The organism is Pusillimonas sp., assembly GCF_044464525.1.
In the GTDB taxonomy this organism is placed as follows: domain Bacteria; phylum Pseudomonadota; class Gammaproteobacteria; order Burkholderiales; family Burkholderiaceae_B; genus Pusillimonas.
Genome location: NZ_JBIQLE010000001.1, coordinates 227,338 through 271,168 on the forward strand (window position 1 = coordinate 227,338; position 43,831 = coordinate 271,168).

The window sequence follows — 43,831 nt, forward strand, 5'->3', positions numbered from 1 at the left end:
AGGCCTTTGGCGGGGTTTTCGACTTCGGTTTCCCAGATGTCCGGCTGTATCTGTTTCATCGTAATCCTCCTGTGCAGGTTGGTGACCGGTATGACCATCACAGTATGGCGCCTCCTGAAGGTGCGAAAAAGTGCTATAAATTTGTCATGAATGATCTAAGATTTAGAACATGCTGGATGGACTGACGCTGGACCAGATGCGCGTATTCGTGGCTGTCGCGGAAGCAGGCAGTTTCCGCGCTGCGGCCAAACGGCTAATGCGCGTGCAGTCGGCGGTCAGCCATGCGATCGGCAACCTCGAGTCCCAGCTCGAAGTCCAGCTCTTTGACCGTTCCGGACAGCGCCCTCGGCTCAGCCCCGCCGGTGCCACACTGCTCGCCGATATCCGCGTACTGCTGCTGAAAGCCGACGCCGTGCGGGCGCGGGCACGCGGGCTAGGGCAGGGGGTCGAGCTGGAAATCGTGCTGGCGGTCGATCCGCAATTCCCGCTGCCGGTGGCCGGAAAAGCCCTGCATGCGCTATGCGACAGCTATCCCACCGTGGCCTTCCGCATCCTCTCCACGCCGCTGGGCTCTTCTTTCGATGCTTTGCTGGACGGGCACTGCGATCTGGCGATTACCGGTATCGACTTGGCGCATCCCGCAATAGAGCTGGAGTCGCTGATGACGGTGCGCCGCGTGGCGGTGGCGGCGGCGCACCATCCGCTTGCCGTCCTGGGCAAACGTCGGATCGATACTTCGACGCTCGCCGACCACATCCAGATCGTGGGGGAAGACTTGTCGGCGCGCACAAGCGGCCGCGACTTCGGCGTGGTCTCGCCAGCCAGGTGGAGGGTTGCCGACAACATGACCAAGCACGCGCTGATCAGGGCTGGCATAGGGTGGGGCAGCCTGCCGCTGTGGCTGATAGAACGCGAACTGCGTGAAGAGACGCTCGTGCGGTTGCCCGTTGCGGCTTTCGGCGAGGCCGGCGAGACTACGCTCCAGACCTATCTGGCCCGCCGGGCCGACCGACCGCTTGGCCCGGCGGCTTGCGCATTCCGGGATGCCCTTTTCGCAAATCTCGCTGACACCTCGTACTCCTGACAGAAGGTAAATGACTCGAAGGGCGGCCCTGACACCTTGCCTTATCGCCTCGCTACTGTCTCGTATTGTGGGGGGCGTTTCGCTTCTGGTTCTTCTTTAAATTGGAACGCCACAAGCTTTATCGGCAAAGCCGTTATCAGTGAAGTTTTTCACGCAGGCTGCGCCGTTTTGCTGCGGCAACTTCACGCTCTTGCTGTTTTTGCGCCTCGGCGGCGGGGTCTGGCGCGGGGGCTGCAGCAGCCAGGCTTCGTGGTGAAAAAAGCCCGTGTACATATTTAGACACCACCTTTTTGTCAGGAGAGCGACACATCTGCGGCCGGTCCGAAAAATACAGGCATTCCGGATACCCTTGGACAAAGGTGACCCTGAATTTCCCTGTCTGGACTCCGCTTAGGCCTCCATAGCGGTAATTGGCGGACACTTCACGCGGGCGGCCCAGGTCGTCTCTGCTCGCGATTTGCGGTCCGGCAATGCTTTTAAGTACGTATTTGTTTACCTGCCAGGATCTGGCTTCCCCTTTTATCAGCTCTTCAAGTAGCGATACGAAATCCGGGTCTTCATATTTGGATCCTGGTGCAGGAATGGGTATGGCCGGCGTCAGAGTTCCATCCCCCCGTATGCCAAACGGTTGGTTCAGGGCATAAAGCCTAAGGTTTTCCTGAAACCGCATCAGCCCCGGGCCATCGCATCCATTGCGCTGAACCAATGTCGTCATGTCTTGCGCACGCGCCGCAATGGCCTCGGCCATTTTCTTGACGTTGGGCATGATGGGGCCGCGGTAACCGAGGCCTGAGCCTTTGAGCGCGGCAAATACATTTTTATAGGTATCACGCAAGAACCTGTCATCAAGCTTTTGCTTTGCCTCCCACAATTTCGGGTCTGCGTAGTATCCGTTGGGTACGTCCTTCCATTGGGTGCAGTAGGGCGCACTTTCCGAGAAGGCGCCATTACGATAATAGGTGGTGGTGACCCCTTTTTCGACGCACTCCAGATTGGTCATCTCGACGAAGTTCGCTGGCCGCGTCTTGGGATCTGCCCCGCATTGCTCTGCATAGGCAAATAAATACGAGCCGAACAGATCGTTGAAGCTCGGATCGTCGGCAGGCGTCCGTATGGCAGCAAAGTTACCTTGCATCATCGATATCATGAAGGTTTCGTAATCCAGCCCTTTCGCATCCAACAGTGCTTGAGGTTCCGGAGTCGCCCTCGCAGTATTCAACATACTGAACGGGTCGCAATATTCAGTGCCGAACTGTGGGTTGAAGACCCGTATCGAACCGTCTGCGAGCAGATCACCCCCAAAAGCGACTCCTTGTTTGTCTTGTCCCGGGCTATAGAGGCTGACGTGCATGTCATCCCTTCGAGCGGACACTTTTACGGCAAGGCTCTTGGTTGGCGACTTTATTGACGATGCTGGTGCATAGGTAAAGCTGCCTTCTGTGCCTTTGATATCGAGGGTAAACGCGACTGCACCGGCCGGACACGTCGTTTGGCCCCTCCAGGCGCCGTCAACGTCCAGGGTCTGGGCGAATACAGGAAAACAGAGATGTCCCGCGCCCAGCACTGCAAGCCGACGAAACCACACACGCTTGTTCATTTCGTTCCCCTCGTATGAGCAAATCCCTTTTGGCCGATTCTAAGCGTGGAACGAAAAAAAGTCGGGTAGCCAAATGGCCCACCCGACTCAAAAATCAAATCAAATCAAATCTACGGATTACTACAGGTACTGCAGATACTGCTGGTACTGCAAATCTGCCGGTTTGCCGGCTGAAGCGTTGCGAGCAACGTTTCAGCCGACTTGCGGCAATGCTTCTAAACTAGATTAGAAGTTGTGACGCAGACCGGCCATGACGGCGGTCGAGTTGCCACCGGGCTGGGTACGCAGTCCAGCGGTACCGCCAGCAGCGGAAAGGTCGGAGAGACCGCGGTTTTTCATGTAGGCAGCCGAGGCGTAGACCGAGGTGCGCTTGGAGAGCGAGTAGGTGGCACGTGCTACGTAGTACCAAGCCTTGGAGCTCTCGGAAGCGTCCTTGTAGCGGAGGTAGTTAACGGCGCCGTCGAGCTTGACAGCGGGGCTAACTTGATAGGAAGCGTTGAGCGTCCAGAGATCGCTACGATCGCCCAGGGCGGAGCCAGCATTGTTGAGGATGCCGCCTTCGTTCTTGCGGTTCAGGTAGATGAGGCCGACTTTGGCATCACCAAACTTGACGTAGCCGTTAACGTTCCAGCGCTTGTCTTTGTCGTCGCGGTTAGTAAGACCGCCACCGCCCCACGATGTATCACCACCGTTGATGACATCATAACCACCGGCAACGCCCCAGTTGGCAGCGTCGTAACCCAGCATTGCGGACCATGCTCCGCAGGCGGTGCTGTCGGTGTAGTCGACACCACAACCACGGGCAGCAGGGCCGCCGGTGCCGACGGTGTCACGGCCGCGAGCCCAGGCTGCGCCGACCTTGAAGCCGCTGAAGTTGCCCATGTAGGTGATGGCGTTGTCCATGCGGGCATTGGGAATGTAGCTGTCAATGGTGCCCATTCCGTAGGCGTTGGGGCCCAACAGATCGGCGCCCAGCATGCTGCGCATCAACATGTTGTATTGACGACCGAAGGCGACTTGACCCCAGTCGCCGGCCAGGCCGACGTAGGCCTGACGACCGAACAGGCGTCCGCCTTGGCCGGAGGTACCGGTGCCGGTGTTGAAGCCGGACTCAAGCGTGAAGACTGCCTTCAGGCCGTTACCCAGGTCTTCGCTGCCGCGCAGACCCCAGTGCGAGGGCCAGGATTGGGTCAGGTTGGTGAAGTGGAAGGAGCTGTGCTTTTCGGCGCCATCCCAAATGCCGCTGACGTATTCAACGGCGGTGTCGACGGTACCGTACAGCGTAACGCTGGTCGAGCTTTGCGCCGAGGCCATCATCGGGAATGCCAGGGCTACGCCCAGTGCAAGTGCTTTTAACTTCATTGGTTTTTCTCCAACGTTGATGAAAATAAAGCTTTTTAATCCGTTTGAAACAATGCGAACAAAAAGCATGTATCTACCGGTGCTAAAACGCTTCGATGTGTAAAAATTACAAGCCACATTGATACGCGCAGTGAAGCAAAAACATACTGCTGGAAAAACTACTTAATTGATCCCCGTACTGCTGCTTTGTGCTGCTTGTTATCAGTGTGTTCGAATAATGGTTGAATTCTGTATTCAACTTTTATTGGAATTGAGTTTATATACCGGCTTTTTAAGCGACGATAAGGGTTAACCCTTTTTGGGCCTTATACGAGGTAAAAAACCACTAAACGTTGTTTATAAGAGACGAAAACGACGGCAGAACTGTTGTTTATATGTGAATTTCTGTGGCGGCGCTACAACGTTTCACCACAAACATACTCACTACATTTTCTTGTAATAAACAGTGGGCACGGTTGTTACAGCGGGGTTCGGCCGCGCAACGCAGCCCAGGCGCCGGCGCCGGCCAGCAGTGCAAACAAAGCCAGGCTCCACAAAGCGTATTCGATGCCCAATAAATCCACACGCGCATCCATGCAGGTGGCGTAGATGCCGAACAGCCAGGGCAGGCCGGCATCCAGGCCCGATTGCACCATGAAGCGGTCGGCAAAGGTCTGTGCGCACGAAAACATCTGGGCCGCTACCTTGTATTGGTACCAGGCGGCGACCATGCCGCCCGCAGCCAATAGGGTGGCACAGCCCGCTGCGATGCGTCCCAGGGCGGCGCGCGCCTGACCCAACGCCAGGCCAAGCCAGCAAACCACGGCTATGCCTATATATATAAGGCGCTGGAATACGCACCAGGCGCAGGGCGCCATGTCGAACACGTGCTGGGATATCAACGCGACCCCCACAGCGCCCAACGAGAGCAGGGCGATCAGGTGAAGCATGCGACGGGTACGGAGCGGCAAGGGCTGGGTCATAAGCTGGAGTTTGGGTTTGAACGTTGGAAAATAGAAGTACTGAATGAAAGAAGGCGGTGGGTTCGCCTGGCAATGATTAACTTCGTTCAGGGGGCAACCGTGTTTCGCGAAGTAGTGCCCCACTGCAACTTGGCTGCACATTGCGGCGTAGCTTATATTGTGCGGACACATTTGCGATGATGGCCCGGCATTGTGATTCATGCCATGCATTGCGACGACAGCATCGCATTGTAGCGACCGTGCGGCTAATTCTGTCATCCTGAATCATCAAGCTTCGCCGGAAGGCTACGCTCGGCTAGCCCGAATCATCAAGGCTTGCCAGCAGGCTGCGCTCGAATTGAATTTGCTCGCGTGGATGGCCCAGCACTTCGCCTTCTATGATGAAGACGTCTTCGATGCGGTCGCCCAGGGTCATGATCTTGGCCATCTTCAAGTCGATGCTGTGCCTGGCGAATACCTGGGCCAGGCTGTGCAGCAGGCCGGGCCGATCGGCGGCGATGATGGAAAGGCGCCAAGAGGCGCCGCTTTCGTCGGGCCGAAGCTCAATATTGGGCACTATGGGAAACACGCGCGCGCGACGCGATTGACGTCGCCCGTATCCAGGGGCCGGGCGCGGGGCCGTGGCGGGATGGGCGAGCCTTTCAGTCAGTTCGTGCTCGACCAGGTTGGCCCAGGAGCGAAAGTCGCGGTCGTTGCCCGGCAACAGCACGATGAAGCTGTCCAGCGCCCAGCCGCGCCGGGTGGTGTGGATGCGGGCATCTTGCACGCTGAGCGCGCGCTGGTCCAGGTAGGCGCAGATATCAGCGAACAGGTCGTTGCGGTCAGGGGCGTACACCATGATCTGCAAGCCTTCGTTTTGCCCCACTACGCGTGCCTTGACGACAGGTTCGGCGGCATCGGCGCGATGGTAAAGATGGCGGGTGTGCCAGGCGATTTCAGAAGCCTCGTGGCGTAAAAAATAAGCCACGTCCAACTGGTTCCAGAATTTGTCGCGGCTTTCGTCGCGCAGCCCCAGCCTGCGAATCTCGGCGCTTGCTTCTTCGCGGCGCAGTGCAAGCACGGTGCCTCGATCAGGCTGGGCGCCGCCCAGCACGGCCAGGGTCAGCCGGTACAGATCTTCAAGCAGCTTGCCCTTCCAGGCGTTCCACACTTTGGGGCTTGTGCCGCGGATGTCGGCCACGGTAAGTAGATACAGTGCGCTGAGGCGGCGCTCGGCGCCCACGAGGGCGGCGAATTCCTGGATGACGTCGGGGTCGGTAAGGTCGCGTTTTTGCGCGTAACGCGACATGGTCAGGTGTTCGCGCACCAGGAACTCGACCAGTTCGGTATCTTCCGAATCTATCTGATGATCGATGCAGAAGCGCCGTGCATCAATTGCTCCAAGATCGGAATGGTCGCCGCCGCGCCCCTTGGCGATGTCGTGGTACAGCGCAGCTACATAAAGCAGCCAGTGCCTGTCAAGTTCAGCGATTAGCTGGCTGGCCAGGGGGTATTCCTGGGCGTGTTCGGGCATGGTGAAGCGGCGCAGGTTGCGGATCACCATCAGCGTATGCTGGTCCACCGTGTAGGCATGGAATAGATCGTGCTGCATCTGGCCCACGATGCGGCGAAACTCGGGCAGGTAACGCGGCAGGATGTTGAGCATGGTCATGCGGCGCAGGGCATGCACGATGCCGCGCGGCTGCTGCAATATCTGTATGAAGGTATAGCGGTTGACGGGGTTTGCGCGGAACTGCGCGTCGATGCGCTTGCGCGAGTGCCACATGGCGCGCATGATGCGTGCCGAAAGCCCCGTCAGGCCCGGGTGCTGCTGCATGACCAGAAAAGCCCGCAGCAGCAGTGTGGGCTTGCGTTCGAATTCGTCGGCGCGGCGGATGTCCAGGCGGGTGTGCACCTGGCAAAAATCTTCGTCCAGAAGCTTGCTCGAGCCCTCGGGCACCGGAAACAGGCGCTCTTCGAAGGCCTGCATCAATATGGTGGTCAGTTGACTAACCACGCGCGCCGCCCAATAGTAGCGCTGCATCAGCAGCTCGCTGGGCCGGCGGCCTTTTATGGACTGAAAACCATAGATATCAGCCAGCGAGGGCTGCAAATCGAAAAGCAAGCGATCTTCGCGCCGGCCGGCCAGCAGATGCAGCTCGATGCGCAGGCGCTTGAAGGCCAGTTCCGCCCGGCGCAGGGCGCGGTGCTCGGCAGGGGTCAGCATGTCGCCGTCGGCGATTTCCTTCCAGGTATTGCCCACGCCGGCCGCCTGTGCGATCCAGCGCAATGTGATCAAGTCGCGCAGCCCGCCGGGCGCTTCCTTGCAATTGGGCTCCAGGGCGTAGGGCGTGTCGTGATGCCGGGCGTGGCGCTGCGCCATTTCGGCTCGCTTGGCCTGGAAAAACCCCTGGGCGTCCTGGCTTCTTTGCATGGTCTGCAACAATTGGCGCACCAGCGGTTTGCTGCCGGCTATCCAGCGCATTTCCATCAGCGCGGTTTCGATGGTGATGTCGTTGGCGGCCTCGCGCTGGCAGTCGGCGATCGAGCGCACGCTATGGCCCAGGTCCAACCCAAGATCCCATAGCGCCGCCACCAGTTTCTCTATCAGGGCTCGGTCGCTAGGCCCTGGTTCGACGTCAAGCAGGATCAGAACGTCGATATCGGAGTATGGATACAGCTCGCCACGGCCATAGCCGCCCACGGCTGCCAGTGCGGCGCCCTGCGGCAGCGGATGCTGCCTGAGCGTTTCGCGCAGCGCCTGGTCGGTGACGCGGCGCAGGGCCGAAAGGAGTATGTCAGGCCGCAGGTGCTCGCGATAGCTTGCTATCGCATCGCCGCGTCGCTGGTCGAAGCGCTGGCGCAGCGGCGACGGGGCGGGGGAGTCCATGATTGAAGTATGTGAGGCGGCCTTATGCTGCGGCCTGCACGAAAGCCGGCGCGGCCGGCATGCCCGGCGAGACGGTCAGTATTTCGTAGCCGCTGTCGGTGACCAGCACGCTGTGCTCCCATTGAGCCGACAAGCTTCTGTCGCGCGTGACCACTGTCCAGCCGTCGGAAAGCTGGCGAATTTCTTTACGGCCGGCGTTGATCATGGGCTCGATGGTGAAGATCATGCCGGCCTCGAGCTGAACGCCGGTGCCCGCCTTGCCATAATGAAGCACCTGAGGGTCTTGGTGGAACTTTCGGCCCACGCCATGACCGCAGTATTCGCGCACCACCGAGAAGCCTTGTTTTTCGGCGTGCTTTTGGATGACGGCGCCGATATCGCCCAGGTATGCGCCTGGGCGCACTTGTTCAATGCCCAGCCACATGCAGTCGTAGGTGGTTTCAACCAGGCGCCGCGCCAGGATGGAGGGTTCGCCGACATAGTACATGCGGCTGGTATCGCCGAACCAGCCGTCTTTGATGACGGTAACGTCGATATTCATGATATCGCCGTTTTTAAGCACTTTGTCGCCCGGGATGCCGTGGCAGATGACATGGTTGACCGACGAGCAAATAGAGCCGGGGAAGGGTGGATACCCAGGCGGCGCATAGCCCACCGTGGCCGATTCCACCTGCAGGGTGTTGGTGATGAAATCGAGGCACAGGCGGTCGAGTTCGCCGGTGGTGATGCCGGCGCGCACGTGCGGCTCGAGGTGGTCGAGCGCCTGGGCCGCCGCTTGGCAGGCGGCACGCATTTTTTCGAGGTCGGCGGGGTCTGTAACGAGGGGGATCATATCAACTTGAACTGTTTAACTTAAAGATAGTAGAATTATAGGCTTTCTTTGATTTTGCGCCTTTGGCTTTGTGGCGGGCAAAGAGAGAAGGCCTTGTTCAATTACGAAGCAATTACGAAGCAATTACAAAGCAGCCATATTTAATTTGCCATTGTGGCAAAAATCGCGTGCGCGGCAAAACCAGGGTGTTTGGGGCAAGCTGGCTGGCAACAGAATCAGCAACCCCCGGATGCAGGACCGCGTACAAGACCCAACCCTCGGAGAATATTATGTCCTTGATGCGAGAAATGCTCGAAGCTGGTGTGCACTTTGGTCACCAGACCCGTTACTGGAACCCCAAGATGGCGCAGTACATCTTTGGCCAGCGTAACAAAATTCATATCATCAACCTTGAGCAGACCGTCGTCAAATACCAGGAAGCGGCCAAGTTCATGCGCCAGCTTACCGCGCGCGGCGGCAAAATCCTGTTTGTCGGCACCAAGCGCGCCGCCCGCGAAGTCATCGCCGAGGAAGCAACACGCTGCGGCATGCCTTACGTCGATAGCCGTTGGCTGGGCGGCATGATGACCAACTTCAAGACGGTAAAAAGCTCGGTCAAGCGCCTTAAAGAAATGGAAGCCCAGCAAGCCGAAGGCGTCACCGAGCAAATGACCAAGAAAGAAGCCCTGATGTTTGACCGCGAGCTCGATAAGCTCAACAAGTCCATCGGCGGCATCAAAGACATGAACACCTTGCCTGACGCCTTGTTTGTCGTCGACGTCGGCTATCACAAGATCGCCATTGCCGAAGCGCATTCGCTGGGCATCCCTGTCGTGGCCGTGGTTGATACCAACCATTCGCCCGAAGGCATCGAGCACGTCATCCCCGGCAACGACGACTCGGGCAAAGCCATCTCCTTGTACGTCAAGGGCATGGCCGACGCCGTGCTCGAGGGCCGTGACCAGGCTCTTAACGGCCTGGTTGAAGAAATCGCCGAAGGCGACGAAGAGTTCGTCGAAGTCCAGGACGAAAGCGAAGAGTAATTCTTTGCGGCGGGCGCGCTGTTTGCCCTTGCGCCCGCGCCTGGCCGTCCTGAATGCCGCATGCCGATTGCAGGACGGCAGTCATCGCAGACTTGCTTGCGCTATTGGGCTCGATCCCCCGTGCTGTGCGCCGCTTACGGCGCCCCGGCGGTCGTGTTGCTCGTCTGCCCTTGCCCTGGTGCGCCGGGGTCCGTTTCAAAGAACTGGAGATTACTGTGGCTCAAATTACCGCCTCGATGGTCAAAGAATTGCGCGAGAAGACCGACGCGCCCATGATGGAGTGCAAAAAAGCGTTGACTGAAGCCGACGGCGACATGGCGCGCGCCGAAGAGCTGTTGCGCGTCAAGCTGGGCAGCAAGGCCAGCAAGGCCGCCAGCCGCGTCACCGCCGAAGGCCTGATCGGCCTGCATATTGCCGCCGACGGCAAGCAGGGCGCTGTGGTCGAGATCAACTGCGAAACCGACTTCGTCGCCAAGAACGACGATTTCATCAACTTCGTTTCGCAAATTGCCCAGCTTGTATCTGAAAAGAACCCGGCCGACGTCGCCGCCCTGTCTGAATTGCCCTTTGGCGAAGGCACGGTTGAAAGCACCCGCTCGGCGCTCGTCGGTAAAATCGGCGAGAACATCTCGGTGCGCCGTTTCGAGCGCCTCGAAACTGCTCAGAAGCTTTCCAGTTACGTGCACGGCGGCCGTATCGGCGTATTGGTCGAGTTCGACGGCTCTGACGAAGTGGGCAAAGATCTGGCCATGCACATCGCCGCCACCCGGCCACGCGCGCTCGACGCATCCGGCGTGCCCGCCGAACTGCTCGAGGCCGAGCGTTCGGTTGCTGCACAGAAAGCCGCCGATTCCGGCAAGCCCGCCGAGATCGTCGAGAAAATGGTCGAAGGCTCGGTGCAGAAATATCTCAAAGAGATCACGCTGCTTTCGCAACCCTTCGTTAAGAACGACAAACAAAGCGTTCAGCAGATGCTGAAGGAAAACGGTGCTTCCATCCAGCGTTTCAGCTTGTTTGTAGTGGGCGAGGGTCTCGAGAAAAAATCCGAAGACTTTGCCGCCGAGGTTGCGGCCGCCGCTGGCAATTCTTGATCTTTCGCGGCACAACGCGCGGGCGTGCGCTCATTGAGCGCCGCCCGCGCGCCGCGATGGGGCGGCGGTTTCTCGCCTCGCCCGCCGCTTTGCCGGCCGCGACGCCTTTTTTGGCGCTGCCGGCCCCCAATCTGGCATACACTTTCGTTGGAACGACTTCTCGGGATTGCCTTCTATGACCACCAGATCATACAAACGTGTTCTTCTCAAACTTTCCGGCGAGGCGCTGATGGGTGAAGACGCATTTGGGATCAATCGCAGCACCATCCTTCGCATGACCGAAGAAATCGCCGAGGTCTCCAGCCTTGGCGTCGAACTGGCCATCGTCATAGGCGGAGGCAACATCTTCCGTGGCGTTGCGCCCGGCGCCCAGGGAATGGACCGCGCCACCGCCGACTACATGGGCATGATGGCCACCGTCATGAACGCGCTTGCCCTGCAAGACGCCCTCAAGCATCGCGGTATCGATACCCGCGTGCAGTCGGCCCTCAATCTCGATCAGGTCGTCGAGCCCTATATTCGCCCGAAAGCCTTGCGTTATCTTGAAGAAGGCAAGGTCGTGGTGTTTGCGGCAGGCACCGGCAACCCGTTTTTCACCACCGATACGGCCGCCGCCTTGCGGGGGGCCGAAATCGGCGCTGAAATCGTCCTGAAGGCCACCAAGGTCGACGGTATCTATACGGCCGACCCCAATAAAGATCCTTCAGCAACGCGCTACGCACGAATCAGCTTCGACGAAGTGATCGTGCGCAGGCTGGAAGTCATGGACGCCACGGCTTTCGCCCTGTGCCGCGACCAGAAGCTGCCGATCAAGGTGTTTTCCATCAACAAGCCCGGCGCCCTGCGACGCGTCGTGCTTGGCGAGGACGAGGGCACCCTGGTCCACGTTTGATAAAGGAAAAAGAAATGAGCACATCAGAGGTCAGAAAATCCGCCGAAGAACGCATGGCGAAAAGCCTGGACACACTTAAGGTCAATTTGGCCAAGATACGCACTGGGCGAGCCCATGCAGGCATACTTGATCATGTGCAGGTCGAGTACTACGGCTCGCCCGTTCCTGTGGGCCAAGTGGCCAACGTAAACGTTATCGATGCGCGCACGCTAAGCGTGCAGCCCTACGAAAAACCCATGGTCGGCGCAATTGAAAAAGCCATCCGTGATTCAGACCTTGGTCTTAATCCGGTTTCCATGGGCGACAACATTCGCGTACCCATGCCGCTGCTCACCGAAGAGCGCCGGCGCGATTTGACCAAAGTGGTGCGCAGCGAAGGCGAGGACACCAAGGTGGCCGTGCGCAACGTTCGCCGCGACGCCAACGACAGCCTCAAGAAAATGGTCAAGGATAAAGACATCTCCGAGGACGAAGAGCGCCGCACGCAAGACGACATCCAGAAGCTCACAGACAAATTTGTCGGCGATATCGATAAGATCATTGCGCAGAAAGAAGCGGAGATCATGACGGTCTAGCGCGCGTCTTGCACGACCATTACTATGTTTACGAGTTCCACGCTTTCCATCCCTGACAGCTCCGAGGCGCCCCGGCACCTGGCCATCATCATGGATGGAAACGGGCGCTGGGCCACTCGCCGGATGCTGCCGCGCACGGCGGGGCACGTTCGAGGGGTTCAGGCCGTACGCCGCGTGGTCGAAGCCTGTGGCCGCCGAGGTGTCAAATACCTTACCTTGTTTGCGTTCAGTTCTGAAAACTGGCGGCGACCCCAGGAAGAAGTGTCGTTGTTGATGCGGCTGTTCGTGCAAACGCTCGAAAAAGAAGTGGTCAAGCTTGAAAAGCAGGGTGTGCGCCTGCGGGTGGTCGGCGACTTAACGGCTTTCGAGCCGCATCTGCGAGAACTGATAGTCGCGGCCGAAGAGCGCACGCGCGACAACGATGCGCTGCATCTGACCATCGCCGCCAACTATGGCGGTCGCTGGGACATCCTGCAGGCCATGCGCAGCCTGCTGCGCGACAAACCGCAGCTTGCGCAAGCGCCTGATTCGCTGGTAGAGCAAGAGCTTACGCAGCGCCTGTCCATGTCGTGGGCGCCTGAGCCCGACCTGTTCATCCGCACCGGCGGTGAACAGCGCATCTCCAATTTTCTGATCTGGCAGCTCGCCTATACTGAACTGTATTTCACCGATGATTATTGGCCCGAGTTCGGGGCCAAAGAGCTTGATGCGGCTTTCAAGTGGTTTCGCACGCGCGAACGCCGTTTCGGACGGACCAGCGCGCAGCTTGCCGAACAATCCAAATAAGGAGTTTCCGCCATGCTGGCGCAACGCGTGATCACCGCAGTAGTGCTTCTGGCGGTTCTGCTGGGCGCTTTGGCTGCCCCCAGCCCTTGGCCCCTGATACTGCTGCTTGTTCTGGCCGCGGCCTGCGCGCTATGGGAATGGCTGCGGCTTACCGTCAGCGCGGGCGCCGATAACGTGGCCGTGGTGATCGCAGTTATCCTGGGTGGGGTAATGCTATTTTGCGCCACCGGGTGGATACGCGGCGGCGATATGGCCCACTGGGCGTCGTGGGTAAGTTATGTCAGCAATGGTTGGCTTATTCCCGCGGTCGTTCTGGGCTGGCTCATTGTCGGTACGACGCTGGTGGTACAGGGGCGCACCGATGCGCCCGCGTCCAGCAGCGGCCTGCGTATTTTCGCCATCTTTGCTGTCTGGTCCGCATGGGCGGCCCTGGTGCAGTTTTACCTTGCGTTCGGCGCCTGGTTTTTAATCTCTTTGCTGGCCTTGATCTGGTTCGCCGATGTCGGCGCCTATTTTGCCGGCAAGGCCTTTGGACGCCGCAAGCTGGCGCCCCGTGTCAGCCCCGGCAAAAGCTGGGAGGGCGCCATCGCGGGTGTGCTGGCCGCCGTCATTTGGGTGGCGGTGTCCAGCCAATGGCAGGGCAGTTTCGGCGCGGCGCTCGTTCAAGGTTGGAGCTGGGCCGGCGCATTGGCGCTTTCAGCCTTGCTGGCGGCGCTGTCCATCATCGGCGACCTGTTCGAGTCCTTGCTCAAGCGCCGTGCCGGGCGCAAGGATTCCAGCGCCTTGCTGCCGGGGCACGGCGGCGTCTACGATCGCATTGACGCCTTGCTGCCGGTGGCGCCCACCGCATTTTTGTTGGTGAGCATCGCTGCATGAAGACTCAACGCCTTTGCATACTTGGGTCCACCGGTTCGATTGGCTGCAGCACGCTCGACGTCGTGTCGCGCCACGCCGATACCATCCGGGTGCACGCGCTTAGCGCCCACACCCGCATGGAGCTTCTGGCCGAACAGGCTTTGGCGAGCGGCGCGCGTGTGGTGGCGGTGCCTGACGAAGCGGCGCGCCGGCGGTTTTTGCAAGCATGGCCCGCGGGGAGTTCCGTTCCCGAAATTCGCGTGGGCGCCGGTGCTTTGGAAGTGTGTGCAGCCGACCCCGAGGTAGATACCGTTATGGCGGCTATTGTCGGCGCGGCAGGCCTGCCTGCTGCTTTGGCTGCCGCCCGGGCGGGAAAGCGGGTGCTGCTGGCCAATAAAGAGGCGCTGGTGGCGGCCGGCAGCCTGTTCATGGCTGCGGTGCGCGATAACGGCGCCGAGCTTCTGCCTGTCGACAGCGAGCATAATGCCATCTTTCAATGCCTTCCCCACGCCGGTGCGCCCCTGGCGCCCTCGACGCCCGCCAGGGGTGTACGACGTTTGCTGCTTACCGCATCCGGCGGCCCGTTCCGGACCGCTGAGCTTGCCGGCCTGGACAGCGTCACGCCCGAGCAGGCTTGCGCTCATCCGAACTGGAGCATGGGCCGTAAGATTTCCGTCGACTCGGCAACCATGCTTAACAAGGGGCTGGAGGTAATTGAAGCCCATTGGCTGTTTGCCATGCCCGCAGAACGCATCCAGGTGGTCATTCACCCGCAAAGTATGATTCATTCCATGGTCGAGTATGAAGACGGTTCCATTCTTGCCCAGCTTGGCCAGCCGGACATGCGCACACCCATCGCATACGGCCTGGGTTTTCCCGACCGCATCGACAGTGGGGTAGGGCCGCTAGACCTGGCCATGATCGGCAGGCTCGATTTTGAGCCGCCCGACCTTCGACGCTTTCCTTGTTTAAAATTGTCGTTCGAGGCGCTTGAAGCAGGACAGGACGCATGCATTGTCCTTAATGCAGCCAACGAAGTCGCTGTCGATCAGTTCTTAGAACGTCGTATTCCCTTTACCGGCATCGCCCGAGTCATCGAGCAGTGTCTTGATGCCATGGCGGGTAAAACACGGCCGGCCATTGATTCGCTTGAGGCAGTGCTAGAGCTTGACGGCCAAGCACGGCGGCAAGCCCTGCAGTTCTGTCAATAAATAGAGGCGCAAGAAAACCATCATGCTTTTTACCTTGGCCGCCTTCATCATCGCCTTGGGGTTGCTCATCACCTTTCATGAGCTGGGCCACTATTGGGTGGCGCGGCGCTGCGGGGTCAAGGTGTTGCGCTTTTCGGTCGGCTTTGGCAAAGTGCTGCTTCGCCGCACAGACCGCCATGGCACCGAATGGGCGCTGTCCGCCATACCGCTTGGCGGCTATGTGAAAATGCTTGACGAGCCTCAGCAGGCCGACGCAAGCGATGCGGGCCAGGCCTTCAACCAGCAGCCGGTGGGCAAGCGCTTTGCCATCGTGGCGGCGGGCCCCATGGCCAATCTTTTACTGGCCGCGGTGCTTTACGCTGCGCTTAACCTCATCGGCACGCAAGAGCCGGCCGCCCTCCTGGCGCCGCCGGCGGCGGGTACGCCTGCCGCCATGGCGGGCATTCAAGCGGGCGACCGCCTTGTGGGCATCAATGGCAAGCAGGTGCGTTCCTGGGGCGAAGCCCGTTGGGAGCTGCTTGACGCGCTCACTTCGGGGGGAACGGCGCTTTTGCAGGTCGAAAGCGAGGGCGGCGCAGAGCGCCGGCACGAGATTGCGCTGGAAGCGGCTCAGATAGAACCTGATTCAGCCGATCTTATGAGTGAGGCGGGGCTTTCCCTGGCCACGCCGCGCCCCTTGGTGCGTGAAGTGGTGGCGGGCGGTTCGGGTGAGCAGGCCGGTCTGAAACCAGGCGATTTGATTGTGGCGGCAGGCCCCTTGAATGAGCCCTCGGGCTCTGAACTGGTCGAATATATCCAAGGCCAGGCGGGCCGGCCCATAAGCCTGGCCGTGCTGCGCGACGGCGTACCCCTGGCCATTGAACTTACACCTCAGGCCCACGAAGATGCTTCGGGCGAAAGGGTGGGGCGCATCGGCGTCATGTTGGGCGCCGACTTTCCCATGGTGATGGTGCGTTATGGTCCCATTGAAAGCGTCTCGCGCGGTGTGGCGCGTACCTTCGATACCGTGTGGTTCTCGTTGAAGATGATGGGGCGCATGGTGACCGGAGACGTCTCGGTGCGCAATATCAGCGGGCCGGTCACCATCGCCGATTACGCGGGGCAGACGGCTCGCATTGGATTGGCGGCGTATATCGGGTTTTTGGCGCTGATCAGTGTTAGTATCGGCGTGTTAAATCTGCTTCCCATTCCCATGCTGGACGGCGGCCACCTTATGTACTATGTCATCGAGATGCTGCGCGGCAAGCCTTTGCCCGACGCATGGCTCGAAACAGGGCAACGAGTGGGGCTGGGCCTGCTTGCCGCGCTAATGGGATTAGCGTTCTTTAATGATTTCACCCGGCTTTTCAGCTAGTGTGCTGTTCAAACAGCACATCGGGCGGGTTCTGCCTTACAATCTTTCCCCAATTTGATCTACTAAGGATCCACCAGGATGTCGTTTCGTCGGAAAACCAAATTTAGCCGCCGTGTCTTGCCCCTGATCCTGGCGGCCTGCCTGGCCCCCGGCCTGGCCGGCGCCTTCACGCCCTTCGTCGTACAAGATATCCGTGTAAATGGCATACAGCGCGTCGACGCCGGTGCGGTCTTCAGTTATTTACCCGTGAAGGTGGGCGAGCAATTCACCGAAGAGCAGGCCAGCGAAGCCATTCAAAGGCTTTACGCCACTGGTTTCTTCAGCGACGTCAGCATCGACACCGAGAACAACGTGCTGGTGGTCAACGTCAAAGAGCGCCCCACGATAGCCTCCGTGACATTCAACGGCATGCGCGAGTTTGACGCAGAAGCCTTGAACAAGTCGCTTTCCGGCGTCGGCTTCGGGCCTGGCCGGGTATTCGACCAAGCCATGCTCGAGCGTGCCGAGTTCGAGCTCAAGCAACAGTATCTTGCCAAGGGCAAGTACGGCGTCGAGATCAGCCCCATCATCACGCCGCTTCCGCGCAACCGCGTGGGTGTCAGTTTCGACATTTTCGAAGGCGACCTGGCCAAGATCAGCGAGATCAACTTTGTGGGCAACGAAGATTTCTCGGCTGGACGCCTGCGCGACGAGCTTGAGCTGACCACCTCCGGCTTCATGACCTGGTACACGGGCACAGATAAGTACTCGCGCGAAAAGCTCGAGGGCGATATTGAGCGCATCCGTTCTTTTTACCTGGATCGCGGCTATCTTGAGTTCTCGTCCGAGGCGCCGCAAGTTTCGATTTCCCCCGACCGCGAAAGCATCTTCATCACCTTCACGGTGCACGAAGGCGAACCCTATACGGTGCGCAGCGTCAAGCTGGCGGGCGAGCTGCTTGGCCTGGATGAAGAGATTGCCGAGATGATCAAGGTCAAGGAAGGCTCGACCTTCTCGGCCGCCACCACCAACGAAACGGCCAAGGCCATCACTGATTACCTGGGCACCCTGGGCTACGCCTTTGCCAACGTCAATCCCAACCCGGAGCTGGATCGCGAGGCGCACGAGGCCGACCTTACCTTTTATGTTGATCCGGGCCGCCGCGTGTACGTGCGACGTATTCAAATCGGCGGCAACACCCGCACACGAGACGAAGTCGTCCGGCGCGAGATGCGCCAGATGGAAGCTTCGTGGTACGACGCGAACGACATCAAGATGTCTCGCGACCGTATCGACCGCTTGGGTTACTTCAACGATGTCAATGTTCAAACCGAGCCCGTGCCCGGCTCTCCGGATCAGGTCGACATCAACGTCGACGTCAAAGAAAAGCCCACGGGCATGATCAACCTGGGCGTGGGCTATGGTTCCACCGACAAGGTTATTTTGTCGGCCGGCATCAGCCAGGACAACATCTTCGGCAGCGGCAACAGCCTGTCGTTGCAGGTGAATACCAGCAAGACCAACCGCTCGGCCGTCATTGCGCATACCGATCCCTATTGGACCAACGACGGCATCAGCAAGACCACGTCGGTTTATTACCGTCGTACAACGCCGTACGAGATACGCTCGTCCAGCGAGTTTGGCGAAGGTGATTATCGCGTAACGGCCTTGGGCGGCGGCTTGAACTTCGGCGTGCCCATTTCCGAGTACGACCGCATTTTCACCGGCGTGAGCTTCGAGCGCAATCAGCTTGATCTCTATAACCCGCCCGACGCCTACCAACAGTACGTCGACGAGTACGGCCGCACCACCAACTCCGTCATCTTCAACGTAGGCTGGGCCAAAGATACCCGTGACAGCGCCATCGCGCCCAACAAGGGCAGCTACAGCCGCCTGGCCGCCGACGTCTCCACGATGGATCTTCGCTACTACATGCTGCACGCCCAGCATCAGCATTACATTCCGCTGGGCCGCAGCTTCACGCTGGCCTTCAACGGACAGGTCGACTGGGGCAGAACCTATGGCGGCAAGGCCTTCCCCGTCATCAAAAACGTATATGCCGGCGGCATCGGTTCGGTGCGCGGCTACGAGGGAGCCTCGTTGGGGCCGCGCGATACCCGCACCGGCGACTACCTGGGCGGTTCACGGCGTATCGTGGGCAACGTGCAGCTTTATCTGCCTTTCCCCGGCGCCACGCGCGACCGCACTTTGCGTTGGTTCCTGTTTACCGATGCCGGACAGGTGTCGGCAGGCAGCGGCATGACCTGCATGGACGGCTACCAGCATCAGGTGCAAGACCCCTGCGGGTGGCGCTATTCGGCAGGCGTCGGCTTGTCGTGGCAGTCGCCCATGGGGCCGCTCGAGCTTTCGTTCGGCCGTGCGCTCAACGCCAAAGACGGCGACGACAAACAGGCCTTCCAATTCCAGATCGGAACTGGTTTCTAATGTCGCGTATTTAATGGCACAATAAGTCTTTTACTCTTACTGCTCCTTCGCAAGGTAGATTTTTCATGAAGTCTGAATTCACATTGAAGCTTTCCGCTGTGACCGGCCGCCTCTGCAGCCGTATCGCAGCAGGCAACCGCGCCTTGGTGCTTGCGGCTGCGTTAGGTGCAGTTTCGTTGGTGGGCGCGCCGACCGTACAGGCTCAGGCCCAACCCACAAAAATAGGTTTCGTCAGTACCGAGCGCATCCTGCGCGATTCCAAGCCCGCCAAGGCGGCTCAGGCCAAGATTGAATCCGAGTTCAAGCGTCGCGACGACGAATTGCAAAGCCTGGCCAACAACCTGCGTAATCAGGCTCAACAATTCGACAAAGACGCACCCGTCTTGTCCGAGTCCGAGCGAATCAAGCGCCAGCGCCAGTTGGCCGACCTCGATTCCGACCTGCAACGCAAGCGCCGCGAGTTCCAGGAAGACTTCAACCGCCGCCGCAACGAAGAATTCTCCGCCATCGTCGAAAAAGCCGACGCCGCCATCAAGCAGATCGCCGAACAGCAGGGCTACGACCTCATCATCCAAGACGCCGTTACCGTTAGCCCGCGCGTAGACATCACCGATCAGGTCATGCAGGCTTTGGGCGGCTAAACGAATATGCCGGTATTGTTAGCGCCCGAAAAGGCGCCTACGTTGCCCGGGTTATTGCAAGAAGCCAACCTTACCGGCCTGGACACACGCATCGTTGAATCCGACCAGCCCATGCCCCGCATTCAGGGCTTGGGCTCTTTACTTGGGGCCGGTCCCACCGAGATCAGTTTCCTTGCAAATCCGCGTCTTCAGGGTCAACTTGCCCAGTGCCGGGCCGCTGCCGTCATCCTCACGCCAGAGGCCTGGCAGTCGCTGCAAGACGAACCCTTGTCGTTCAGGGTGGTGCTGTGCAGCCAGCCTTATCTCATGTATGCGCTGCTGGCCCAGTGGTTTGACCAGCACCGCATCCAGAGCCTGGCCAAGGGTATCCATCCAAACGCTGTAATCGCTCCGTCGGCCCAAATCGCCGACGGCGTCAGCATTGGGCCGCACTGCATCATTGAAGATGACGCAAGTATCGGCAAAGGCACCCGCCTGGGGCCTGGATGCGTCATTGGCGCAGGCAGCTCTATAGGAACCGACGGCTTGCTGCACGCGCGGGTCACCCTCTATCACGGAGTGCGGGTGGGTGATCGGGCAATCGTGCACAGCGGGGCGGTGCTCGGAGCCGACGGCTTTGGTTTTGCGCCCTATCCTGGCAGCGAAAAAGGGGCGTGGGCTAAAATTGCTCAGTTGGGCGGCGTAAGAATCGGCCATGACGTTGAAATCGGCGCCAACACCACGATAGACCGGGGCGCGCTCGAAGACACGGCAATCGGCGATGGCGTCAAGCTCGATAACCAGATCATGGTGGCGCACAACGTGCACATCGGCGATCACACGGCAATAGCGGCTTGTGTGGGCATCGCGGGCTCCACCACCATCGGCGCGCGCTGCACCATAGGCGGCGCATCAATGATCTCCGGCCATCTGGTGCTGGGCGACGACGTTCACGTTTCGGGCGGCACGGCCATTACGTCCAACGTCGACAAGCCAGGGCGCTATACGGGTGTCTACCCCTTCGATGAGCATGCCGGCTGGCAACGCAACGCGGCAACCCTCGGGCAGCTCTCGCAATTGCGGCGGCGCCTGAAGGCTCTCGAAAAACAAGGCAATAATTGACAAAAGGCGCATGTCTGAATGACGCCGGTAGGATAGAAACGAATGAAACTCGATATTACGGAAATCATGACCCGCTTGCCGCATCGATACCCGATGCTGCTCATTGACCGGGTCATCGAAATGGAACCCGGCAAAAGCATCGTGGCCATCAAGAACGTCTCGATGAACGAGCCGTTTTTCGAGGGCCATTTCCCGCATCATCCGGTGATGCCCGGCGTACTCATCATCGAGGCCATGGCGCAGGCGGCCGCGCTGTTTTCATTCGAGGGCGATGCCACGGTTAATCCTGCCGACCGCAAAATTGCGTACTACCTGGTGGGTGTCGACGGGGCAAGGTTTCGCAGGCCGGTCGTGCCCGGCGACCAGCTTCGGCTAGAGGTTTCCGCCGATCGGCTTAGCCGCACCATGTGCAAGTACAGCGCGCGCGCGACGGTCGACGGACAAGAGGTTGCGGCAGCCAAGCTCATGTGCGCCATACGGGCGCTGGAAGACTGATGGCAGAGCGCATCCATCCCACCGCCATTGTGGCGCCGGAGGCCGAACTGGCTAACGACGTTACAGTAGGCGCGTACAGTATCGTGGGGCCTGGCGTGCGCATCGGGGCAGGTACCCAGGTGGGGCCGCATTGCATCCTTGATGGGCACACCACCATAGGTAAAGACAACGTCTTCTACCGGTTCTGCTCCATCGGCGGCATGCCGCAAGATAAAAAATACAAAGGCGAGCCCACCCGGCTCGAAATTGGCGACGGCAATATGGTGCGTGAATACGTCACCATCAATACCGGCACGGCGCAAGATGTCGGCGTTACCCGTGTGGGCGACGACAACTGGATCATGGCCTACGTACACATTGCGCACGACTGCCAGGTGGCCGACCACACCGTCATTGCCAACAACGTGCAGCTTGCCGGCCACATCCATATCGGCGATTGGGCCATATTGGGCGGCTCCACGGCCGTGCATCAGTATGTCCGAATTGGCGCCCATTGCATGATAGGCGGCACCAGTTCCATTCGGCAGGACATCCCCCCATACGTCATCGGCGCCGGAGATCCCTTCCGGCCTGTGGGCGTCAATAGCGAAGGCCTCAACCGCCGTGGCTACACACCCGAATCCGTGTCTGCGCTCAAGGAGGCTTACAAAATCCTCTATCGCCGCAATCTCAAGATCGAAGAGGCGATCCGGCAGATCGCCGCGCTGCAAACACAGCGCCCCGAGTCGCACGAAGCCCTGCAGGTGCTGGTCGATTTTCTTGCCGCCTCTACACGAGGCATCGCCAGGGCATGAAGCCGCGCATCGCCATGGTGGCCGGCGAGCCCTCAGGCGACTTGCTGGCCGCAAGAGTCATGCGAGGCATCGCCGAACTGGCCCCGGGCAGCCAGTGTGAAGGCATAGGCGGGCCGGCCATGTCCGAGCAGGGCCTTGATGTCCGGCACTCGATGGATGCGCTTACGGTATTTGGTTATGTCGATGCGCTCAAGCGGCTGCCCGGTCTGCTGCGCACCTATGGCGACGTAAAGCGGCGCTGGCTGCGCGACAGGCCCGACGTCTTCGTGGGCATTGATGCGCCTGACTTCAATCTAAGGCTCGAGCATCAATTACGGCAGGCCGGCATACCCACTGTGCACTTCGTCGGTCCATCCATCTGGGCCTGGCGTTACGAGCGCATTCACAAGATACGCGCGGCGGTTTCGCACATGCTGGTGCTGTTTCCTTTTGAAGAGGCCTTGTACCAGAAAGAGGGTGTGCCGGTCACCTACGTCGGCCATCCCTTGGCGCAAGTGATACCCATGACGCCGGACCGCGATGGGGTTCGGGCCAAGCTGGGCCTGGGGTCCGGCGAGCGCGTGCTGGCCCTGATGCCCGGCAGCCGGGCATCTGAAATCAAGCTGCTTGCGCCGCGATTTTTGCAAGCGTCGCAACTGCTTCTGGCTCAAGATCCTAATTTGCGCATTGTTGTGCCCATGGTCAACGCCCAGCGGCGCGCCGAGTTCGAGACTTGGCTAAGGCAGTATCCGGTGCCCAATATGCTTCTGCTCGATCAGGCCGTTTCCGCTTCCAGGCCGGCGGCCTGGGACGCGCTTGAAGCGGCCGATGCCGTGCTGGTTGCCAGCGGCACGGCCACGCTCGAAGCGGCCCTGTTCAAGAAGCCCATGGTCATTTCCTATGTGCTGTCGCCCGCGATGCGGCGCATCATGGCCTGGAAATCCGGTCAGTCGCGGCCCCTGGTACCCTGGGTGGGGCTGCCCAACGTGCTGCTGAACGATTTCGCGGTTCCCGAACTGCTGCAGGAAGACGCCACTCCCGAGAAACTGGCCGCCGCCACTTGGACGGCCTTGACCGATGCCGATTACGGCCGGCGCACGGCGCAGCGGTTCGCGCACATGCATGAGACCTTGCTTAGGGACACGCCCGGCCTGGCGGCGCGGGCGATACTGAAAGAGGCACGGCATGATTTCTGATGCTTATGCAGCCCTGCGTTATGCGGCGCCGCGCTATACAGCCCAGTGCTCCGCGGACCTGTACTATGCGGCCAGGAATTGTTCGGCCCGGAACTATGCGGACCAGCGCCCTGTGGGCTTCAATTTACCGAGATGGAACGAGGTTCCATGCTCTGGAAAGTGGCTGTCGCGTCGGGGGGAGGGGAGAGCATGAATACACGGCAAGCGGATCTTTTCGGCGCCATGCCGGCGATTTTGCATTTGGCGGGCATCGATGAAGCGGGCCGGGGTCCATTGGCCGGGCCCGTTTACGCCGCAGCGGTCATCCTTGACCCGGAGCGTCCGATCCAAGGGCTGGACGACTCCAAAAAACTGAACGCCGAGCGCCGTGAAGAGTTGGCGTTCCTTGTGCGCGAAAGGTCGTTGGCATGGGCTGTTGCCAGCGCCAGTGTTGAAGAGATCGACAGCTTGAACATTCTGCAGGCCACGATGTTGGCCATGCGTCGCGCCTGTGCGGGCCTGTCGATCAAGCCGGTACAGGCCCTGGTTGACGGCAACCTGGTGCCCAAGGGGTTGGTCTGCTCGGCCCAGGCCATCGTACAGGGCGACGCCCTGGTACCCGCGATATCGGCCGCCTCCATTCTGGCCAAGACAGCGCGCGATGCCGATTGCGTGCAGCTTCACCAGCAGTTTCCGCAGTATGAGTTTCATCGTCACAAAGGCTATGGCACGGCTGTTCATCTTGAAATGTTGAAATTGCACGGCCCTTGCCCGGCTCATCGGCGCAGTTTCGCTCCAGTGCGCGATTGGCTGGCGCAGTATGCGCCCGATCATCCGCGGCCGGCGTCGGCTACGCACCGGTTCGAGCGCGGTGAAGCGTGAAGCGAAGCCGAGCGAAAAACGTCGCTCCATGTGCAGTGGATTGCTGGAGGCCGGCTGTGAAGCGAAGCGATCAGTACGGGTATTGCGAATGAAACAGACGAGCTCATGCGGGGGCACGCAGTGAAGCACATCAGTTCGCGCGACAATCCTCGATACAAGCAGTTTGTTCGTCTGGCCGGCGGCCGGCGCGGTGACCAGATATTGCTTGAGGGGGTGCATCTGTGCCAGGAATGGCTGCGGCATAGGGGGGCGCCCGCTTTTGCCCTATTCGATCTGCAGCGGCTCGAGCGTGACGCGGAGCTGACTGAACTGGCTGCCGCATTGCCCGATGGCGTGGCCGTCAGTTGCGAACCGTCCTTGACGCGCCGGCTTTCGCAGGTGCAAGAAAGCCAGGGTGTTTATTTCATGGCGCAGGCTCCACAAGAGCCGCTACCCGAACAAGTTGTCGGCCTGAGTCTTTGGTTGGATCGCGTTCAAGACCCGGGGAATCTGGGTACTTTGCTTCGCACCGCAGCTGCTGCGGGCATTGATCAGGCTTATTTGTCCGAGGGCTGTGCGGGAGCCTGGTCGCCCAAGGTGCTGCGCAGCGCCCAGGGAGCGCATTTTTCGATGCGGCTGTATGAGGATGTCGATCTTTCTTCTTTACGGGCAAAGCTGCTGGTGCCCCTGATTGCGACTGCTTTAGAGGATGCGGGCCCCTTGTATGGCGAACCATTGCCGTTTGAATGTGCCTGGTTAATGGGTAATGAGGGGCAGGGGATCGCCCCGGAATTGCTTCGCTTGGCTGATCGCCGTGTTTTCATTCCCCAGGCGCCTGGGGTCGAGTCGCTGAATGTGGCTGCGGCTGCGGCGGTTTGCCTGTTTGAGCATCGACGCCAGCATGGGTGGCAACGATGATTGATCCGCTCGACTGATTCGAGGCGCTTATGAACTCAACGAGACAGGCCAATTCATCGAGACGGACCAATCCAGCGAGAGGTACTAATCTAAACAGTGGGCCGCATCCAAGCCGTCGCTATGCTGAACCTTCACGTGTTGGCGAAGTTTGAAAGCGAAGCAGGAGGTTACCCAGCAGGCTCAGTAACTGCGTCGGTTGATGCCGAGTTCTTGGAGCACCTTGGTAGAGATTTCTTCAATCGACCGTGTGGTGGTCGACAAGCAAGGAATGTTTTCCATCCGCATGAGTCGCTCGGCTTCGGCCACTTCGTAGCGGCATTGCTTCAAGGAGGCATATTGGCTGTCTGGCCGGCGCTCGTTGCGTACTTCGGACAGGCGCTCGGGCTGGATCGACAGGCCGAAGAGTTTTCCACGGAAAGGCGCCAATGTCGCCGGTAAGGTGCCGCGTTCGAAATCTTCGGGGATCAGCGGGAAATTCGCCGCCTTTATGGCGTACTGCATTGCCAGATAGAGGCTGGTGGGCGTCTTGCCGCAGCGCGACACGCCCACCAGGATCACGTCGGCCTGCTCCAGGCCGTGAATGAACTGCCCGTCGTCGTGGGCCAAGCTGAAGTTGATCGCTTCGATACGGTTGTGATATTGCGGCGTGAGGCCGCCCATGTGCGAGCGGCCGATCGAATGGCTGGATTTCAGGTCGAGCGCCTCTTCGATCGGTTTGACGAAGGTGCCGAACAGGTCGAGGAAGGTGCAGTTGGACTGCCGGATGATGAACGCGATGTCCGGGTTGACCAACGTGCTGAACACCAAGGGCGGCCGCTCTTCTTGATCGGCGCAGCGGTTGATGCGGTTTGCCGCTTCCGTCGCTTTTTCGGCCCCATCAATGAATGGAATGCGTACGGGCGTGAATTTGACCTGTTCGAACTGGGAAAGCACAGCGTGTGAAAAGGTCTCGGCGGTAATGCCGGTGCTGTCCGAAACGATGAAAACTGTGTGCTCGACGGGCGTGGAAGTCATGGGGAAGGAAGGCGGCAAGATGGGTGGGGAAACGAGTACAATCGAACCTTGCGCGGCTTTGGGGCCGCCAGGCTTGTTCGGTTAGAGCATAGATTGTAGGGCACATTCGCCCCTTCTGTTGTGCGCTGCCCAAACAAGCTTTCTTCTATAGTGTCAAAGGTGACTTTATGTCTTACGTAGTATCGTTCGAGCAGCTCCGCATGACGGATGTTGACTCGGTGGGGGGAAAGAACGCCTCCCTTGGCGAGATGATCAGCCAGTTGGCGGGTGCGGGGGTACGTGTGCCTGGTGGTTTCGCAACCACAGCCGACGCTTTTCGCGAGTTTTTAAAATCCACCGGCCTTGATGATCGTATCGCTCAACGCCTGTCCACACTTAATCCCGACGACGTTCGCGAGCTGGCCGAGGCCGGTGCGCAAATCCGTCAATGGATCGTCGACACCCCGTTTCCCGCAGGTCTGGAGCAGGCCGTGCGCGATGCTTTTGCCAAGCTCGACGCCGACGGCAAGGGCTCTTTTGCGGTACGTTCTTCTGCCACCGCCGAAGACCTGCCCGATGCCTCGTTCGCCGGCCAGCAGGAAACTTTCCTGAACGTTGTCGGTATCGACGATGTGCTTGACAAAGTGCGCCACGTTTTTGCCTCGCTATATAACGATCGCGCTATCTCGTACCGCGTGCACAAGGGCTATGCCCATGCCGACGTCGCCTTGTCGGCGGGCATTCAGCGTATGGTGCGGTCTGACAAAGGCAGCGCCGGCGTCATGTTCACGCTTGATACCGAATCGGGCTTCAATGATGTGGTTTTCATCACTTCGTCGTACGGCTTGGGTGAAACCGTTGTGCAGGGCGCGGTCAACCCCGACGAATTCTACGTTTTCAAGCCCACGCTGGCTTCGGGGCATTACCCGATTATCAGCCGCCGCATCGGCTCTAAGCTGCTCAAGATGGAATTCGATCCCGAGCGCACCGCAGGCGTAGCCGTGCGTACGGTCGATGTGCCCGTTTCAGAGCGCAATCGCTATTCGCTTACCGACGACGAAGTGATCGAGCTGGCCCGCTATGCCGTCATTATCGAGCAGCACTACAAGCGGCCCATGGATATCGAATGGGGCCGTGACGGCGACGACGGCAAAATCTACATCCTGCAGGCCCGGCCCGAAACGGTCAAATCGCAGCAAGGCCCGCAAGACGTGCAAGAACGCTACCGCCTCAAGGCCACCGGCGAAGTCTTGATTACCGGTCGCGCCATTGGCCAGAAAATCGGTTCGGGCAAGGTGCGCATTGTCGGCGACATCTCGCAGATGGATCAGGTCAAGGCCGGCGACATTCTCGTCACCGACATGACAGACCCTAACTGGGAACCGGTCATGAAGCTGGCCTCGGCCATTGTCACCAACCGGGGCGGTCGCACCTGCCACGCGGCGATCATCGCCCGCGAACTGGGCATCCCCGCCGTAGTGGGCTGCGCCAATGCAACCGACGTTCTGCAAGAAGGCAACGAAGTTACCGTGTCTTGCGCCGAAGGCGACGAGGGCCGCATCTACGATGGCCTGATCGAAACCGAGATCGAAGAAGTCCGCTGGGGCGAAATGCCCGACATCGGCCTTAAGATCATGATGAACGTGGGCAACCCGCAACTGGCCTTCGATTTTTCTCAGATTCCCAATGCCGGCGTGGGCTTGGCCCGCCTCGAGTTCATCATCAACAACAATATTAATGTCCACCCCAAAGCCGTACTCGACTACCCCAATGTCGACAGCGATCTGAAAAAAGCGGTTGAATCCGCAGCGCGCGGCTATGCCAGCCCGCGTGCGTTTTTCGTCGACAAGCTGGCCGAGGGCGTGGCCACCATTGGCGCCGCCTTCTATCCCAAGCCGGTCATCGTTCGGCTGTCCGATTTCAAATCCAACGAATATCGCAAGCTGGTGGGCGGGTCGCGTTACGAGCCCGAAGAAGAAAACCCAATGCTTGGTTTCCGGGGTGCTTCCCGCTACTTGTCCGACGAGTTCGAAGAGTGCTTCCGCATGGAATGCGAAGCGCTTAAAAAAGTGCGCGACGAAATGGGCCTGACCAACGTCGAGATCATGGTGCCTTTCGTACGCACCGTGTCGCAAGCCAAGCGGGTCGTCGATCTGTTGGGCAAGCATGGCCTGGCGCGCGGCGAAAACGGCCTGCGCCTGATCATGATGTGCGAAGTGCCTTCGAACGCCTTGCTGGCCGACAAGTTCCTCGAGCATTTTGACGGCTTCTCGATCGGCTCCAACGACATGACCCAGCTTACCCTGGGTCTCGACCGCGATTCCGGCATGGAGCTTCTGGCCGCCGATTTCGACGAGCGCGATGAAGCCGTCAAGTTCATGCTGAACCGTGCCATCCAGGCTTGCCTGGCCGCCGGCAAATACGTGGGCATTTGCGGCCAAGGGCCCAGCGATCATCCCGACCTGGCCGAGTGGCTGCGCGACGAGGGTATTTTATCCATGTCGCTCAACCCCGACACGGTTGTCGAGACCTGGCAGCGTTTGGCCAAGACCGGCAAATAAACGGTGTTTGCATAAAGCGTCCGGTGCAAGGCCGGACGCCGTCATTTACCCCGCCATTTCGGCTTTCAAGGCTGAAATCGCGGGGTTTTTCGTGGCCGGTACATGCCGGAACCCATTTTTTCGAAATTCATTTCGGCATGGCGCGCAGCTGCCGCTGGCTGATATAGTTTTGAATGACTTTGGGGCCGCGTTTGCAGTGGCCGGATAAGCGCGTAAAGTCGATCGGCGCAACGCGCCGGGCGTTGGCTGGAACCCAATCAATATCAGGAGGATGCATGGACGACCAGGCGCACAAGGTGGTGATTGTCGGCGGCGGCGCCGGCGGCCTCGAGCTGGCCTCTAAATTGGGGCGCCGGTTCGGGCCGGAACATGTCTTCCTGGTGGATAGCTCGTCCGACCACATCTGGAAGCCATCACTGCACGAAGTGGCGGCCGGCACGCTGGATATCCATCGTGAAGGGCTTTCGTACGCGATGATGGCCAAAGATAGCGGTTTCACTTTTATTTATGGTGAGTTGTCGGGCGTCGACCGCGAATCGCGCTTCATTCAGCTGAACCCCGTGGTGGATGAAGAGCATGAAATCTTTCCCGCGCGCCGGATCAGTTACGACACTTTGGTCCTCGCCGTGGGCAGCCGCTCGAATTTCTTTGGCACGCCGGGCGCCCAGGAATACGCCGTCGCCCTCGATTCCACCCAGCAGGCCGAGCATTTCCGCAAGCTGTTCCTGCGCAAGCTCGTAATTGCAAATAATAGCCCTGAGCCTCCAGAGCCTTTGCAAATCGCGATCGTCGGCGGCGGGGCGACTGGCGTGGAGCTGGCGGCCGAGCTTGTTGAGGCGACCAAGAATATCCGCTATTACGGGCTGGATCGCTTTGATCCCGCACACAGTGTTCGCATCACCTTGCTCGAAGGCGCAGGCCGCATATTGTCGGCCTTGCCGCCGAAGATGTCCGACGCGGCGCAACGCCTGCTGGAACAAAGGGGCATCGAGGTGCGAACCTCGGTGCGTGTGGCTTCGGTCCAGGAAGACACCCTCACTGATTCTCAGGGCAGGCACTATCCTTGCGACATCTGCGTCTGGGCGGCGGGCATCGAGGCCCCGCCGTTTCTGGCACAGTTGGGATTGAACGTTAACCGACTTAATCAGGTGGTGGTCGATCGCAGGCTTCGTACCGACGACCCGAATATTTTCGCTATTGGCGACTGCGCTCAAGCGCCCTGGGACAAAGAAGATGAGTATTTGCCCGCTCGGGCGCAGGTGGCGCATCAGCAGGCCGGTTTTCTCATCCCGATATTAAGCGCTCGTGTCCAGGGAAACGAGCCGCCCGCAAAAGAGTTCCGGTTCAAGGATTACGGGTCGCTTGTGGCAGTGGGCCACACTCGTGGGGTAGGCAGCTTGATGGGCGTGCTGTCGGGCAAGAGCTGGTTCGTCGAGGGGCTGGTGGCGCGGTTGATGTACATGAGCCTGCATCTGATGCACCATCTGGCGGTGTTGGGGGTGGTGCGTACATGCGTGATGGCGGTGGGGCGCCTGCTGCTCAAGCGCAGCGCTCCGCGCGTTAAACTGCATTAGCGGCCGGCGGCTGCAATCATCCACGGGTTGTTGGTTGATGCTTGCGCTGGCTGCAATCACAACTCTGATGCTCATCAATCGAAAATCAGGCATGTATCGCGCGCGTATCGATTCGCCTTTTGGCCCCGTGCTGCTTTGCGGCGCAGAAAAGGGGCTTGCAGGCTTGTACTTCTTGGATCAGAAGGACTGCCCGCCGCTGCCTGGCGGGCCGGCGCCGCGGTCTGAGTCGCAGCGGCCGGGGTCGGGTGAACTTGGTGGTGTAGCGCTGAGGGCTTTGCATCCGGTGCGTCGCTCGAGCGGGCAGGACGGGTTGCATGAGCAGTTGGCGCTGTTTTCCAGCGATGGGGGAGCGGCGCTGTCTCACGGTGAAGCGGGTCAGGCTATTTCCGGCGAGCAGGCAACTCAGAATGGTCGCCAGGTTGTGGGCACCCGCCTTAAGCATCGTGCAGCGCACACGGAGGCGCCAGAGCTTTTACAAGGCGACACGCCGGCTGAGGTGAGCCGGCTGTTTGACTGTGTTTGGGTTGAGCTTCAGGAATACTTTTCCGGGTCTCGAAAGAACTTCGACCTTCCGCTGGATCTGGCGGGCACGCCGTTTCAGGTCAAGGTGTGGCGGGCTTTGTGCCGGGTGCCTCATGGCGAGCTTGTTTCGTACGGCGAGCTGGCGGCCATGGCGGGTCTTACCCGTGGACACGGCAGGGCGGTGGGCGCGGCGGTTGGCCGGAACCCGGTCTCTATTGTCGTGCCGTGCCATCGGATTATTGGTTCGAATCGAACGCTTACTGGGTATACCGGAGGGTTGTGGCGCAAGCTTGCCTTGCTGGAACTGGAGGGGTTTGGGTTTGTTTAGATTGCTTGTGCGGCGCCTTGTCTTGTTCTGCTTTGTCGTGCCTTATCCTGGCCTGGCTTGGCTTGTGTGTGGCGGTTGGGTGGGTGTGCAAGGGCTTGATGTTGAGTTTGTTGGCCGGCGTGTGGCGAGCGGGTATTTTGGGCGCGGCTCCCGGCGGCCCGGCTTTGCCGGGCTTCCCTCCCACCCTGTCAATTTCGGGGCGCCCCTCGGCGGGCCCCCGAAAAACTCGCAACGGCGAGCCAGTGGCTCGCCACCCGTGTTGCTCAAACAGTTCCGGGCTTGCCTCCCCGAAATTGTCAGGGTGCTCGGCTTGGTCGGACGTCACCCATAATACCCGCCCGCCACACGCCTCACGGTTTCTTGGGGGGATACAGCCGGGGTTCGCGTCGCGGCCGCATCTGGCATCTGATGTGGCGCTTGTGATTTGCGGAGTTCTTGGGCGATTGTTGGCGGAAGAGTTTATTTATTGCGGGTATCGTGCTTCATCAGCCGTTCTTTTTCACGCTGCCAGTCTTTGTCCCGCGCGGTGTCGCGCTTGTCATGCTGTTTCTTGCCTCGGCCCAGGCCGAAGTCCATCTTGATGCGGCCGTTCTTGTAGTGCAGGTTCAGGGGCACCATGGTGTAGCCGCGTTGTTCGACCTTGCCGATCAGCTTGTTGATTTCGTCGGCTTTCAACAGCAGCTTTCGCGTGCGGGTTGAGTTGGGGTGGATGTGTGTGGAGGCTGTGGGAAGGGGGCTGATGTGCATGCCCACTACAAAGATTTCACCGTCGCGAATGATGATGTAGCTTTCTTTGATCTGGACATGACCCGCCCGGATTGCCTTGACTTCCCAGCCTTCAAGTACAAGACCTGCCTCGAAGCGGTCTTCGATGAAGTAATCGTGGAATGCCTTGCGGTTGTCGACAATGCTCATGAATCAAAGGTTTTGGTCGTAGAAGGTAAAATCATTACATTCTATCCATTAACGGAAATCGATGCATACAGTTCAACGCTCCGTACTTGTTCCTTATAGCCAGGCGCAGATGTTCGATTTGGTGGCCGATGTCGAGAAATATCCTCAGTTCATGCCGTGGTGCGGCGGTTCTCAGGTTCAGCATCGCGACGAAAACGGCATGCAGGCCTCGATCACGATCAGTATCGCCGGCATCAAGCAAACCTTTACTACTCGAAATGAGCATCACTATCCCGAGAAGATCACGTTTCATCTTGTCGATGGCCCGTTCTCGGAACTTACCGGCACCTGGCTGTTCCAGGAGCTGGCTCCCGATGCCTGCAAGGTGCTCTACACCATGGAGTACGCTTTTTCGAATCGGGCCCTTGAAATGGTGGTGGGGCCGGTTTTCAATCGTATCGCCACCAGCTTCATCGACTCGTTCACGCAAAGAGCCCAGGCGTGCTATGACGACTGAGCCGGACGAGCGGTCCGGCTCTGGGCCGGCGGCCGCGCCGCTGCGCCGAGCGGGCAGCGGCGGTACGGGTGAGGCCACGGTTACGGTGGTGTACGCCGAGCCCGACAAGGTCTGGCAAAAGACGCTGACGGTGGCGGTCGGCACTGATGTGGCGGCCGCATTGAAGCTGAGCGGGTTTGCGCGGGCTTTTCCGGCTTATCCTATTGATGCGCCGGTCGTGGGCATTTTTGGGCGCCGCTGCCAATTGGACGAAGCCGTGTCCGACGCCGACCGAATCGAAATTTATCGGCCGCTGGATTTTGATCCGATGGAGTCACGTCGGCGCCGCGCGGCTCACCGCAAGGCCGCTGTTGCGCAGGCCGCTTTTCGTCCGCGCCGGGTGCGCGACGGGAACAATTCATAACTGGGCTGAGGTTCGCGCGGGCGCGGGGCCCGCTTCGATCCGCAGGCCTGATAATTCGGAGGCTGCATGAGCGCCGACCTGTTGTTTGAGACTCTGGAAGCCGGCGCAGGCCGGCGCATCGGCGTGGCGGTGTTGAACCGACCGCAAATTTTGAACGGAATTTCGCTTGAGATGTGTCGGGCGCTTGATGAGCGCCTTCAGCTTTGGGAACAGGATGATTCCATTGCACTGGTCGTATTGACCAGCAAGGGCGAGAAGGCGTTCTGCGCCGGCGGCGATTTGCACCGTTTACACGCCTCTATGCAAGAGGCCAGGCCCGGCGACCCTTGGAGCAATGAATACGCGCGCGAGTTCTTCGCTGTGGAGTATCGGCTTGATTATCGTATTCATCGCTATTCCAAGCCTGTGTTGTGCTGGGGCAGCGGCATCGTCATGGGGGGCGGAGTCGGCCTGATGATGGGAGCCAGCCATCGCGTCGCAACGGAAACCACACGCTTTGCCATGCCGGAAATTACCATCGGAGTCTTCCCGGACGTAGGCGGAAGCTGGATGCTCGAACGCCTGCCCGCCGGCATAGGGATATTCCTGGCCTTGACGGGCGCACAGCTTGGCCCGGCGGATTGCCGCCACCTTGGATTGGCAGACTATTGCCTGTACTCGGCCGGCTGGCCCGTTGTCACGGAAGCGCTTCGTAATACCGCCTGGTCGGACAATCGCCATGAAAACGACATATTGCTGGATAAGCTGTTGCGGTCAATGTCTGTGTCAGACATAGGGTCGCCAGGCCCGTTGCAGAAGCACTATGAACGTATCGCCGAGCAATGCGATGGTCCCGACTTTGAAGCGATCTGCAGGGGTCTTACGGATTGGCATGATGCCTCCGACCCCTGGCTGGCCCGTGCCGCTCAGACCTTTTTGCAAGGGTCGCCCGGGTCGGCGCGGTTGGGTTTCACGCTGCAAAAGAAAGCGCGAGGCATGTCCCTGGCTCAAGTGTTTCGCATGGAATATACGGCTATGCTGCAACGGGCGGCCAGTGACGATTTCAGGGAAGGCATACGCGCGCTGCTGGTTGACAAGGACATGACTCCACGATGGAAACCGGCCTCTATCCAAGAGGCTGACAGCGAGTGGGTCGAGCAGTTCTTCGTGCCCGGCTGGCCCGATGGAACGCCGCACCCGCTGGCAGACCTGGAAAGCGCAGAACCGAGCGCCGAGCTTTAGGCTTCGCCGCTGTTGTCGATGTGATAGGGCAGCGGATGCAGGGCGATATGGGGGCCGTCGATCGAACCCAGGCGATATTGAGCGGCGCCTATGTCTGCCAGATGCACTTCGAGCAGCATGTGGGTGCGGCCGTCGTGGGCAGCCGCATTGACGATCCGCCCGCCGGGCGATTCGGGCCGTTCGGTGTCGTAGATATCGGTGCCGGCCAATAAGGCCGCTTCAGCGGCCGAATCGGCAACGCCATAGGCCATGCGCCGCTTTACCGTGCCGCGATAATGGCTGCGGGCGACCACTTCCTGGCCGGGATAGCAGCCTTTGGTGAAGTTGACGCCATTGATGAGATCGAGGTTGAGCGTTTGCGGGATGAAAACGTCTTGGGTGGCGGATTCGATCCACGGCAGGCCGGCCGCAATGTCGGCGGCTTGCCATGCGGCAAGCATGCCGGTTGCGTCGTCGGGCGAAGGCGCGCCGGCCTGGGTGACGAGCCACCAGCGCTGGATGTCTTCGTTTGCGCTGGGGGCGCTGATCCATATGCCCTGATCAGTTTGCACGACCGACCACGCCGCAGCAGGGTCAGGCGGCGTAAGGGATGCGACGCCGGCCCCCGCAGGGTGGGTTGGAAGGCTTACGCCCAGCACGGAGGCTGGGGAGATTTCAAGCTTGACCTTGGCCCGCAGGACGAACATGGTCAGCCTTTTTACCAGGGCGGGCGCCACATCGGCCTTGACCAGGATGATCAGATCATCGGCCTGCTTGGGGTCGCGCAAGATAATCAGGGTGGCCAGCAGACGGCCTTTGGCCGTGCAATAGGCTGCCAAGTGAGCCTGGCCGGGCGGCAGGCCGGTGATGTCTTGGGTAAATTGACCATGCAGGAAATCGGCGGCGTCAGCGCCAGATGCGCGCACCACGGCAAGATCGGTAAGGGGGGCGGAAAAAGCAGAGGAATTATTCATGGAAACCACAGGTCTTATAGCGGGTAAGGCGTAAAACTGAACGCCGTACCGTTTATGATAACGGCAATTCCCTACCATGCCGTAGCAGGGTCGGCAGGTCAAGGGCCATGGGCTACACTTTAAGATCAATGAAACGCAGATTCGGCTTATTCCTTTTATACAGTTTGCTTCTTGTCGCGCTTGCCGCCTTTGTGGCTGCTGCGGGCGCTTGGTATTGGTCTATGCAACGAGCAGTCCCCATGAACGCCGAGCGTGTCGACTACCTTGTCGAACCGGGTAGTTCTCCGCACAGTGTTGCGCGTGCCATGAATGAAGCCGGCATCAAGATCGACCGCAGGGCTTTCGTTGCGTTGGCCCGGCTAACCGAACTCGACCGCCAGCTCAAGGCAGGCGCCTACGAGGCCAGGCAGGGCGATACGCCCTGGCAATTGCTCGAGCGCATGGCGCAGGGCGATATGACGCTTACACGGCTTACCCTGGTCGAGGGCTGGACCTACCGGCAGATTCGCGATGTGCTGCGCGCCAGCCCCGAGGTAAAGCAAACGCTGGAAGGCGTATCCGACCACGAGCTGCTTCAGCGCCTGGGCGCCGAACAAACCCATCCCGAGGGGCTTTTTTATCCTGATACCTATGTCTTTACGCCGGGCACGAGCGATTACGACATTCTCAGGCGCGCCCATCACGCGCAAATGCTTCAGTTGGACAAGCTGTGGGCGGAACGTGAACCTGATTTGCCCTTGTCCGACCCCTACGAGGCTTTGATACTCGCCTCGATTGTCGAGAAGGAAACCGGCCACAGTGCCGACAGGACGCGAGTGGCGGGTGTCTTTATCAACAGATTGCGCATCCGCATGCCGCTGCAGACCGACCCGACGGTAATATACGGCATGGGCGATGCGTACGACGGCCGCATTCGAAAGCGTGATCTTCAAGCCGACACGCCTTGGAACACGTATACGCGCGGCGGCTTGCCTCCGACTCCAATCGCCAGCAGCGGACTGGCCTCGCTGTATGCGGTGCTTCACCCCGAAAAACATAAATATCTTTATTTCGTGTCGCGCGGAGACGGCACCAGCGAGTTTTCCGAGACGCTGGTGGCACATAACCGTGCCGTGGCCAAATACATACTGGGACGACGCTGATGGCTACCCGACGAGGCTGCTTTGTGACGCTTGAAGGGCTGGATGGCGCCGGCAAAAGCACCCACGTGCGCGGCCTGGTCGAGCATTTGCAAGCCCGGGGCCTTGATGTGGTTTGCACCCGCGAGCCGGGCGGCACCGAAATGGGCGAGGCCTTGCGCCAGATCGTGCTGACCCGGCCCATGCAGCTTGAAACCGAGACGCTGCTGATGTTCGCCGCGCGGGTCGAGCATTTGCGCACAGTTATCGAGCCGGCCCTCGAGGCGGGCAAATGGGTGGTTTGTGACCGCTTCACAGACGCCACATACGCCTATCAGGGCGGCGGGCGCGGCCTGGGTACGCAGCGGGTCGAAGCGCTTGAGCAATGGGTCCACCCCCATATTCAGCCCGACCGAACCTGGCTATTCGACGTGCCCCTTGAGACAGCGCGCGAGAGGCTCTCCCGAGGCCGTGAACTTGATCGTTTCGAGCAAGAGGGCGCTGATTTTTTCGAACGTACCCGCAACGCCTATCATGATCGCGCCCGTCGCGACCCTGGTCGCTTCCGTGTATTGGATTCCAGCAGGCAGATCGAACTCGTGCGCGCCGAACTAATTTCACAGGCCGAAGAGCTCGAGCAAGCGTGGCGTGACGGCCTCCACGGGGATGGGGCATGAGTACGTTGCCGAGCTTTTTGCCGTGGCAACGAGAGCGGGCCGGGCAATGGCTCGAGCAGCGCGAACGTTTCGCACATGCTTGGTTGATCCACGGGCTGGCAGGCATAGGCAAACGCCAATTCATTCTTGCAGCCGCAGCCGGCTTATTGTGCGAATCGCCCGCCAAGGGCATTGCTTGCGGCGCGTGTCCGGCGTGCGCCTGGGTGGCTTCCGGGAACCATCCCGATTTGCGGCGCATACGGCCTGACGCCGTGGCCGCCCAAGAGGGTGAAGATACGAGCGATATCGCTGAAACGGGTACAACCAAAAAAGCGCCTTCCCGAGATATTCGCGTTGAGCAACTGCGGTCGCTGCACAGCTGGTTCAACACGGCCACCCATCGCGGAGGCTGGCGCGTAGCAGTGCTGTACCCGGCCGAATCCCTGAATTTAATTTCGGCTAACGCCTTGCTGAAAGTGCTTGAAGAGCCCCCGCCCAATACGGTCTTCCTGCTTGCGGCGGACGCTCCCGATCGCCTTTTGCCCACCCTGGTATCGCGCTGTCGGCGCCTGCCATTGCCCGTGCCGGCCGCCGAACAGTGTCTGCCTTGGTTGCGAGAGCAGGGCGTATCCGATCCAGCGCCCTGGCTGGCTGTTGCCGGCGGAGCCCCGCTGTTGGCGTTGGAGCGGTCGCAGGCAGACGCTCATGCCTGCCCCGCCTGGCTGGAGCAGTTGCTGCAGTCTCTTGCGCAGGGCCGCTCTCCGGAAATCGGTCCTGTAGCCGATTTGCTTGAACAGCAGGCGCCATTGTCCTGGATCGATTATCTGCAGCGTGTCTTTGTCGACCTTTCGTTGTCGGCTGTTCAGGCGCCTGTGCGTTATTTTCCCGAACAAGAGGCGAAAACTCGCGCCATTGCGCATCTTGCTGATCCGCAGCGATTGGCCGAGGCTGCCAAATGGCTTGCTTCGCAACGCGCCGTGGCGGGCCACCCGTTTAGTGCCAAGCTTTTCACGCACTCCATACTGCAACGCGTGGCCCAAGCTTGCGGCCCTGTTCTTTCAAAAGAATCCGTTTGAATATGTTTGTAGACTCTCATTGCCATCTTGATTTCCCGGAACTTGCCGAAAATCTGCCCGACATACTTGAGCGCATGCGCACCAACCAGGTTGGCCATGCATTGGTGGTCAGCGTCAATCTGCCCCAATGGCCCGGCCTGATGGACATAGTCACGCCGCATCCGCAGCTTTACGCGTCGGTCGGGGTTCATCCCGACTATGAAGACACGCCCGAACCTCGTTCTGAACAATTGGCCGAAATGGCCCAACACCCCAAGGTCGTTGCCATCGGCGAGACGGGTCTGGACTATTTTCGTCTGGCCGAGCCGCTTGAGTGGCAGCGCGAACGCTTCCGCACGCATATACGCGCTAGCCGCTTGAGCGGCCTGCCGCTCATTATCCATACACGCTCGGCCAGCGAGGACACCCTTCGCATCATGCGTGAAGAGGGCGCGGACGAATTTGGCGGGGTGATGCATTGCTTCACCGAGTCTTGGGAGGTGGCCCAAGCCGCCATGGAGATGAATTTCTACATCTCCCTATCGGGCATTGTCACCTTCAAGAAGGCGGTCGAATTGCAAGAGTTGGCTGCGCTCGTGCCGTTGGATCGTCTGCTTATCGAGACAGATTCACCCTTTCTGGCACCGGTGCCGCATCGGGGCAAAACAAATGATCCATCCAAGGTGATACATGTGGCCGAGAAAATTGCCGAATTGCGCGGCCTGCCGGTTGCCGATATTGCAAAAGTAACCAAGGAAAATTTCTTTAGGCTTTTCAATAAGATAAAGAATTAAATTAAGGTTAATTATCTAAAGTAATTTATTTAAAGTGTTTTATTTAAAGTAATTTATTAAATATTTTACATTAATAAAGTAATATAACTATTTGATTTTAAAGAAATGAAATCTTTCTTTGTTCCGATCTTAAGCGCTATTTTACTGATGTTCACTTGTCAGGCCGCCGCGGCATCCACACCCAGCGATTGGGGTGTGGATATTGCCAATGACCGCGTCGAGCAGGTTCGTAACCACCTGGCGCTGGGCGAAGACCCCAACGCGGTGGACGCCGAGGGCCAGCCGGCCATCATGCAGGCGATACAAGACGGGGCTTGGAAGGTTTACGACCTTCTCGTGCGGCATCGTAAAATCAACGTCAATGCGGTTAACGGACATAACGAAACACCCCTCATGTATTTGTCGGTTATCGGGCAGACCAAGCGGGCCGCCGATTTAATCGCCAAAGGCGCTGAAGTCAATCGCCTGGGTTGGGCTCCGCTGCACTATGCCGCCTCCAAGGGCCATCTGGAAACCGTCAAGCTGCTTCTTGCCAACAAGGCGATGGTGAACGCGCCCTCGCCGGACGGTACCTCGCCGTTGATGATGGCTGCCTATAGCGGTAGCGAAGAGGTTGTGCGTGCGCTGTTGAATGCGGGCGCTGATGCAACGGCCCGCAATCTGCGTGGCGAGGATGCCGCAGACTGGGCGCGCCGCAAGAACCATAATCAACTGGCTGCACAACTTGATGACCTCACCGATCGCGTGCTCAGGAGCCGGGCGGCGAGGGCGGCGGGCTCAGGGGCCGCCGCGTCCGCTACGACTCCCGCCGGAGCCGATCCGTCGGGGCAAATACATATGCTGGATACGACCAAGGGCGCGCTTCCCGACGCCGTGCAGCGTCGCGAGCAAGCCCAGCCCCAAGCCGACGGCTCTTCCCAAGCCGCCGAAGACAGCGGCTCGACCTCACGCTACTTCGACCTGGACCGCTTCGACCGAGAAGACGGATATTGAGCCGTGAAAGACGGCTATCCAGGCAGGAACTGGGGCTTAAGGATGCCCTGCAATTCGGTGTAAGGGATGGACAGTTCGGGCTGGCCGTGCGAGTAGGGGGCTATTTGGTATGAATCGTACTTGACCACCAGGCCGGAATCGGTCAGCGCAAAGTTTTCGCTTGTTTGAAACGGCCACAGCCTGTCGTAGGCAGCCGGGTCGCGCTGGGCGTCGGGGTTGGTTGCCAGCCAGCGTCGGTGCGCTGCGCGCAGGGCTTCTTCGTAGCGGCCGTGGGCGCCGGGCTGCAGGATGTCGGCCATTCCCAACACCTTGCCCGTTGTGTTGTTCCAGTTCAGAAATTGCGTGGCCGTAATACCGTGGGCCGCGCCGGTGTAGTACTGCCATGTGTTCAGTTCGATGACGGTCAGGTTCCGGCTTCGGTAGCGCGCTTTTGCCGAGAATACGGTCGAATCTCGTGGCGCCGCCGTTTGCCAGAAGTAGTCCTCGTACTCTTGAAGCGTGGTGTACGGCTGGGGCGAATCGGCGCTGATGCCGGTCATGACAGCCAAGGCGTGGTCGACGAGCTGGGTAAGTATGGGTACGCCGGGAAATACCAGCGAATCTACTTCGATTTGAGGGCACTCGCCCTTGCAGCCGGGTTTTGTCCGCTTGTATTTCAGCGGCTGGGTGAACTGGCCCTGTTTGCTGCTTTCCTGGGCGATCTGGTCGGCGGGTATCAAGGTGATGTTTTCGCGGGGACCGCCGGCGCAGGCCGCCAAGGTGGCCAGGCACGCCAGCCCCAGGGCGATGCGGGACGAACGCGGCCAGCCGGTGGGCAAGCCAGGCTTCAAGGCGATGCGTGGAACGATATCGAGGCTCATGACCGGTGTGGATTCTTATCGAACGGTTTGCGCGTTTTGGCCGAACAGTATTTTACGGGCCTCTTCGTCGTGTACGGTGGGCTGGCTATTGACCGTTTTGGCCACCTCGTAGGCACGAATGGTTGCCGGGCGCACGGCAATGGCGTCGAACCAGCGCTTCAGGTGGGGGAAATCGGCGAGGTTCTGGCTTTGTTTCTCGTGGGATACGATCCAAGGATAGCTGGCCATATCGGCGATGGAATATTCACCGGCGACGAACTCTCGGTCGGCAAGGCGTTTGTTCAATACCCCGTACAGGCGGCCGGTTTCGCCTACGTATCGATCGATGGCATACTGGATTTTTTCGGGTGCATAGCCATTGAAATGGTGGTTTTGCCCGGCCATGGGGCCCAGGCCGCCCATCTGCCAGAAGAGCCACTGCAGGGTGTCGGTGCGGCCGCGCAGGTCGGCCGGCAGGAAGCGCCCGGTCTTTTCGGCCAGGTATAGCAGCATGGCGCCCGATTCGAATACCGAGATGGGTTCGCCGCCGCCGGCGGGGGCATGGTCGACCATGGCCGGAATGCGATTATTAGGCGCAATTTTAAGAAAGTCGGGCTGAAACTGCTCGCCCTTGCCAATGTTGATGGGAATCAACTTGTAGTCCAGGCCGGTTTCCTCAAGGAACAGGGTGATTTTGTGGCCGTTCGGGGTGGTCCAGTAATACAGATCGATCATGTGTTTCCTTGGCGTTTCATGACAGTGCTTTTTCGATATCAGCACGTAGTTCGTCGGGGGTGGTGGACGAGCCGTAGCGTTCAATGACCTGGCCCTTTCGATCAACCAGGAACTTGGTGAAGTTCCATTTGATGGCCTTGGTGCCTAGAACGCCGCTTTTTTCTTCTTTGAGCCAGTTGTACAAGGGATGAGCGTGAGGGCCGTTCACCTCGATTTTCTCGAATAACGGGAAGCTGGCTTTGTAAACGGTGGAGCAGAACGTGAGAATGTCGACGCTATTGCCCGGCTCTTGGTTGCCAAACTGGTTGCAAGGAAAGGCCAGAACGCTGAACCCACGGTCTTTATAGTCGCGGTACAAGGCTTCGAGGCCTTCGTACTGGGGGGTGTAGCCGCACTTGGAAGCGACATTGACGACAAGGGCGACTTGGCCCGCGTAGTCGGAAAGATCGACGGGTTCGCCGGTAATGGACCGGGCCTGAAAAGAATGAAGCGAATTCATGGTGCCCCACACGCAAAAAACATCGTAGGCCCGGGCGCGCCACAACTGTGGCGCGCTAGTCGGGAGCCGATTGTTTACTTTACCAGCGGTAGGGGTTGCGGGCAATCTTACAGAGTAAGTTCGGAAGCGATGCGCTGCACGGCCGTTTCGATCTCGGCGGGGGAAACCTGATGGTCATCGGCGATACGGTTCAAAGTGCCCGAATCCGTACTTTCCAAAGCGCGTACCGACTGGACGGCTTTATTGGGTATGCGAGGATGGGTGTTCAAGCTGAACAGGTCTTGCCGCGAATAATGTCCGCAGGTGTCGATGATCGCCTTGGCGATCTTGATCATTTGCGCCGGGCAGTCGGCGTACACGATGGCATCGCCATATACGGGCCCCGCCATGGCAACCCCGATGGGTGCGTAGACGGTACTGCCTCCTTTCGCATAATTGATGTTCAGTGTGTCGCGCAGGGCGAAGTCGTCGGGGAGGGCCGCCTCGTCCATCATCCCGCAAGAGGCCATGACGAAAGCGCCGGCCTCGAACGCATGGGCGCGGCACGATGCATACCCCCAAAAGTGCTCGCCGGTGTCGTCCTGTTCTTCGAGGCTGGGGCCGGTATGAAGACGGAACGCGCCGGGGAAGACGCCCAGATGAATGTCTTCTCCTTGAGAAATCATGTGTGCCCGGGCCAGGGTCATGAGATGCTCGCCGCAGATCAGCCCGCCGATTCTGCCGAAGTCGGTCGCATAAACTTGCATGCCGCTTCCGTCGCCGCATCCCCAAACGGCCCTTTCTACAAACGTTGGCATGGTTTTGCGGTGCTTGCCCAGTATTTGGCCGTAGTTGTCGATGAATAGCAGGGTGTTGTAGATGGTATGGCTGGCCGGGTCGGAATCCAGTTCGTTGCAGCCGATAATGACTACGGCGTTGGCGCGGGCTGCGGCGTCGCATAAACGCCGGGTGTCGTCGCTTGGAATAAGCAGAGCGTTATCGTAGAAGGCGGTGCGAACCTGCACCCAGGAATCGAGCCTGGTTTCCCATCCCTCACCCCAGTACGGATAGCCTGAAATCCAGGTTTCGCTGAAGGCGATGACATTGGCGCCGCCGGCTGCGGCTTCCTGGATTTTGGCGCAAGCGATGTCGATGGTTTGCTCTCGATTCAAGAAGGCCGGGGGTGTCTGGACAATAGCGACTCGGACCGCATCGCGGCCATTCAGGATTTTCTGGCGTACTTGCATGATTCGTCTCCAATTCGTTATGGCAGGGCAATTTTTAGCCCCGCTCATTAACATTAGCCTTGGAAACCGCGCCGACTTGCCCCAGGGCGCAAGCGATTTGATTTCTAGCGAACTGTGCTTGGGCTAAAGCAGTGATTTGTAACGAACGACTGATCGTGCGGCTGGGAAAGGCTCTGCCATTTGAGTGTCTGCGGAACGCTTGCGCCATTCGCGCGGAGACATGCCAAAGTGAATGCGGAATATCCGTGAGAAATGGCTAGGTTCAAGAAACCCGTATGCGCCTGCAATGTCGGCTACGCTTCGGTGGGCATGATCCGGTCGCGCGAGCAGTTCACCTACTCTGGAAAGACGCTGCTGCAGAATGTACGAGCTGGGCTGCATGCCCCTGATGGCGAACACCTTCTGCAGCGTGCGCAGCGATATGCCCAGTTTGTCTGCCACCAACTGCGGAGTAAGGTCAGCCACCGCCGTGTGCGCGCGTATATAGCTGCACGCTTGTTGAAAACGGTCTGCCGTCGAACCAGGCTTTAACGCCGGCGCTCCCGCGTACAAGGCCAGACGCGTCAAATCAAACAAAGTCGGTTCCAGATCATCGCTTTGGTGTGGGCAGACCTGCCCCGCTGCAGAAAAACTTGCCAACAGCAGACGACTTGCGAAGCTGGTATTAAGAGCCGTGGCCGTTAACGGGTTTGTGTCGTCGGAGTGGTCGCCCAGAACATTGGCCGGAACCCGCAAAACATGTTGTTCGAAATTGCTTAAGAAGCTTAGCCGATAAGGGCTGCGGGTATCCATGGCCACCATGGTTCCGGGGCTGAGATCGACCGAGCGGCCTCGGTGCAGCAATGTTGCCACGCCTTTGTTCTGGAACATGATGATGATGCTGGCGGCAGCGTCTGACGCAATGGTTTCCGACGTACGGCATACGCTCTGAGGAGAGCCGGCGGCAGATGTGAGGCGAGCCCGTCCGATGTCCCGCCATACCAATCTGCAGTCGATTTCCTGGTGGTCGGCGGGAGTTACGACAAGACGAGCGAAAACGCGCGAAACCCCATCCGACCAGTAATCATGAC

Annotated in this window: 42 protein-coding genes (1 of these 42 cut by a window edge); 28 read left to right on the top strand and 14 right to left on the bottom strand. The window is 59.5% G+C overall.

All coding sequences use genetic code 11. The features are described from left to right. Window positions 1-59, bottom strand: the start of a protein-coding gene (locus ACIY1O_RS01045) for an MBL fold metallo-hydrolase (RefSeq protein WP_397473204.1). Its footprint begins 595 nt before the window's first position; 59 of the gene's 654 nt are visible here — the first part of the coding sequence; the start codon lies at window positions 57-59; its stop codon lies off the left edge, out of view. A 137-nt stretch (window positions 60-196) separates the two neighbouring features. Here ACIY1O_RS01045 and ACIY1O_RS01050 point away from each other — a divergent pair, with 137 nt between their 5' ends. Then, window positions 197-1,084: a LysR family transcriptional regulator gene (locus tag ACIY1O_RS01050; RefSeq protein WP_397473253.1), complete on the top strand. Its 888-nt coding sequence runs from the start codon at window positions 197-199 to the stop codon at window positions 1,082-1,084. Between the two features lie 136 nt (window positions 1,085-1,220). On the opposite strand, the gene ACIY1O_RS01055 is transcribed toward ACIY1O_RS01050, so the two are convergent. From ACIY1O_RS01055 to map, 5 genes are all read right to left on the bottom strand, one after another. Further along, on the bottom strand, window positions 1,221-2,681 hold the full coding sequence (locus ACIY1O_RS01055; RefSeq protein ID WP_397473205.1) for a hypothetical protein: 1,461 nt from the start codon (window positions 2,679-2,681) through the stop codon (window positions 1,221-1,223). A 225-nt stretch (window positions 2,682-2,906) separates the two neighbouring features. Next, window positions 2,907-4,043 carry a porin gene (locus ACIY1O_RS01060; protein WP_397473206.1) on the bottom strand — a complete coding sequence of 379 codons (1,137 nt, stop codon included), beginning with the start codon at window positions 4,041-4,043 and terminating at the stop codon, window positions 2,907-2,909. 458 nt (window positions 4,044-4,501) lie between these two features. Continuing rightward, window positions 4,502-4,972 (bottom strand): disulfide bond formation protein B, encoded by a 471-nt coding sequence (locus tag ACIY1O_RS01065; protein WP_397473207.1) that lies wholly within the window; start codon window positions 4,970-4,972, stop codon window positions 4,502-4,504. A gap of 328 nt (window positions 4,973-5,300) precedes the next feature. Beyond that, on the bottom strand, window positions 5,301-7,874 hold the full coding sequence (locus ACIY1O_RS01070) for a [protein-PII] uridylyltransferase (RefSeq protein WP_397473208.1): 2,574 nt from the start codon (window positions 7,872-7,874) through the stop codon (window positions 5,301-5,303). Between the two features lie 22 nt (window positions 7,875-7,896). After that, a complete protein-coding gene (map, locus tag ACIY1O_RS01075) occupies window positions 7,897-8,703 on the bottom strand; it encodes a type I methionyl aminopeptidase (RefSeq protein WP_397473254.1) in 807 nt (268 codons plus the stop codon). A gap of 272 nt (window positions 8,704-8,975) precedes the next feature. On the opposite strand from map, the gene rpsB reads away from it, so the two are divergent. The 16 genes from rpsB (at window position 8,976) to ACIY1O_RS01155 (ending at window position 24,880) form a co-directional block, all read left to right on the top strand. Next, window positions 8,976-9,728: a 30S ribosomal protein S2 gene (rpsB, locus tag ACIY1O_RS01080; protein WP_397473209.1), complete on the top strand. Its 753-nt coding sequence runs from the start codon at window positions 8,976-8,978 to the stop codon at window positions 9,726-9,728. A 215-nt stretch (window positions 9,729-9,943) separates the two neighbouring features. Beyond that, on the top strand, window positions 9,944-10,819 hold the full coding sequence (gene tsf / locus ACIY1O_RS01085; protein ID WP_397473210.1) for a translation elongation factor Ts: 876 nt from the start codon (window positions 9,944-9,946) through the stop codon (window positions 10,817-10,819). 175 nt (window positions 10,820-10,994) lie between these two features. Next, window positions 10,995-11,711, top strand: coding sequence for a UMP kinase (pyrH, locus tag ACIY1O_RS01090; protein WP_397473211.1), 717 nt, complete (start codon window positions 10,995-10,997; stop codon window positions 11,709-11,711). 14 nt (window positions 11,712-11,725) lie between these two features. Further along, on the top strand, window positions 11,726-12,286 hold the full coding sequence (gene frr / locus ACIY1O_RS01095; protein ID WP_397473212.1) for a ribosome recycling factor: 561 nt from the start codon (window positions 11,726-11,728) through the stop codon (window positions 12,284-12,286). A 24-nt stretch (window positions 12,287-12,310) separates the two neighbouring features. Next, complete coding sequence (uppS, locus tag ACIY1O_RS01100; RefSeq protein WP_397473213.1) at window positions 12,311-13,072, top strand: polyprenyl diphosphate synthase; 762 nt, start codon at window positions 12,311-12,313, stop codon at window positions 13,070-13,072. 12 nt (window positions 13,073-13,084) lie between these two features. Next, window positions 13,085-13,948: a phosphatidate cytidylyltransferase gene (locus ACIY1O_RS01105; protein ID WP_397473214.1), complete on the top strand. Its 864-nt coding sequence runs from the start codon at window positions 13,085-13,087 to the stop codon at window positions 13,946-13,948. Next, window positions 13,945-15,138, top strand: a complete 1,194-nt coding sequence (locus ACIY1O_RS01110) for a 1-deoxy-D-xylulose-5-phosphate reductoisomerase (protein WP_397473215.1) — start codon at window positions 13,945-13,947, stop codon at window positions 15,136-15,138. Before ACIY1O_RS01105 ends, ACIY1O_RS01110 begins: the two co-directional genes overlap by 4 nt. 22 nt (window positions 15,139-15,160) lie before the next feature. Beyond that, window positions 15,161-16,492 carry an RIP metalloprotease RseP gene (rseP, locus tag ACIY1O_RS01115; protein WP_397473216.1) on the top strand — a complete coding sequence of 444 codons (1,332 nt, stop codon included), beginning with the start codon at window positions 15,161-15,163 and terminating at the stop codon, window positions 16,490-16,492. 78 nt (window positions 16,493-16,570) lie between these two features. Continuing rightward, a complete protein-coding gene (gene bamA / locus ACIY1O_RS01120) occupies window positions 16,571-18,916 on the top strand; it encodes an outer membrane protein assembly factor BamA (RefSeq protein ID WP_397473217.1) in 2,346 nt (781 codons plus the stop codon). A 65-nt stretch (window positions 18,917-18,981) separates the two neighbouring features. Continuing rightward, a complete protein-coding gene (locus ACIY1O_RS01125; protein ID WP_397473218.1) occupies window positions 18,982-19,557 on the top strand; it encodes an OmpH/Skp family outer membrane protein in 576 nt (191 codons plus the stop codon). A 6-nt stretch (window positions 19,558-19,563) separates the two neighbouring features. Then, window positions 19,564-20,658 carry a UDP-3-O-(3-hydroxymyristoyl)glucosamine N-acyltransferase gene (lpxD, locus tag ACIY1O_RS01130; RefSeq protein WP_397473219.1) on the top strand — a complete coding sequence of 365 codons (1,095 nt, stop codon included), beginning with the start codon at window positions 19,564-19,566 and terminating at the stop codon, window positions 20,656-20,658. 42 nt (window positions 20,659-20,700) lie between these two features. Further along, window positions 20,701-21,153 carry a 3-hydroxyacyl-ACP dehydratase FabZ gene (fabZ, locus tag ACIY1O_RS01135; RefSeq protein WP_397473220.1) on the top strand — a complete coding sequence of 151 codons (453 nt, stop codon included), beginning with the start codon at window positions 20,701-20,703 and terminating at the stop codon, window positions 21,151-21,153. Next, complete coding sequence (gene lpxA / locus ACIY1O_RS01140; protein WP_397473221.1) at window positions 21,153-21,947, top strand: acyl-ACP--UDP-N-acetylglucosamine O-acyltransferase; 795 nt, start codon at window positions 21,153-21,155, stop codon at window positions 21,945-21,947. The genes fabZ and lpxA overlap by 1 nt, the downstream gene beginning before the upstream one ends. Continuing rightward, the gene (gene lpxB / locus ACIY1O_RS01145) at window positions 21,944-23,122 is read left to right on the top strand and encodes a lipid-A-disaccharide synthase (RefSeq protein WP_397473222.1); all 1,179 of its coding nucleotides are present in this window, start codon (window positions 21,944-21,946) and stop codon (window positions 23,120-23,122) included. The genes lpxA and lpxB overlap by 4 nt, the downstream gene beginning before the upstream one ends. A gap of 189 nt (window positions 23,123-23,311) precedes the next feature. Next, window positions 23,312-23,983, top strand: a complete 672-nt coding sequence (gene rnhB / locus ACIY1O_RS01150) for a ribonuclease HII (RefSeq protein WP_397473223.1) — start codon at window positions 23,312-23,314, stop codon at window positions 23,981-23,983. Window positions 23,984-24,103: 120 nt separating this feature from the next. After that, the gene (locus tag ACIY1O_RS01155) at window positions 24,104-24,880 is read left to right on the top strand and encodes a TrmH family RNA methyltransferase (RefSeq protein WP_397473224.1); all 777 of its coding nucleotides are present in this window, start codon (window positions 24,104-24,106) and stop codon (window positions 24,878-24,880) included. Between the two features lie 180 nt (window positions 24,881-25,060). On the opposite strand, the gene ppsR is transcribed toward ACIY1O_RS01155, so the two are convergent. After that, window positions 25,061-25,894 (bottom strand): posphoenolpyruvate synthetase regulatory kinase/phosphorylase PpsR, encoded by an 834-nt coding sequence (ppsR, locus tag ACIY1O_RS01160; protein ID WP_397473225.1) that lies wholly within the window; start codon window positions 25,892-25,894, stop codon window positions 25,061-25,063. A 167-nt stretch (window positions 25,895-26,061) separates the two neighbouring features. On the opposite strand from ppsR, the gene ppsA reads away from it, so the two are divergent. The 3 genes from ppsA (at window position 26,062) to ACIY1O_RS01175 (ending at window position 30,858) form a co-directional block, all read left to right on the top strand. Further along, window positions 26,062-28,434: a phosphoenolpyruvate synthase gene (ppsA, locus tag ACIY1O_RS01165; protein WP_397473226.1), complete on the top strand. Its 2,373-nt coding sequence runs from the start codon at window positions 26,062-26,064 to the stop codon at window positions 28,432-28,434. 275 nt (window positions 28,435-28,709) lie between these two features. Further along, window positions 28,710-30,008 carry an NAD(P)/FAD-dependent oxidoreductase gene (locus tag ACIY1O_RS01170; protein ID WP_397473227.1) on the top strand — a complete coding sequence of 433 codons (1,299 nt, stop codon included), beginning with the start codon at window positions 28,710-28,712 and terminating at the stop codon, window positions 30,006-30,008. A 67-nt stretch (window positions 30,009-30,075) separates the two neighbouring features. Further along, window positions 30,076-30,858 carry a methylated-DNA--[protein]-cysteine S-methyltransferase gene (locus ACIY1O_RS01175; protein ID WP_397473228.1) on the top strand — a complete coding sequence of 261 codons (783 nt, stop codon included), beginning with the start codon at window positions 30,076-30,078 and terminating at the stop codon, window positions 30,856-30,858. Window positions 30,859-31,317: 459 nt separating this feature from the next. Here ACIY1O_RS01175 and smpB read toward each other — a convergent pair whose 3' ends face one another. Beyond that, a complete protein-coding gene (gene smpB / locus ACIY1O_RS01180) occupies window positions 31,318-31,773 on the bottom strand; it encodes an SsrA-binding protein SmpB (protein ID WP_397473229.1) in 456 nt (151 codons plus the stop codon). A gap of 61 nt (window positions 31,774-31,834) precedes the next feature. Between smpB and ACIY1O_RS01185 the strand changes: the two genes are divergently transcribed. The 3 genes from ACIY1O_RS01185 to ACIY1O_RS01195 all read left to right on the top strand — a co-directional run bounded on the left by ACIY1O_RS01185 (window position 31,835) and on the right by ACIY1O_RS01195 (window position 33,893). Then, window positions 31,835-32,269 carry a type II toxin-antitoxin system RatA family toxin gene (locus tag ACIY1O_RS01185; protein ID WP_397473230.1) on the top strand — a complete coding sequence of 145 codons (435 nt, stop codon included), beginning with the start codon at window positions 31,835-31,837 and terminating at the stop codon, window positions 32,267-32,269. Beyond that, window positions 32,259-32,672, top strand: coding sequence for an RnfH family protein (locus tag ACIY1O_RS01190; RefSeq protein WP_397473231.1), 414 nt, complete (start codon window positions 32,259-32,261; stop codon window positions 32,670-32,672). Before ACIY1O_RS01185 ends, ACIY1O_RS01190 begins: the two co-directional genes overlap by 11 nt. Before the next feature lie 66 nt (window positions 32,673-32,738). Continuing rightward, complete coding sequence (locus tag ACIY1O_RS01195; RefSeq protein WP_397473232.1) at window positions 32,739-33,893, top strand: enoyl-CoA hydratase/isomerase family protein; 1,155 nt, start codon at window positions 32,739-32,741, stop codon at window positions 33,891-33,893. On the opposite strand, the gene ygfZ is transcribed toward ACIY1O_RS01195, so the two are convergent. After that, complete coding sequence (gene ygfZ / locus ACIY1O_RS01200) at window positions 33,890-34,846, bottom strand: CAF17-like 4Fe-4S cluster assembly/insertion protein YgfZ (protein ID WP_397473233.1); 957 nt, start codon at window positions 34,844-34,846, stop codon at window positions 33,890-33,892. The two genes, ACIY1O_RS01195 and ygfZ, sit on opposite strands and share 4 nt — an antisense overlap. Before the next feature lie 128 nt (window positions 34,847-34,974). On the opposite strand from ygfZ, the gene mltG reads away from it, so the two are divergent. The 5 genes from mltG to ACIY1O_RS01225 all read left to right on the top strand — a co-directional run bounded on the left by mltG (window position 34,975) and on the right by ACIY1O_RS01225 (window position 39,462). Further along, on the top strand, window positions 34,975-35,988 hold the full coding sequence (gene mltG / locus ACIY1O_RS01205; protein WP_397473234.1) for an endolytic transglycosylase MltG: 1,014 nt from the start codon (window positions 34,975-34,977) through the stop codon (window positions 35,986-35,988). Next, on the top strand, window positions 35,988-36,641 hold the full coding sequence (tmk, locus tag ACIY1O_RS01210) for a dTMP kinase (protein ID WP_397473235.1): 654 nt from the start codon (window positions 35,988-35,990) through the stop codon (window positions 36,639-36,641). The genes mltG and tmk overlap by 1 nt, the downstream gene beginning before the upstream one ends. Further along, window positions 36,638-37,696 carry a DNA polymerase III subunit delta' gene (gene holB, locus ACIY1O_RS01215; RefSeq protein ID WP_397473236.1) on the top strand — a complete coding sequence of 353 codons (1,059 nt, stop codon included), beginning with the start codon at window positions 36,638-36,640 and terminating at the stop codon, window positions 37,694-37,696. The genes tmk and holB overlap by 4 nt, the downstream gene beginning before the upstream one ends. Before the next feature lie 2 nt (window positions 37,697-37,698). Further along, window positions 37,699-38,469, top strand: coding sequence for a TatD family hydrolase (locus ACIY1O_RS01220; protein ID WP_397473237.1), 771 nt, complete (start codon window positions 37,699-37,701; stop codon window positions 38,467-38,469). 147 nt (window positions 38,470-38,616) lie between these two features. Continuing rightward, window positions 38,617-39,462, top strand: coding sequence for an ankyrin repeat domain-containing protein (locus ACIY1O_RS01225; protein WP_397473238.1), 846 nt, complete (start codon window positions 38,617-38,619; stop codon window positions 39,460-39,462). Between the two features lie 14 nt (window positions 39,463-39,476). On the opposite strand, the gene ACIY1O_RS01230 is transcribed toward ACIY1O_RS01225, so the two are convergent. The 5 genes from ACIY1O_RS01230 to ACIY1O_RS01250 all read right to left on the bottom strand — a co-directional run. After that, entirely contained in the window at window positions 39,477-40,322 is an 846-nt protein-coding gene (locus tag ACIY1O_RS01230; RefSeq protein ID WP_397473239.1) for an RsiV family protein, read from the bottom strand. A 15-nt stretch (window positions 40,323-40,337) separates the two neighbouring features. Continuing rightward, complete coding sequence (locus tag ACIY1O_RS01235) at window positions 40,338-41,036, bottom strand: glutathione binding-like protein (protein ID WP_397473240.1); 699 nt, start codon at window positions 41,034-41,036, stop codon at window positions 40,338-40,340. Between the two features lie 16 nt (window positions 41,037-41,052). Continuing rightward, a complete protein-coding gene (locus ACIY1O_RS01240; protein WP_397473241.1) occupies window positions 41,053-41,535 on the bottom strand; it encodes a glutathione peroxidase in 483 nt (160 codons plus the stop codon). Window positions 41,536-41,642: 107 nt separating this feature from the next. After that, window positions 41,643-42,761 carry a carbon-nitrogen hydrolase family protein gene (locus ACIY1O_RS01245; protein WP_397473242.1) on the bottom strand — a complete coding sequence of 373 codons (1,119 nt, stop codon included), beginning with the start codon at window positions 42,759-42,761 and terminating at the stop codon, window positions 41,643-41,645. 123 nt (window positions 42,762-42,884) lie between these two features. Next, window positions 42,885-43,831 (bottom strand): helix-turn-helix domain-containing protein (locus ACIY1O_RS01250; RefSeq protein ID WP_397473243.1); only part of this gene is annotated, 947 nt, incomplete at its 5' end.

Coding starts and splice junctions, on each gene's coding strand:
- ACIY1O_RS01050 (WP_397473253.1), top strand. CDS start 197: ATGCGCGTATTCGTGGCTGTCGCGGAAGCAGGCAGTTTCCGCGCTGCG.
- ACIY1O_RS01055 (WP_397473205.1), bottom strand. CDS start 2,681: ATGAACAAGCGTGTGTGGTTTCGTCGGCTTGCAGTGCTGGGCGCGGGA.
- ACIY1O_RS01060 (WP_397473206.1), bottom strand. CDS start 4,043: ATGAAGTTAAAAGCACTTGCACTGGGCGTAGCCCTGGCATTCCCGATG.
- ACIY1O_RS01065 (WP_397473207.1), bottom strand. CDS start 4,972: ATGCTTCACCTGATCGCCCTGCTCTCGTTGGGCGCTGTGGGGGTCGCG.
- ACIY1O_RS01070 (WP_397473208.1), bottom strand. CDS start 7,874: ATGGACTCCCCCGCCCCGTCGCCGCTGCGCCAGCGCTTCGACCAGCGA.
- rpsB (WP_397473209.1), top strand. CDS start 8,976: ATGTCCTTGATGCGAGAAATGCTCGAAGCTGGTGTGCACTTTGGTCAC.
- pyrH (WP_397473211.1), top strand. CDS start 10,995: ATGACCACCAGATCATACAAACGTGTTCTTCTCAAACTTTCCGGCGAG.
- frr (WP_397473212.1), top strand. CDS start 11,726: ATGAGCACATCAGAGGTCAGAAAATCCGCCGAAGAACGCATGGCGAAA.
- uppS (WP_397473213.1), top strand. CDS start 12,311: ATGTTTACGAGTTCCACGCTTTCCATCCCTGACAGCTCCGAGGCGCCC.
- ACIY1O_RS01105 (WP_397473214.1), top strand. CDS start 13,085: ATGCTGGCGCAACGCGTGATCACCGCAGTAGTGCTTCTGGCGGTTCTG.
- ACIY1O_RS01110 (WP_397473215.1), top strand. CDS start 13,945: ATGAAGACTCAACGCCTTTGCATACTTGGGTCCACCGGTTCGATTGGC.
- rseP (WP_397473216.1), top strand. CDS start 15,161: ATGCTTTTTACCTTGGCCGCCTTCATCATCGCCTTGGGGTTGCTCATC.
- bamA (WP_397473217.1), top strand. CDS start 16,571: ATGTCGTTTCGTCGGAAAACCAAATTTAGCCGCCGTGTCTTGCCCCTG.
- ACIY1O_RS01125 (WP_397473218.1), top strand. CDS start 18,982: ATGAAGTCTGAATTCACATTGAAGCTTTCCGCTGTGACCGGCCGCCTC.
- lpxD (WP_397473219.1), top strand. CDS start 19,564: ATGCCGGTATTGTTAGCGCCCGAAAAGGCGCCTACGTTGCCCGGGTTA.
- fabZ (WP_397473220.1), top strand. CDS start 20,701: ATGAAACTCGATATTACGGAAATCATGACCCGCTTGCCGCATCGATAC.
- lpxA (WP_397473221.1), top strand. CDS start 21,153: ATGGCAGAGCGCATCCATCCCACCGCCATTGTGGCGCCGGAGGCCGAA.
- lpxB (WP_397473222.1), top strand. CDS start 21,944: ATGAAGCCGCGCATCGCCATGGTGGCCGGCGAGCCCTCAGGCGACTTG.
- rnhB (WP_397473223.1), top strand. CDS start 23,312: ATGAATACACGGCAAGCGGATCTTTTCGGCGCCATGCCGGCGATTTTG.
- ppsR (WP_397473225.1), bottom strand. CDS start 25,894: ATGACTTCCACGCCCGTCGAGCACACAGTTTTCATCGTTTCGGACAGC.
- ppsA (WP_397473226.1), top strand. CDS start 26,062: ATGTCTTACGTAGTATCGTTCGAGCAGCTCCGCATGACGGATGTTGAC.
- ACIY1O_RS01170 (WP_397473227.1), top strand. CDS start 28,710: ATGGACGACCAGGCGCACAAGGTGGTGATTGTCGGCGGCGGCGCCGGC.
- ACIY1O_RS01175 (WP_397473228.1), top strand. CDS start 30,076: ATGCTCATCAATCGAAAATCAGGCATGTATCGCGCGCGTATCGATTCG.
- smpB (WP_397473229.1), bottom strand. CDS start 31,773: ATGAGCATTGTCGACAACCGCAAGGCATTCCACGATTACTTCATCGAA.
- ACIY1O_RS01185 (WP_397473230.1), top strand. CDS start 31,835: ATGCATACAGTTCAACGCTCCGTACTTGTTCCTTATAGCCAGGCGCAG.
- ACIY1O_RS01190 (WP_397473231.1), top strand. CDS start 32,259: ATGACGACTGAGCCGGACGAGCGGTCCGGCTCTGGGCCGGCGGCCGCG.
- ACIY1O_RS01195 (WP_397473232.1), top strand. CDS start 32,739: ATGAGCGCCGACCTGTTGTTTGAGACTCTGGAAGCCGGCGCAGGCCGG.
- ygfZ (WP_397473233.1), bottom strand. CDS start 34,846: ATGAATAATTCCTCTGCTTTTTCCGCCCCCCTTACCGATCTTGCCGTG.
- mltG (WP_397473234.1), top strand. CDS start 34,975: ATGAAACGCAGATTCGGCTTATTCCTTTTATACAGTTTGCTTCTTGTC.
- tmk (WP_397473235.1), top strand. CDS start 35,988: ATGGCTACCCGACGAGGCTGCTTTGTGACGCTTGAAGGGCTGGATGGC.
- holB (WP_397473236.1), top strand. CDS start 36,638: ATGAGTACGTTGCCGAGCTTTTTGCCGTGGCAACGAGAGCGGGCCGGG.
- ACIY1O_RS01220 (WP_397473237.1), top strand. CDS start 37,699: ATGTTTGTAGACTCTCATTGCCATCTTGATTTCCCGGAACTTGCCGAA.
- ACIY1O_RS01225 (WP_397473238.1), top strand. CDS start 38,617: ATGTTCACTTGTCAGGCCGCCGCGGCATCCACACCCAGCGATTGGGGT.
- ACIY1O_RS01230 (WP_397473239.1), bottom strand. CDS start 40,322: ATGAGCCTCGATATCGTTCCACGCATCGCCTTGAAGCCTGGCTTGCCC.
- ACIY1O_RS01235 (WP_397473240.1), bottom strand. CDS start 41,036: ATGATCGATCTGTATTACTGGACCACCCCGAACGGCCACAAAATCACC.
- ACIY1O_RS01240 (WP_397473241.1), bottom strand. CDS start 41,535: ATGAATTCGCTTCATTCTTTTCAGGCCCGGTCCATTACCGGCGAACCC.
- ACIY1O_RS01245 (WP_397473242.1), bottom strand. CDS start 42,761: ATGCAAGTACGCCAGAAAATCCTGAATGGCCGCGATGCGGTCCGAGTC.